This window comes from Actinoplanes sp. GCM10030250 (assembly GCF_042666575.1).
Classification (GTDB): Bacteria; Actinomycetota; Actinomycetes; order Mycobacteriales; family Micromonosporaceae; genus Actinoplanes.
The window spans coordinates 1-57,671 of the sequence record NZ_JBHTDO010000010.1 but is presented as its reverse complement, the minus strand read 5'-3'; the positions used below and the strand labels follow the sequence as shown (position 1 = coordinate 57,671).

Here is a 57,671-nt window from a genome sequence, read left to right as displayed (position 1 = left end):
TGAACACCACGGACATGCACCCGTTCATCCACGCGTTCACTCCGGCGATCAACCCGCCCTGGCAGACCCGCACCGACTTCGACGCGTTCCACGGCATCGCGAAGGTATTCTCCGAGCTCGCCGGTCCGCGTATGGGCGTGCGCAAGGACATGGTCGCGGCGCCGCTGCTGCACGACACGCCGGACGCGATGGCCACCCCGGGTGGGGTGGTCCGCGACTGGAAGACCGGTGAGGTCCCGGCAGTGCCGGGAAAGACGATGCCGAAATTCATCGTGGTCGAACGCGACTATGGTGCGATCGCCGCGAAGATGGCTTCGCTGGGTCCGTTGCTGGACCGGCTCGGCACCACCACGAAGGCCGTCACGGTCGACGTGAACCCGGAGATCGAGTTCCTCAAGAAGATCAACGGCACGGTACGCGGGGGCGTCGCGGACGGCCGGCCCCGGCTGGACACCGACATCCGCTGCTGCGAAGCGATCCTGGCGCTGTCCGGCACCACCAACGGCCGGGTCGCCACCGAGGGCTTCCACTTCCTCGAGCGGCGCACCGGGCAGCGGCTGGCCGACATGTCCAGCGAACACGAGGGCAAGCAGATCCGCTTCGCCGACTGCCAGTCCCGGCCGGTCCCGGTGATCACCAGCCCGGAGTGGTCCGGCAGTGAGCACGGCGGCCGACGATACTCGCCGTTCACCATCAACACCGAGCGGCTCAAGCCCTGGCACACCCTGACCGGGCGGCAGCACTTCTACCTCGACCACGACTGGATGCAGGAGCTGGGCGAGGAACTGCCGGTGTTCCGGCCCCCGCTGGACATGCACAAACTGTTCGGCGAACCGCGCCTGGGCGCCAAGGGCGAGCTGGAACTGACCGTCCGGTATCTCACGCCGCACTCGAAGTGGTCCATCCACTCCGAGTATCAGGACAACCTGATCATGCTCACCCTGTCCCGCGGCGGCCCGACGATGTGGATGAGCGAGGTGGACGCGGCCAAGATCGGCGTCACCGACAACGAGTGGATCGAGGCGGTCAACCGCAACGGCGTCGTCGTCTGCCGCGCGGTGGTGACGCACAAGATGCCCGAGGGCACCGTGTACATGTACCACGCCCAGGAACGGGTGATCGACGTGCCGAAGGCCGAGACGAACGGCCGGCGCGGCGGTATCCACAACTCGCTGACCCGGCTGCTGATCAAGCCCAGCCACATCATCGGCGGTTACGCCCAGCTGTCGTTCGCGTTCAACTACCTGGGCCCGACGGGCAACCAGCGCGACGAGGTCACCGTGATCCGCCGCCGTTCGCAGGAGGTCGAGTACTGATGCGCGTCATGGCCCAGATGTCGATGGTGATGAATCTCGACAAGTGCATCGGCTGCCACACCTGCTCGGTCACCTGCAAACAGGCGTGGACGAACCGTTCCGGTGTCGAGTACGTCTGGTTCAACAACGTCGAATCCCGCCCGGGGCAGGGATACCCCCGCACCTACGAGGACCAGGAGAAGTGGCAGGGCGGCTGGACCCGTACCCGGACCGGGCGGCTCAAGCCGAAGGCCGGCGGCCGGGTCAAGAAGCTGTTCGGCATCTTCGCCAACCCGAAGTTGCCAGCCATGCAGGACTACTACGAACCGTGGACCTACGACTACGAGCACCTGCTCACCGCGCCCGCCGGCGGCACCGACACCCCGGTGGCCCGGCCGAAGTCGCTGCTCACCGGCGAGGACACCAAGGTCACCTGGTCGGCGAACTGGGACGACTCCCTCGCGGGCGGCAACGAGATCGCCGCCGGTGACCCGATCCTGCGGCAACTGTCGGACCAGGTCCGCCAGGAGTACGAGAAGGCGTTCCTGTTCTTCCTGCCGCGCATCTGCGAGCACTGCCTCAACCCGTCGTGCGCCGCGTCGTGCCCGTCCGGGGCGATCTACAAGCGGGCCGAGGACGGCATCGTCCTGGTCGATCAGGACAAATGCCGGGGCTGGCGGATGTGCGTGACCGGGTGCCCGTACAAGAAGATCTACTTCAACCACCGCACAGGCAAGGCCGAGAAGTGCACCTTCTGTTTCCCGCGCATCGAGATCGGTCAGCCCACCATCTGCTCGGAGACCTGCGTCGGCCGGCTGCGCTACCTCGGCCTGATGCTCTACGACGCCGACGCCGTGGGTAAGGCCGCCGCCGTCAAGGACGAACAAGCCCTGTACGAGGCGCAGAAGTCCGTCTTCCTCGACCCCCACGATCCTCAGGTGGTCGCCGCGGCGCGGGCCGCGGACATCCCGGACGACTGGATCACCGCGGCGCAGCAGTCCCCGATCTGGGACCTCATCATGAAGTACGAGGTGGCGCTGCCGCTGCACCCGGAGTACCGCACCATGCCGATGGTCTGGTACATCCCGCCGCTGTCTCCGGTCGTCGACATCCTGCGCGACACCGGCCACGACGGTGAGGATCTCAACAACCTGTTCGGTGCCGTCGATGCCCTGCGCATCCCGGTGGACTACCTGGCCGGCCTGTTCACCGCCGGCGACCCGGCCCCGGTGACGGCCGTCCTGCAACGGCTCGCCGCGATGCGCGCCTACCAGCGCCGGATCAACCTCGGCGAGGACCGCGACGAATCGATCGCCGCCGCGGTCGGCATGACGGGGCAGCAGATGGACGACATGTACCGGCTGCTGGCCATCGCCAAGTACGAGGAACGGTACGTCATCCCCGCCGCACACGCCGAGGACGCGCACCACCTGGAGCAGCTCGGCACCGAATGCAGCCTCGACTACGAGGGCGGCCCCGGTATGGGCGGTGGCGGCCCATACGGCCAAGGGCCCTTCGGCGAGTCCTCCGGCACCCCGGCGCCGATCCAGGTGGAGACGTTCCACATGCTGCGCGACCGGCAGACCGCCGACTCCGTCGCCGCGCCCGAGGACAAACAGGCCCGGGTCAACCTGCTCAACTGGGACGGCAAAGGCCGCCCCGAGGGACTCTTCCCGCCGAAGAAGGACGGAGGCGAGCCGTGAGCCGATCCACCTGGCGGCCGGTCGCAGCGCGGGCGGCCTCACTACTGCTGCGCTACCCCGACCCGGACACGCTCGCCGTCCTGCCGACCCTCGTGGCGGCGCTCGACGCGCTGCCCGACCCCGTCGCGCAGCCGCTGCGGACGGTCGCCGGGCACCGAAGCCACGGCAACCCGGTCGCGCTGGCCGACGAATACGTGCAACTGTTCGACTTCCGCCGCCGTTGTTGTCTGCACTTGACCTACTACACCTGCGGTGACACCCGTAAACGCGGCGAGGCACTGGTCCTGTTCGCCGCCGCGTACAAGCAGGCCGGGTTGGAGGTCGTCGACGGGGAACTGCCCGACTACCTGCCCGCCGTGCTCGACCTGGCCACCGTGGACGACGACGGCTGGCGGCTGCTGCGCGAGAACCGGGTCGGCCTCGACCTTCTCACCAAGGCGCTCGCCAAAGAAAGATCGATCTACCGGCACGCGATCGAGGCGGTCCGGACGATGCTGCCGCCACCGGAACCCGGCGACATCGCCGCCGCCATCCGCCTCGCCCAGACCGGGCCGCCCGTCGAACAGGTGGGCCTCGAACCGTTCGGACTCGTCGACACCACCGGAGGCCGCCGATGAACGTCCTACTCTGGGTCGTCTTCCCGTACCTCAGCATCGCCATCCTCGTCGGCGGCCTGATCTGGCGCTACCGCTACGACAAGTTCGGCTGGACCACCCGCTCATCGCAGATGTACGAGTCCGCGGTGCTGCGCTGGGGCAGCCCCATGTTCCACTTCGGCGTCCTGATGGTCCTCGTCGGGCACATCGGCGGGCTGCTCATCCCCAAACCCTGGACCGAGGCCGTCGGCATCACCGAGCACACCTACCACTTGATGGCGGTATTCATCGGGACCGTCGCGGGCTTCTGCACGCTGATCGGCATGGCCATCCTCATCGCCCGCCGCCGCCTGACCGGCCCGGTGTTCGCCGCGACGACGAAGAACGACAAAGCCATGTATGCGGTTCTCGCCGCGGTCATCGTGCTGGGTCTGTGGTCGACCCTGCGGGCGAACGTGAGCGGCCCCGGCTACGACTACCGCGAAACCATCTCGCCCTGGTTCCGGTCGCTGTTCTACCTCAGTCCCGACCCGAAGATCATGGCCGGCGTCCCGATCGGCTTCCGGATCCACATCATCGCGGCCTTCGCGCTGTTCGCGTTCTGGCCGTTCACCCGCCTCGTGCACGCCTTCAGCGCACCCGTCGGCTACCTCACCCGCCCATACGTGCCCTACCGCAGCCGCGACGCCAGGTCCGGCCTGCGCCCCACCCGACCAGGCTGGGAAGGCCCGCCCAAGCTGCCGTCGAAATCCGCCCGCCGTCACGAGTGACCCGCGGCCGGCAGCACTCGCCTCGAACAGTTCCTGTATGACCGCGCCGGCCGAGACCGGCCCGACCTCTTGAGGTAGAAGATGGCGACAACAAGCGGTGCCGCGGCGCGGACGGCACCGACCCCTCAGCCGGGCGGGACCGTTCCGGCCGGAGCCGGCCGCAACCTGGCGCTCGCGACCATCGGGTTCACGGTCAACTTCTGGGCCTGGGCGCTGCTAGGTCCGCTCGGCCCGGGCGTCAAGGAACGCCTGGGACTGAGCTTCGCCGCCCAGTCGCTGCTCGTGGCGGTGCCCGTGGTGGTCGGCTCCCTCGGCCGCATCCCGGTCGGTGCGCTGACCGACCGGTTCGGCGCACGCGTGATGTTTCCGGTGATCAGCCTGATCACCATCGTTCCCGTGCTGACCCTGTCGGTCGTGTCGTCGTATCCGGCGTTGATCATCACTGGGTTCTTCCTCGGGATCGGCGGCACGACCTTCGCCGTCGGCGTTCCGCTGGTCTCTGGCTGGTACCCGCCGGCCCGTAAGGGCTTCGCCATCGGGGTCTTCGGCATCGGCACCGGCGGCACCGCCGTCGCCAACTTCAGCACCGTCAAACTCGCCGACGCGTACGGCCAGAAAACCCCGTTCCTGCTGGTCGCCGCGATCCTGGCCGGATACGCCGTCGTCGCGTTCCTGCTGATCCGGGACGCACCGAACAGGCAACGCCCGGCCGGGTCCGCATGGGGACGCACCGTTGACGTCTGCCGGCTCCCGGTCACCTGGCAGATGTGTTTCCTCTACGCCGTCGGATTCGGCGGGTTCGTCGCGTTCAGCGTCTACCTGCCCGCCTACCTCAAAACCGGCTACGGGCTGACCGCCAACGACGCCGCCCTGCGCACCGCCGGGTTCGTCGTCCTCGCGGTGATCGCCCGGCCCGTCGGGGGTTGGCTGTCCGACCGGATCCACCCAGTGCCGGTGCTGGTGTGGAGCTTCGCCGGCGTCGCGCTGTTCGCCGTCGTCCAGGCGTTCCAGCCACCGCTGATGCCAGTCGCCACCATCGCCTTCCTCGGCATGGCAGCCCTGCTCGGTGCGGCCGGCGGTGCGGTGTTCGCCCTGGTCGGCAAAGTGGCCCCGGCCGACAAGGTCGGCACCGTCACGGGTGTCGTCGGCGCCGCGGGCGGTCTCGGCGGCTTCGTCCCGCCACTGATCATGGGCTGGGTGTACGGCGTCGAGAACTCCTACGCCATCGGCCTCATGCTCCTGTCCGACGTCGCGCTCGCCGCAGCCGTCTTCACCGCCGTCAAGATGAGCGGCCTCGCCCGCCGACCGACCGCCACCTGAAGGAAACCTGTCATGCAGAAGTCATCGTTGGTCTCCCTCCTCATCCAGCACCTCGAAACGGCGCGCGACTCGTCCAGCGGCCGCAGCGCCCAAACCGTCGTCGGCGGACACACCCAGACCCTCAGGCAAACCCTCATCGCCCTGCGCGCCGGCCAAGCCCTGGACGAACACGAAAACCCCGGCGAAGCCACCGTCCACGTCCTCCACGGAAAGGTCCGCCTGGCCACCCACGAGGTCTCCTGCGAAGGCGCTGCCGGCGACCTGCTCGTCGTGCCCGACGCCCGACACACCCTCGAAGCGCTCGAAGACGCCGCCGTGCTGCTCACCGTCGCCAAACTTGCCTGAGAAGGGGGCGCACGACGTGACCATCGCAAGTGAGCACCACGTCAGCACGCCCACCAGCGAACCCGGCGCTGACCCGTATGCAGGCCAAGCGATACCCTGGACACAGGCACGGCTACTCGCCCATCGTCTACCCACACCGCTCGGCGTCCAGCAGGTGCCGCTGACACACGCCGCCGGCCGGACCCTCGCCCGACCGATTCGAGCGGCAAGTATGCTTCCCGGCTTCGACAACGCCGCGATGGACGGTTACGCGGTGCGCGGCCCTGGCCCGTGGCGGCTGGTCGGCCACGTCCTGGCCGGCGGTGCCACACCCGAGGGCCTGGCCCCTGGCGAGGCAGTCGAGATCGCCACCGGCGCGCCGGTACCGCCGCGCGCCGACCGCGTGGTTCCGTACGAGGTCGCCGAACGCAGAGCAGACCTCGTCCGCGAGCCTCCCCCTCGATCCGGCAACCGCCATCACATTCGCAGGGCCGGCGAATACGTGCAGGCGGGACAGACACTGCTGCCCGGCGGCACGGTGCTTACGGCTGCCGTGCTGGGGCTCGCCGCTAGCGTCGGACTCGACACCGTCACTGCCCGGACACGGCCTACCGTGCGCATCCTGGTGACCGGCGACGAAGTCGTCACCATGGGCCTTCCAACACACGGCAAAGTCCGCGACGCGATCAGCCCCGTCCTCACGACGTTGCTGACCGCTTGGAACACCGACGTCGTCGAGCTGAGCTGGATCCCGGACCACCCCGCGACTGTTCTCACCGACGCAGTGCGCCGTTCTCTGATCGACGCCGACCTCACCCTCGTCTGCGGATCGTCCTCCGTCGGACCCGCGGACCGCCTCCACGACGCGCTCGCCGAAGCCGGCGCAACCATCCACATCAACGGTGTCGCTTGCCGACCGGGACACCCCCAAGTCCTCGCCCAAGCAGGCCCCCGTTGGCTGATCGGACTGCCTGGCAACCCGTTCGCCGCCCTCGTGGCCGCCTACACCCTGATCCAGCCACTTCTCGCCGGGCTCGCCGCGCGGGCTCTGCCGGAACTGCCCGCCGCCACCCTCCGCGGCGACGTCCGACCATCAGCCGGCCACACCCGGCTCGTCCCGGTGCGATGGCATCACCACGAGGTACAAGTCATCGACGGCGCCCATCCCGGCTATTTAGGTCCGGCAGCCCAGGCAGACGCCCTCGCAGTGATGCCACCGTCATGGCAGGCTGAACAAGCCGTGGAGCTTCTGGCGATGCTTCACAGATAGGTGACGACGTTCGTGGCAACAGCCGCTGCGGGCCAGGCCGCGGAGGCGCGCCGTAGTCATCCATCGATGTGAAGGGCCACTATGGTGGTAGTTCGTCTCGTCATTCGAGACAGGGAACCTGGCGCTCTGTAAGCTAACAATGAGGCTTAAATCGGGCGTATGTCTGGATCTTGATGTGAGCCCTGACCTCGAGCGATTGCTCCGCTGTCTACGGATCAGAAGGTTGGGGGTTCGAGTCCCTTCGGGCGCACCAACGATCAAGGCCGTGACCTGCGGAAACAAGGGTCACGGCCTATTTGTTTCCCATTTCTGACCCCGAAAATCCCAGCTAGTGGGAGCGTGGTGATCCGATGGTGATCGCGTGTCGCGAACGTGTCTTGTCCACAGTGGATTCCAAGGTTGAGCTGGACTTTCACCACGAGCGTCGAGGCGGGAGTTCGAGTCCCTTCGGGCGCACAAAAGATCAAGGCCGTGACCTGCGGAAACAAGGGTCACGGCCTTTTTGTTTCCCATTTTCAGCCCCGAGAATCCCAGCTGTTGGGAGCGTGGTGATCGGATGGTGATCGCGTGTCAGAAACATGCTCCGTCCACCGTGGATCGCGGCGCTGAGCAGGACTTCCATCCCGCGAATCGGGCCGAACCCACAGCCCATCCCGGTTACTGTGCGTTATACCCGCGCGGCGCTTGACGTCCCGGTGCGGGGCTACTACAGGGACGTGCAGGACGGTGCCTGATGCGGAGGCCGGACCGGAACCCGAGCGAGTCGTCTGCGGGTGCCGGGGAGTGTCGCGGCACCTTGATCCGGAGACTCGACCGGCGGCGCCGGTGGGCGAGGGGCGAGCGAGCGCATGGTACGCATCACCTCGGTACCCGGTGAATCGAGATGCCACCGCAGGAAGTCGGCCGATCGGCTGCGGTCGACACCAGGGTGCCGCCGGCCGGGTCGAGACCGCGGGTACACGACGACTGACGCGTGCGCGTATCTGTACAGCGCACCTCTCGCCGTTGGTAGTTCTGAACCGGCCCGTCCCGCGACGTCGGCCGACCGGCGTCGCGGGAGGGACCGTGCTCGTTACCGCATCGCGCCGCCGTGCAGGAGGTAGTGCAGGTCGCACAGCAGTTCCGAGAGGATCACGGGATCCAGGGCCGCGAAGTTCGGCGCCCCGGAGAGGCGCGCGTCACGGAACGTCTGCACCGGATCCTCGTTCGGGAACTGGACGCTGATCCCCGGGTCGAGGGGGAAGGTCAGTCCGCCCCGGCCCGGCAGGTAGCACTCCACGGTGTCCTGGATGCCCGCGTCCATCGGCGCGCTTCGCACCCACCATCCGCGCCGCTCCAGCTTCAGCAACCGGTCGACCGCGACATCCGCCCCGACGAACTCGGTCAGTCGCTGCTGGGCGGCCTGTTCCGCGGTCAACCGCCGCACCGGCCGGCCGAGTTGCGGGAACGGCTGGAGAATCTCGTAGTCGGCGAACAACTGCGCCCAGGTGGTCAGGTCCGACTCGATGTGCAGCGGGTGCGCGACTCCGACCGAGGCGTCGTCGGCCAGAGCGAGCTCTTTGTCGTCGACGTCTGCCAGGCTGCCGTCCTCGGCCACCCGGAACGCGGTGCCCACCGACCCCTCCGCGGTGAACGTCGCCCACACCAGGCGCGACACGACATGCCGCATCAGCGGGTGCTCGACGAGCAGCCGCCGGAACTCGTCGGCGGTCCACCGCCGCTGGACCACCATCGCCGTCTCCAGCCGGTGGATCAGGTCCGCTGCCACCGTGCGGACGTCCTTCTTCAGCCCGGCGAACGTCTTGTAGGCCGCCGTGGCGAGCGCCTCGTCGTCTCGGGCCCCGGGCTTGGGCAGGTCCTTGCGCCGCATGCCGTCGTGGTCCACCACGTAGGGATTGAGCTGCTCGTCGAAGCCCACCACGAAGCGGCGCGGTCCGTAGTCGAGGGTGAGCCGGCCCCGGGAGTCCAACCCGAAGTCGGGCACCAGCCGGTCAGCCAGTTGCTCGGCGGTGAGGCCCAGTTCCCCGGCGACGACGTCGATCCGCTCCCGCGCGGCATACTTGAGCCCGGCGAACTTCGCCTTCTGCGCGATGCTGTGCAGATGCATGAGCGCCACCTCGGAGCCGATTTCCCGGAGCACGTCGAGCCCGGTCACGGCACGAGCGTGACCGCCTTCGCCGGGCCAGGCTCGGATGATCGGCGCGAGCCGGCGGACCGTGTCGTCGTCACCGGTCAGCGCCAGCGCTTCCAAAGCCCAGCTCTGCTTCGACGGACGTCCGGCCGACTCCCAGCTCTGGAACAGCGACCAGCCGAACTCGGCCAGCGAGGCCCGGTCAAGGGTCTCCCGCACGATGGCGACGCCCGGATACGGCGTGCCGATGCGGGACAACGCCAGCATGGTGCACAGGTGCCGCACGGCCGTCGCCGGCAACGCATGGCGGCGACCAAGCAACAGGACCGGGGCGAGCGCTGCGGCGTCACCGGCCCACGCCGGCAGGTCCGGCATCCGCTTCGGCAGGATCTCGACCGGGGCGATCGACAGTATCGCGTCCACCGCGGTGGCAGCGGCGGGACCGTAGGCGACCGCGGCATCGCGGACGATGTCCTCGTGACCTGCCGCGGCCACCGTCCGCAGCGCGTGCTCCGCGGCGCGGCGTGCCGCACCGGCCGGACCGACCGCGGCGGGCACCAGCTCGCCGGCCGCCGACTCCGGGTGCTGACGCAGCCAGGACACCGCGATCCGCCGTACCGATTTCCCGCCGCCCAGCCATTGCGCCATCAGGGTCGCGACGTCGAGGCCTTCGACGGGAAGCAGCAGGGAGCCGTAGAGGTCCGGCTGGTCCGTGAGGCGGGCGCAATGCACCAGCACCGGCACGGCATCCACATCGAACCGGGCGAGCAGGCGGGGCATGGTCCACCCCGGGGACCAGAAACCTGTCGGCCGCCAGTGGGCCAGATACTCGTCCGTCATCGACCGCGGCGCATCGGCGAAGAACCACTCCTCGTCGGCCGGATGCTGCCTGCGTCCTTCGCGCAGGTTCACCGCCGCACGCTCCCAGTGCTCCGGGCCGCTCCGCGGCGCTTCCTTCTCGAACTGCGCCACTTCGGCCTCACGCTCGCCGGACTGCCGGCACACCCGGGTCACGTCCGGCGGGGTGAGGCCGTCGACCACGATCGGCGTGACCACCGTGCGCGCCCTGGTCCACGGCGGCGTCGCCAGCAGCGGATGGAGCAACTCGGCCGGTGCGGACGGCGACGTCGACAGCGACGCGAGGATCGGCTCGATCTGCCGGCGGGAGGCTTCCGGCAGTACGGGCAGCGCCGCGCGTGCGATCTCCGGGTTCGCGGTGACGCGCCGGTGCAGCAACTCGGTGATGCGCCGGTGGCTGCCCGGGGCACCGGCCGCGAGGCCGAGCAGACGCAGGGCACGCACCGGGAACCGCTCCGACGCCTCCAGCAGCGCGGGTTCCGTCAGGTCGTCGTCGACATGGCGGACCAGCGCCTCGAACGCCTCGTCGGTGGGAATCAGCGTCAGGCCGTTGAACACCGCACGCCGCTCCTCGGAATAGCCGTTCTTGCCCACCAGATCGAGCAGACGCGCCCCCACCGTCGGCCCGATCACATCGAGGACCGTGGCCAGCAGGCCGAGCGACGGCGCCAGGTCGAATGCGCGGACGTGGCGGCTGATTCGCTCCCACTCCTGCGGGGTGGACACCACGAACGCGGCCAGCGAGTCATCGCGCAGCTCTGCCGGACAGTCTTCGCCGAGCCACCCGGGTTCGGTGGGGAGCAGGAACGCCGCAAGCATGTGCTGCTTCGTGGACATGTAGGCCTCGAGCGCCTCCCGAGCGTGCGCGTATGCCGCATAGTCGGCGACGGCGAGGCGGGCCCGCACGCGCTCCGCCGCCAGCCGCCACGGGGCGCCCAGCCAGTATGAGATGCGCTCATTGCGGCCGAGGTGGCCGCCATATCCGTTCTGCAGACCGCTCAACTCCAGGACCGCCTGTGCCGCGAAGGCCAGCCCGTGCGCCGCGAACCATCCGTCGGCGACCGCGGCCTTGATGTGCGGGTAGGCGAAGACGTCCCAGGAGGCCCACGCGGTCGCCGCCGCGCCGAGTGGGGTGATCCGGCTCCCGTCGAGGAACGCACGGGCGGCGGCCACCAGCTCCGGTTCGCTGCGACTGTTCGCCAGCACCCGTTCACGGTGATCGCGTGTCTGCGCCAGGATGTCGTCAGCCTTGGCCACCGCGCCGGCCAGAGAGGGCGGCCGGGCACCCGGCCGTCCGCCGCGCCGCGGCCGGATCCTGCGCACCCACGCGTCGGGAAGGACGAACGTATCCTCGTCCGGAAGCTCGACCGGCTCGTCCTGCACCGGCCCGTCGTGGATTGGCGCGTCGTGCACCGGCCCGGCCGCGCGTGCAGGACCGGCTGCGATGGACGGTGCGGCCGGCTCGGCGGCGGAGGTCACCTCCAGGTAGCCCTTGTTGACCTTTTCCGTGATCAGGCCGGCCACGTACAGGCTCGCGGTCTCCTCGGTGACGAGTTCTTTCACCCGTGTCTGTCCGGCGGTGCCGATGCGCCCGAATTGGACTGTGACGGCGACACCCTCCTGCGACACCTGCCAGAACTTCGCGGATTCCGCGCTCCGGTGCTCGAAACTGCGCACCCTGTCTCCCCAGCTCGATGGACGATGGGCGGCACAGTATCGATGGGTTACGACAAAACAGATTCAGCCCTCGTCAACGGCAAGGATCGGCGCGGATCGCGGTGACCGCGTCAACGGCCTCCACCGTTGTGCACCGCACGGTGCCGATCCCGGCCACCTCGCCTAGTCCCTGCTCGCTGGGCTGCGGAGCCGCGTCGGCGACCAGCACGACCCGCTAGAGTCTGCCTCTAAGATCATCGTCCGGGCCACGGCGGGTAAGCGCGGGAAATGGCCCTGGCTCGCTCGCGCGTTGCCCCGGCGGCCTGTCGGATCTGTTCTGCCTGCTCGACCAGCTGCTGCAAGTTCGGTGGCGTCGTCGATGTGGGTCGTTCGAGGTTCCGCCGCGGCCCGCCGGCCGTGACGGCCCGTGCAGCGTCCGGGGCGACGGCGAAGTGCTCGAGTAGCCCGGTGATCTCAAGAACTTGGTAGGGAATGCGGGCGGGATTGGTCACCACGAGCCGGCTGCCGGATGCTTCGGCACTGCGGCGGCAGGCCAGCAGCGATCGGATGCCGGAAGAATCGAGAAAGCTCAGGTCGGCAGCATCGAGTTCAAGTGTTGCGGGAGCCTCACCGTCCAGGACCTGGATGACGAGCTGCTGGAGCTGCTCGGCTGTCATGCGATCGAGTTCTCCGGCGAGGCACAGCCGGACCATCGCCGATCCGGGATGCGCGGTGACGTCGATGCGCAGCCAATGGCTGTTTTGTCCGCTGCCAGCGGCGCGGTCACCTTGGTGTGCTGGCCTAGGGTCCATCCCGATCCTGCCGTGAGCGTAAGGGTGCTTCCGGTCAAAGGAGGTGTGGCCTACCGGGGACAATGTACTCCTGCCTGAGGCGCCACAAGCGCATTCTCTGTGCGTGAGGGGTAGCCGCGAAAGCGGCCCTGGGGTCTGCGGCCATCCCGTCCCTTGACGGCTGCGCTCTTGCTGCGGTGTTCGCGGCTTGACAGGTTTCGGTCATCGGCATGTCGTCGTCGAGGGCCCAGAAGGTGGGGACGGTTTGCTTCGTCAATGGTCGATGGGGCCGGCGATGACCTTGGTTGGGCTGGCGTTCCCCCTGGAGAAGTGGGCACAATGTTGGTTTCATGACGGGCTGGGAGCTGCTGCGGCCGCCGACCGTCGATGAGGAGCTGGGGCGGTGGACGCTGAAGGCGGCGGGGGACTTGCAACCGTTGCGAGCCGCGTTGCGCGAGGTCGTGATGAGCGTCGCAGCAGCCATGACGGACCGTCACGACCTGGTCGAGCGCCTCACCATCGTTGCGACCGAGCTGGCGGGCAACGCTCTACGGCACGGGCGTCCCCCGCTGTGGTGGCCCTGGCCTGCTGCGACAGCACCCTGATCATCGACGTCGCGGACAACGACCCTGGCTCCAGCCCGACGGTCAACGAGCACCGGCACTCCGGCGACGGCGGGCTCGGCTTGGTTCTGAGCTGACGGCTCGCCGAGGATGTCGGCTGGTATCCGACCGCTGTCGGCAAGCAGGTGTGGGCCGCCTTCTGCATCGCTGGGCGTTGATCCGGCGGTCAGGTCACCAAGGCATGGTTTCGCCTCTTGGGCTCACCGTGGGACGGTGAGGCTCGCACGAGCCCCCGTCTACTGGTGGTTATCTCGCCGGTCTTCGATGCGTCATAATGACGTCGGCCCTGCTATCGCGGCTGCCTCAGTGGTCAGCTGGTTCCTGATCGACGGCGTCGCCGTCGGTGGGTATACGGCGAAGAATGGGTGGGTACGGTGACCGCTGACGGACGTAGAAGCATTGCGTCACTGCCGCGCCCTGACTCGGTCGCTGGCGGTTCCGAGGCGGATGCTTCGGTGGCCGGCATCGTCATCCTGTTGATCGAGGACGACCTCGGTGACGCCGTTCTGGTGCAGGAGTACCTCGCCGACGGTGATATCGACGCTCGTCTGCACCACGTCGACACCCTCACGGGAGCCAAGCAGATCTCGTACGAGCCGGAGTGCGTCCTGCTGGACCTGCACCTGCCGGACGCTCGCGGCCTGGACGCGCTGAGCCAGGTGCTGCAGCAGTGGCCGCACGCCGCCGTCTTGGTGCTGACCGGCCTCAACGACGCCGCGACCGGCTCGGCCGCGGTCGCCGTCGGGGCCCAGGACTATCTGGTCAAAGACCAGGTGGATGCGGCGGTGCTGGCCCGCACCATCCGCTACGCGGTCCAGCGTAAACGCGTCCAATCCGCCGAACGCCGGCTGCGCGACACCGAGTTTCACGCCGACGAGAACCTGCGCCTGCAACGCGGCCTGCTGCCCAAGCCGCTGCTGACTGACACGTCGATCACGATCGTCAGCCGCTACCTGCCCAGCCAGCAACGCTCTTTGCTCGGCGGCGACTTCTACGACGTCGTGCAAACCGACGACGGGACGATCCACGCGCTCATCGGTGACGTATGCGGCAACGGACCCGACGAAGCCGCTCTGGGCGTCGGCCTGCGGTTCGGCTGGCGCACCCTGACGCTAGCCGGGCTGCGCAAGACCGACCGGATACGCCTGCTCGAACAGGTTCTGGTCGCCGAACGACCGCATGACGGCATGTTCGCCACCGTCTGCACCGTCGGCATCACCTCCGACAGCTGCGAGGTGATCATGCTCAGCGCCGGGCATCCCGCACCACTGATCATCACCCCGGGCAACGCCTACCCCGCCCCGATCAGCCACGGGCTCAGCCTCGGCATGGCACCCGGCCGGGGACGGTGGCGCGAATCCCGCATCACCATGCCCCCTGGTGCGGGTCTGCTGCTGTACACCGACGGTGTCATCGAAAGCTTCCGCGACGACAGCACCCGCATGGGCGACGAAGGCTTCATCGAACTGGCCACACGCCTGTCCACCATCGACGACCCCGACGCCTACGTCGACACCCTGCTGGCCGAGATCCAACGCGGTGACGCCGGACGCCACGGCGACGACACCGCCGTCCTGTATCTTCGTCGCGCCGCCGACCACGATCGGCGGCCATAATGCGCGGGGGTATCACCCAACTCGTCGGCTCGCTGGCCGGGGTGTCACGGCCGACGGTGGATCTGTGGCTGGTCCGCTACGCTGCTGGCGGCGCCTGCGGGCTGCTCGCCGCGAAGCCTGGCGGCCCTCGTGAGCAGGTCAGCGCGGATGTGCGGTCGCGGGTCCTGGCCCTGACCCTGACCCGCACGACACCGCCGACGGAACCGGGTTGTCGCATTGGTCAACTCGGACGATGGCTGACTATGTCACCCGCACCAGCGGCACATCTGTCTCGCATCATTGGGTGGCGAATCTGCGGCGCGAACACGGCTTGAAGCCGCAGAAGCAGGGCACCTTCAAGCTCAGCAGGATCCCGCGTTGGCGGACAAGGTCGCCGACATCGTCGGGCTGTATCTGGACCCACCCGGCGGCGCGGTTGTGCTCAGCGTCGATGAAAAGACTCAGATCCAGGCCCTGCGTAGTGCCGAACGAGAGAGCACTCTTCCTTGATCGCGAGGACCCCGAACCAGACCGGACGACCGGTCCACCAGCTCCACCTGGGGAATTATGCGAGCGACAGGGTGGCGAATTTGTGAGCGTCAGACCGCTACAGGTGGGGAATTCCGTGAGCGCTGACACGAGATCCCTAACGGGTGCGGCCGGCCGCCGCGCCGAGCTCGGCGTAGGACGCACTCGCCCGGGCCGCGGCGGTCGCCTCGGCCGCGCTCCTCGTCGGGGTTGAAGGCTGCGGTGGGGTGGGTGATCGCGAGCAGACTGCCAGGCGACATTGCGTCACGCAGTACGGCCACGGGTTTACGGATCCTCAGCCGGCGTCCGGCGGTATCGCGCGCAGGCGTTCGCGGTTTCGTGTTGCGCAGCATCCTTCGTGGGGCCTTCGTGAACAGCGGCTCGAACGCACAGCATGGCTCATGTCCTCGCCTCGCCAGCCGATGCAAAGGGCATGCCTCGTTTCACCCGCGCGCTGCCCTTCCTGGGGCTCGTCGGCGTGCTGACCGTGGTCCTGCGCGCCTTTCCCGCCGCGCAGTCCCTGGTCTATCTGCTGGTCACGCTGGCCTTGGCGATGCCGGTACTGCGGAATCTGCGCCGGATGCCCCGGGAATTGCGTGCGCCGTGGGTGATGCTGGCCGTCACGCTCGGCTGGTGGATAGTCAACAACGCGCTGGGTGTGGTGACCGGCGACACCGCCCCGTTCGGTGACTTGCTGATGACCATCGGGAACCTTCACCTGCTTCTCGCCGCAGTCATGTTGCTGCTGCGACGCGGACGTAACGACGTCGGCGGCATGCTGGACCTTGCGCTGACCGCCATCGGGGCCGGTGGCCTGCTCTGGACCATGCTGCTACTGCCCCGCCTGCAGCACCTCGGGGTGGACGGCGGGCGGCAGGCGCCGCTGCTCGTCACGATCATGTTGCTCTGCGGGGTGCTGGGCGCCACGCTGCGGCTGGTAACCACCTCCAGCGGATTGACACCGCTCAAGCTGCTCACCGCCGCCATCGGTGTTCAGCTATTGTCCAACATCGTCCTGATTCACCAGCTCGGCTCGCTGGTGGCCCCAGTCGGCAGTTGGTTCGCGCTTTCCTACATGCCGTCGTACCTCTTCCTCGGGCTGGCCGTGCTGCACGCGTCCGCGGTCGAGCTGTGCCGGCCGGGACCTGCGCCGCAGGACCGTCTCTCCGCTGGACGGCTCGTTCTGATCGGCACCGTGATCGCGCTCGGTCCGTTGGTGAGTGCGATTCGCGAGTTCGCCGGGCAGCCCGTCGACGGTGCGTTGACGGTCGTCAACAGTCTGCTGGTGGTGCCGCTGGCGATGGTACGGGTCGGCGGGCTGGCGCGGGAGCGGCAGCGGGCGGAGGCGCAGCTGCGGTTCCAGGCGACGCACGATTTGCTGACGGGGCTGCCGAATCGGGCGGAGTTGTGGTCGCGGCTGGACACGGCCTTGCGCCGGGAGCAATCGGCTTCGGTCGTGGTGGTGTTCTGGGACCTGAACGGTTTCAAGGCGGTCAACGACCGGTTGGGGCATCTGGTGGGTGACCAGTTGCTGACCCAGGTGGCCGCGAGGGTTTCGGCTGGGCTGGAGCCGGGCGAGACATTGGCCCGGTACGCTGGTGATGAGTTCGTGCTGCTCGGTAACGGTGTGGAAGCTGCAGAGCGGCTACAGCGGCACGTGATCGAGTCGCTGAGCGCGCCGTTCGTCTTGGCTGGCGAAAGCGTATGGGTGGGCGCTGCTGTCGGCGTTGCCGTCTCCGACGGGCGAATCTCCGCCGAGGAGCTGATCCGCAGCGCTGACCAGGACATGTATCGCAACAAGCAGGCCGGGCAGGCTGCCGGTGTGGCATGACCGGCGCGTAGGTCCGGTTGCTGTGATCGCCGCTTCATGGACACGCTGGTCGCGGAGCTGTCTGCCTGCGGGTCCGGTCGCCGCACTGCGCGGCCTGGTCCAGAGCTTCGCCGGCCAAGAGCGCGGCGCGCGGGATCCCGCCGGACCTGCTGGCCGCCGGCTACCAACTGGCTCGCGCGTGATGCTGGCCGTGATGGACCAGGTGGCGGCCGAAGTCGGCCTGCCTCCGGATCTGGTCTTGGCGATTCACGACAGCACCTGGGAGTTCTCCAACGAGGCCGCTGCGGCGTTCGCCCGGGTGCATCACGACCTCGCGCTGGAACGGGCTCACTTCGACGCTGAGCGCCGGTCCACGTACGCCGGCGGGGTCCTGCGCGGCACGTTCACCGCGGACCGGCTGCTCTTCGCCGAGGTTGGCCCCAACCTCGCCTTCATCGCCCCGCGAGTGCCCGACCATTTCACCGGGCACCTCGTCGCGGCCGGCCCGGCGGCCCCGCTGGATCTGATCCATTTGGCGTTCGCCGTGCGGCAGCCAGGTGTTGCGGTGTCCAACGCCAGCGGCCGCCAGCAGTACGTTAGGGCCCAAGGGTGAGGCGGTGAGGGCCCACAACACGGCCGTCAGCACGACGGACGGCACGCCGAACAGCAGGCCGGCCGGGGTTCGCCTCCAGCGGCGCGGACGGCATTATCGAAGTCAGGCTCGACCGTGGTGCCGTCAAGGGCCGATGCGCCAGCCTACGCTCAAAACCTCAAGGTGGTGCGGGGATCCGGGCGTGGTTCAGTTCGGTCTACCAGCGGTTGCGTGCCTCCTCGGCCCAACCGACCAGCCCGTCCAGGCTGATCCGAGCCCCGTCATCGGCCAGCGCCCAACCGGTGAAATGGCCGAAGCACTGGTGCGTCTCGCTGGCGACAACAGCCAGATTCGTCCGGGCGATCTTCTCGTGAAACGGTTGGAACCGCGCTTCCACCCGTTCTCCGCTGATTCGCCACGGGCGCAGCCAGTCCGCCCGGTCGTAGTCCCACCGCAGTTCTTCGCCGATTTTGTGCAGGCGACCATCGACGAAGAGGCCGTTCTCGGTCACGCCGGTCCCGTCGGTCCACTTGCCGCTCAGCTGGATCGCCCGGCCCGCTGCTGCCCCCGCCGCCCAGTTCCAGCGGGCCGCGTACGGCCATTTGCCGCGGCCGTGGTCCAGCACCGCAAACGCGTCCGGGCCCCCGATCTCGTGCACCCGGCTGGCCACGGTCAGCGTGCCGCGGACCGGCCGGCCGACATCCTTGACCGTGTATTGAAACCGCCGGCTGCTCCACGGCACGACCACACCCAGCGACTCATGGCCCGCGGGCAGTGGAACCTCTACGTTCAACCGGACCTCACCGGCCGTCGCGTTGATCGTGGTGCCGTCCGGGCGCTGCGATATCCGGATCGCCAGCCCGCCGCCCCGCGCCGACACGTCCCCGGCACCGCTGAGCGCCGGGAGGACCGCGCCCCGCGCCAGCGGCACCACCACGTCGGTGCTGATCTCCCGGCCGGTCGCGCGCTCCAGTACATAGACCCCGTGAACGCCCGCATAGTCCAGGGACGACGCGACCAGGCCGACGATGTGCTCCGGCGTGACGATGCCCCAGTATTCCCAGCGTTTCGTCCGTCCCCAGCCTCGCAGGTTGGCGGTGTGCAGCGGCCGTCGGCTCCATCCGACCGCCGCCGGGTTCAACCGCCCGTCCGGCAGGCACAACTCCACCGGCGAGACCAGTTCGCGTTCATGTGTCACGGGGGGAGAATAGGGGACTTCTCGGGCGTTCGCTGCGCCCTGCCGCGCTCTTCTTCCGGCGCCACGGCTGATCTGGCGAGGCCGGTGACCAGCAACGCCGCACTTGAAACCGCCGAGCACATCACCGCCGGATGGAGAAGCTCGCTTCTGACCGCGATCGCGGCACAGGCCTGGAACTCACTGGCCCATCGTCAGCGTCTCCTCTCCACCGGTGTCGCGAGCGAGCGGCTGATGTGTTCCCGGACGCCGGCAGCGCCGCAGAGCTGTGACGGCGCCGCCTATTCGGTGAACTCGGTGCGGGACAGGGCTTTGTCGAATCGGCGGGCGGCCAGGTCCTCGTGCCGGATCATGAAACAACCCCAGTAGGCATCCACCTTGGCGAACTGGGCGAGGGGTACCCACTCGCGCATCACGCGCAGTGTCTCCTCCTCCAGGCGCAGGTCCCAGTCGGCGTCGGCGATCGTGATGCTGTCGGCCTTCTGGCGTGCCGTGAGGTTGTCGTCCGCCATCTGGGTCTCTGGGGTGTCGTCCAGGTAATCGGTCACCATCGCGCCGCCGCCGCCGGTGTACCCGCCGAGGAAGATCAGGGGCGAGGTGCTGCGCGGCCAGAGTTCCTTGGCCAGCTCGCAGAGCTCATCGCGGTGTTGCAGATCGCGACCCAGGTGTGCCGCGTTGTCAGTCCGGGTGGAGTCGGGGTCGTCCTCGTCGCAGCCGTCCAACCAAAAGGGCAGTTCGGCGACGACCGTGGCGAACAGGTCATGCTGCGGGCTGACGGAGTCGAGCCCGTCAGGCGCCTCCGCCGGTGCGGCCTCGGCGCCGGCCGGCACATGCATGACCCGCGCGTACTGCTGCTCGCCCTCGACGGAATTGCTGGCGATCCCGTAGTTGAAGGCGAGCGCGCGGTGCAGGAAGAACAGCAGCGAACCGTCCACCGGAAGGGCGAGGCCGGGGACCCGGGGAAGCGCCGCGCAGTCGAGGGAGGCGATGAACGGCAGCGGCCCGGACTTGGCGGACGGCCACTCCACGCCCACCGGCAGCCGGGGCAGACCGCCGTGCTGCCCGACGACCTCACCGTTGAGGTGCCCACTCGCCCTGATCGAGAATCGGATGAACTCGGCGAACCTGACGACCTCATCCGCTGGGAAGCCCCGCTCGATCGCCGCACGGCGGAACTGCTCATGAAGATCCATGGCTGTGCATCCTGCCATCGCCCCAGCAAGCTCGACGCCCGCGGCCGTGGTGGGCGGGCGGATGATCGAGAGCTGTCCAGGACGACGGTGTTCACTGTCTACCGTCTTCCTGAAGCCCCGTCTCTGATTGGGGCCGCGACATGCCCTCCTGTTCGTCGGTGCAGCGGGGAGTGACGTCCGTCGTGCCGCCCGTCATTGGTCGGGAACGCCACCATGTCGCTGAACGGTCGGCGGCGGCCAGTATGGCCGCCGCCGCTCCGGCGCCGCGGGCTACGCGTGGCGTCGGCTCAGCCCGGGATCGTGGCCGTCCAGATGTGTACGCTGTTCGCGTAGTCGCTGGAAGCTATTGCCAGGCTGTCGGTGGTCTCCGCCACGGCGACGCACTTGACGGCGCTGCTCTTGTGGCCGTCGTAGACCTTGCCGATCTGCCGGAGTTCGTCGTCGAGCAGGACGACACCACCCTCGTGGCCCGACACGATCCAGTTCCGTCCGGCGGCTGTAACCATCGCTATCGTGCCGCACCGGCCGTACCGGTGATCGTCGAATTCGTTGAGAAGGTCGCCGCTCACGGCATCCCGCAGCTGTAGGTCGTCCATACCAGCCGGGTCGAAGTCGAAATCGTCGGCGCCGACGTCCAGGCCCTGGACCAGTACCGCCCGGCCGTTCAGCACGCCGAGCACGGCCACTTCACCACCGTCGCCGAGTTGCAGCGGCTTCCTGACCGGCTCTCCGGCCCACACGTCCCACAGCACCGCCATGGACTCCGCCAAGCACTCCGCCTCGCCGACGACGTCGCCCTGCACCATCGCCAGCAGTCGTCCGCCGGTCGCGGCCATGGAGAGGGATCGGACGGTGTGGCCCACCGTCACCCGGGTCAGGGGTTCCGCCGTCATGAGGTCCCAGACCCGCAGCGTCTCGTCTGCTCCGGACACGCCGAGCAGGTAGCGGCCGTCCATGTCGACCGTGGCCGCCGCATACAGCGGGGGACCGCCGTGGTGCAACGGGCCGCCCAGCTTCGCACCGGAGTTCGCGTCCCAGCGCTGCACCACTCCATCGTCGGTGACGCCCACCAGGATGTCGCGGCCCGGCCCGCCGAAAGCTACTGCGGTCACCGCGCCGCCGGTGTCGATGGATGCGACGATCCGGCCAGCCACGTCCCACAGCCGGATCGTCGCGTCCTCAGAACTCGACGCGAACACCGGCTGCCCGTTACGGGTTCCAGCGGCCAGGGCGGTCACCGTGCCGGTGTGGCCGGTGTCCACCGGTGACGCCTCCAGCATCCACAAGCGCGGAGCGCCCCTGCTGGCCACCGAGATCAACGCCGCCTCACCGGCCCAGCACGTGGGCAACAGGGCGGTGATGTCGCCGGTATGGCCGCTCAACGGGGCCCCGACGGCCTCGCCCGTGGTGGCGTCCCACACCCGGATGATGTGATCCGCGCTGGTGATCACCACCTCACGACCGGAGATATGAGCGAAGGCGATAGCCCGCACCCACGCGTTCGCGTGCCTGGAGCTGCGGGCGGAAAGGTGGTGAGCGCCCAACCTCGGCGTCACCTCCTGCCCCGTGGCCGGATCGAAGACGTACACCGCGCCGTACCCGTCGCCGGCAGCGAGCACCGTCCGGCCACCGAGGCGACCGGCGGCGAGAGCGCTGACGATCCCCATATCCGCCACCTCGATGTGGCCCACCGTCTCTCCCGTCCGGGCGTGGAACAACTCGATATGCCGGTTGCACCGCATCGCCACCGCGGGTAGCCCGTCGACCTCGACGAACGTCATGGGGCACTCGGACAAGGGCACGTCCGGATCCGACGGCAGCTCGCGGTAGAACAGCGTCTCAGCGGCCTGCGGATCCCATACCCGCAACGCCATCGGGGAGCGGGGGGCTTGGCGGATCAGGAACGCGAACACCGCCTGGCCGTCGAACAGCCCCGCGGCGATGTTCCGTACCCCGTCACCGGAGAAGGGCGCACCGACCGGCAAGCCGGACTCGACGTCCCACATCACACCAGTGGCGCCACACCTCAACACGGAGCCCCGGCCGCCGATGTCGGCGAAGGCCGCGGCACGGATCCGCAGCTCCGGCGCGACCACCCGGCCGTTGTAGTACGGGCTGGCGACCATGGCGTCCGCCGCCAGGTCGAACACCCGCAAGGCGCGACCCTCGTCGGCCGCCACCGCCGCGGGCCGGCCGTCGAGCACGCCGATCGCGAGCGCCGTGGACTCGCCGAACTGGGCAGCCAGCCGCCGGCCGTGCGCTGCGGACACCCAGAGCTCGGTGCCGTGCCGGCCGTGGTATCCCCACTGCACCAAGACGCTGATCTCACCGTTCTGGCACATCACGTCGACATCCTCGATCGGCCACTCAGCGGCGGCCTCGGCGTCCCACAGCGCCGGCAGGGTCACGGCGTGACCGGCGGTCACGTTCCAGGCCAGCAGGGGATCGGCACCGTACCGGCCCGTGACGAAGAACACCCAGAGGTGGCCATCGACTTCCACCGCCGCCTTCGCCCGGTCACGACTGTTGGGGAGCGGCACCTCGAACGTTTCACCAACAGTGGCACCGGTCAGCGCGTCGATGAACCAGAAAAAGCGCTGCCGGAAGTCGTAGCACAGCAGGAGCAGCCGCCCGCGGTGTACCGCGTGCAGCACGAAACCAGGCGCAAGGTGCTCAGTGATGAAGCTGCCGTCAAGCGCGTCGTACACCGCCGACCCCACGGCGACGATCCCCCGGCCGTCCACGCCGGCGACCGCGATCTTCGAGCGCACCCGCATGGCCGGGAATTGCACGTCGACGAGTTCCCCCGACCACAGGTCGCGCAACCGCAGCGCCCCACCGCCCTCTTCGCCGTCCTCGGGATGGGGTGTCATCAGAGCCGCAACGGCCCGATCGCCGCACATGCCCACGGCGACGCCCTGCGGTCCCTGCGCGCCGTGCAATCCGGACCGATCCGGTACGCGGGCCCCGGTCTCCACGTCGATGGCGGCGTAGTGGGACCCGTCGGGGGTCGGCAGCCCGGCGCAGACCAGGGTGGGCCGTCCGGCCACCGTGACCAGCGCCGCCGGTCCGACCTCGTCGAAGGAGTGCAGTTCGTTGAAGCCCAAAGACGTTCGTAGCACCCGGTGCGGTACGACCCTGTCGTCCAGTTCCCAACCCTGCGACATCCGTTTCCCCTCATCCATGAAGATCGACGGGTCAGCTTCCCAAATCACCGAACGTGATCGTAAGCCGGCTGATCTTTCTGGGTCAGAGCACAAACGCAAGAGCTGCCGGGTGCTTCCGGGGGCCACGGGACTACCTCGGCGCGGACTCAGGTCGCCGGACCAGCCACCTGTTGTGGGAGGACCGTTCATCTCCACGGCGAGATGTTCGTGCTGGTGCACCGCTGTTGCAGGCATCGCCGGGGAGCACCGCGACGATGAAATCGCACTGTTCGGCGCGGGCGGTGCGGCGCTGCTCCCAAATTGGTGACCGGCCGTGGAGCCGTTCCCGGAAGTCGCGCCATTCGTGCGCGCAGCAGCGCCTCGTGCACCGACATCGGTCCCGTGGCGAGCACACCGAACGCGTGGTCGCGGACCTCCCACCCGTGGCAGTACGAGCTGCTTGACCAAGGCGTTGGCCTGCTCGAATGCGCCCGCCGGCTCGGCTGGGCCCTGAACACCGTCAAGCGCTATGCCCGCGCCGAGCGTGCCGAACAACTGCAGCGGCCGCCGCAGTACCGCGAAACGATGGTCGATCCGTTCCGTGACCACCTGCGCAGCCGCCGGGCCCACGAGCCCGGCGTGGCCGTGACCCAACTCCTGGCCGCGGGTTCGCGAAAGGTGTCGGCACCGGCTTCGGCCTGACGAGCATGCGCCAGCGCATCCGAGGCGTCGGCGGTCACGTAGAGGTGCAGAGCGCTCCCGGTGAAGGGACATCCGTTGGTGCGCGCGTTCCGGCGATCACCCCCGGGGCACGAGAGCAGAGGAAGAGACCGACCGGTGATTCGACTCTTGATCGTCGATGACCATCCGATCGTGAGGGGCGGCCTTCGCGACACCTTCGCGGACGCCGAGGACATCGTCGTGGTCGGTGAGGCCGGTGACGGCGCCGAGGGCATCGAACGTGCGAAGGCGCTGGCAGCGGATGTCGTGCTCATGGACCTTCGGATGCCCAGGATGGACGGCGTCGCCGCGACCGCCGCCCTGCGCGAGCGGGCCCCGGGTGCCCGAGTGCTGATCCTGACCACCTTCGACAGCGAGCGACGTACTGCCGGCGATCGAGGCGGGCGCGATCGGATATCTCCTGAAGGATGCACTGCCCGACGACCTGATGCGAGCCGCCCGTGCGGCAGCGCGTGGAGAGTCGGTGCTCACGCCGTCGGTGACGCAGCACCTCATGGGGCATGTTCGGAGGCCCGGCGCCGGCACACTGACCGATCGAGAGAAGCAGGTGCTGCAATTGGTCGCGAACGGCAGTTCGAATCGAGAGGCCGCTACAGCGTTGTTCATCGGCGAAGCGAGCATCAAAACCCACCTGCAACACATCTACGACAAACTCGGCGTTCGTGATCGAGCCTCGGCGGTGGCCGAGGGCTACCGCCGTCGCCTACTCACGTGACGCCCCCGCTGCTGGCCACCGCACGGCAGGACCGTCGCGAGCGGCAGAGAGATCGGAAGGGACGACGACGTTCGCCAGGTCGCGGTAGTGCGGCTCTTCACAGACGGGGTTGTTGCTGGCGCGTCGCTCGCCGGGTGAGAGTCGAGGTCTTCCGATGATCGGGGTTCTCACGCCACCCATCCGAGGCGCCTGACGCCACTAGACACCTTTCGCGGTCAGGGTCTGGCTGGCGTTGGCGGGGATAGCCCTGTTGCGGCGAGGTAGCCGTCGACCAGGTCGTGGCGGTACTGCATGCGTTTGAGTCGGTTTTTCACCGCGGCGGCGAGGGTGTTGGCGGTGCGGACGGCATGGTTGGCCATGCTGCGTTTCATCGTCGACCACACCTTCTCGACCGGGTTGAGTTCGGGTGCGTAGGCGGGTAACGCGTAGACGCGTAGCCAGGGTCGGCGGGCGAACGCGGCCCGGATCGGTGGGGTCTTGTGCAGTGACAGCCGGTCCCATACCAGCACGATCGGGCCCTGAAGTTGCTGATGGGCGGCGTCGAGCAGTCGGATCAGGTCCGGTTCGCGGAAGCCTTTTGGTTCGCCTTTACGGCCGCGGTAGACCAGGGTCCGGTAGATCAGCCGGCTGCGGTGGCCGGGCCGGTAGCAGCACAGCCCGGCCACCGATACCCGCACGGTGCCTTTCGCGGTCACCTTGACCACCGGGGTCGCGCCCTTGAGCGCCCAGGTTGTGGCCTTGCAGGCTCTCAGCGTCTGACCGCACTCGTCGGCGAAACAGATCCATGCGCCGCTTCCCGCGGCGACTCTTTTAGCGCCGGCCACCGGTACCGGCGCCAGTGAGCGATCGCGTCCTCGTCGCGTTCGATCGCCCGGTGCACCGGCAGCTGGGCGGTGTAGCCCAGCCGCTGCATCGCCTGCCACGCCGTGGTGATCCCGACCCGCAGACGGAACAAGGTAGCGATCAACGCGACGACCCGGACCAGGGTCCACCGCTGATCATCGGCATAACCGGCCGCCGCAGGACCGGCTTCCAAACGCTGCCGCAACCGCTCCAGCTGGGCGTCGGACAACGTCGGATCCGGCCCGGGCGGCCCCTTGGAGGCCAGCGCGGCGGTCCCGCCGGACGTCCAGGCCCGCCGCCACTGGTAGGCCGACTTCTCCGACACTTCCAGGATCTTCGCAACCCGAGGCGCGGCGACACCGGCCGCGAACAAGCCCGCAGCTTGCCAGCGCACCTGCTCACGCCGTACCCGCTGGGCCTGGTTCAGGCCACCACCATCGCCGTACCGCATAGGTCCAGCACACCCGAAACCACCGAAACCCGTCGATCCCCCAAAAGCGTCTTCAATAGATCCGGCACAAACCCTGACCGCGAAAGGTGTCTAGCCCCTTGAGCAGGTTGGTGGCGCGGCGTTATCAAACTTCGTGTTGTCACCGTCTTGCGGGACCGGGACTGTCGATCACGGCCAGCTGTGTACGAAAGCGTGACGCGGGTAGGTCGCGGTGGCCATCGCCGAACTCGATCAGAGCGCGGCCATCGTCAGCTACACCGGCCTGGGAAACATGTCCGGCGTCATCTTCGGCCCCGATGGTGGGCGCCGTAGCATGGTGCCGCTACCCGGCACCGCGGGAGATCACGCTCCCCGCATCCGCCAATTCGCGTGTCCCGCCATCACGGAAGCGGTGGTGATCCTGCACTCCGATGGTGTGACCCGCGCTGGGAACCCCGCCGCCTATCTCGGCCTGCTCGATCACAGCCCGCAGGTCATCGCCGTGACCGTCCTCCGCGACGCCGGGACGCGCCGCGACGACGCCGGCGCAGCCGTTGCCGTTGCCGTTGCCGTTGCCGTTGCCGCACTGTCCCAGCAGCCCAGGTGAGGTCATCGGGCTCTTCATCGGTGTCTACCAGCGGCCGGCTGATGCGTTCCCGGACGCCGGCAGCGCCGCAGAGCTGTGACGCCGATGACGGCGACACCTATTCGGTGAACTCGGTGCGGGAAAGGGCTTTGTCGAATCGGCGGGCGGCTAGGTCTTCGTGCCGGATCAGGAAACAACCCCAGTAGGCCTCTTCCTTGGCGAACTGGGCGAGGGGAATCCACTCGTGCATCACGCGCAGGGTCTCCTCCTCCAGGCGCAGGTCCCACTCGGTCTCCGCGATGATGATGCCGTCGGCCTTCTGGCGTGCCGTGAGGTTGTCCTCCGCCATCGCGAGCTCCGGGGTGTCGTCCAAGTAATCGGTCGCCATCGCGCCGCCGCCGCCGGTGTACCCGCCGAGGAAGATCAGGGGCGAGGTGCTGCGCGGCCAGAGTTCCTTGGCCAGCTCGCAGAGCTCATCGCGGTGTTGCAGATCGCGACCCAGGTGTGCCGCGTTGTCGATCCGGGTGGAGTCGGGGTCGTCCTCGTCGCAACCGTCCAACCAGAAGGGCAGTTCGGCGACGACCGTGGCGAAGAGGTTGCGCTGCGGGCTGACGGAGTCGAGCCCGGCAGGCGCCTCTGCCGGTGCGGCCTCGGTGCCGGCCGGCACATGCATGACCCGCGCGTACTGCTGCTCGCCGTCGACGGAATTGCTGGCGATCCCGTAGTTGAAGGCGAGCGCGCGGTTCAGGAAGAAGAGCAGCGCACCGTCCACCGGCAGGGCGAGGCCGGGGACTCGGGGAAGCGCCGCGCAGTCGAGGGAGGCGATGAACGGCAGCGGCCCGGACTTGGAGGACGGCCACTCCACGCCCACCGGCAGCCGGGGCAGCCCGCCGTGCTGCCCGACGACCTCACCGGCAGGATTCCCGCCCGCCCTGATCGAGAATCGGAGGAACTCGGCGAACCTGCCGACCTCGTCCGCTGGGAAGCCCCGCTCGATCGCCGCACGACGAAACTGCTCATGATGGTCCATGGCTGAGCATCCTGCCATCGTGCAAGCAAAGCTCGACGCCCGCGGCCGTGGTGAGCGGACGGATGGTCGAGAGCTGTCCAGGACAGCGGTGTTCGCTGTTTGCCGTCGTCCTGTGGCCTCGTTGTGATCGGGGCCGCGACATGCCCTCCTGTTCGGCGGTGCAGGTCAGAGGGTTTCTGCGCCCGGCGAGCGCGCCGCACCGGTCGGTGCTCCGCTTAGCTTTGCGGGCACGAGCGGCTTCCTACTCAAGGACGTCCCGCCGGCGCAGCTGCTCAACGGCATCCGCACGGTGGCGACGGGCGCCGCGATGAGGGCCCTGGAGGTGACCGGCAGCTGGGTGGGGCAGGTACACGCGGCCCGCATCCGCCCGGCCGAGGGCGAGCCGGACGGCTGCGCGCTGACCCCGCGCGAGCTGGAGATGCTGCAGCTCATCGCGGAGGGCCTGTCGAACAGCGAGATCGCCGCAGCCTGGTGATCAGGTACGAGACGGTCAAGACGTATGTCCGCATCCTCGCCAAGCTTGACCTGCGCGACCGGGTGCAGGCCGTGGTGTACGCGTACCGCCGCGGCCTGGTGACCTGAGCGGCCCGCGACTCCGTCGCGGTGTTCACACGAGCAGCAGGACCCGTACCCCGGAAGAACTGTGAGCGGCGAGCATGGTTGTCGGTGGATGCGGCCGGCCGGGGCCGATGCGGCCGGCCGGCCGCATCGGTCATCGCAGAGGTCCGCCGTTGACCAGGTAGTGCAGGTCGCACAGCAGCTCCGAGACGATCACTGGATCGAGGGCGGCGAAGTTCTCCGCCCCGGTGAGCCGCGCGTCGCGGAAGATCTGCGCGGGCTGGTCGTAGACGTCGTTGATCGAGATCCCCGGGTCGAGCGGGAAGTCCAGCCCTCCAAGACCCGGCAGGTTGCACTCCATGGTGTTCTGAATCCCGGCGTCCATCGGCGCGCTCCGTCCCCACCACCCGCGACGTTCCAGTTTCAGCAACCGGTCGACCGGGACGTCGACGCCGACGAACTCGGGCAGTCGTCGCTGTGCGGCCTGCTCCGCGGTCAGCCGCCACACCGGCCGATGGAGCTGCGGGAACGGCTGGAGAATCTCATAGTCGGTGAACAACGCCGTCCACGCGGACAGGTCGGCCTGCAGGTCCAGGGGATGGGCGACACCGACCACGTCGTCGTCGCCCATGGCGAACGCCTTGTCGTCGACGTCGGCCATGCTGCCGTCCTCGGCCACCCGCAACGCCGTGCCTGCCGTCCCGTCCGCGCGGTAGGTCACCCACACCAGGCGCCGTGCCAGGTGCCCCATCAGCGGATGCCCGACCAGCAGCCGCCGGAACTCCGCGCCGGTCCACCGCCGCCGGATCACCATCGCGTCCTCCAACCGGCGGATCTGATCCGTCGCCACGGAACGCAGGTCCTTCTTCAAGGCGGAGAACTTCTTGTACGCGGCCGTCGCGAGCGCCTCGTCGTCGTTGGCACCCGGTTTGGGCAACGCCTTACGGGCCTTGCCGTCCTCATCCTTCACGAACGGCTTGAGCTGCTCGTCGAAACCGACCAGGAAACGACGCGGACCATAGTTGAGGGTGAGAGTGTTCCGATCGTCCAGCCCGAAGTCGGGAACCAGCCGATCGGCCAGCTGGTCGGAGGTCAAGCCCAGCTCCGCGGCGACTGCCCGGACCCGGCTGTCAGCCCCGTCCTTCAGTGCCTCGAACTTCACGTTCCGTGCGATGGCGTGCAGGTGGATGAGCGCCATTTCGGAGCCGATCGCGTAGAGCACGTCGAGCCCGATCGTGGCACGCGCGTGACCGCCCGCGCCCGGCCAGGCACGCACGACCGGGCTGAGCCGACGCACGGTGTCATCGTCGCCGATCAGCGCCAGCGCCTCCAGCACCCAGCTCTGCTTCGGCGGGAACCCCGCCGACTCCCAGCTCTTGAACAAGGACCAGCCGAACTCCGCCAGCGCCACCGAATCCAGCGTCTCCCGCACCGCGGTCAGACCCGGGTACGGCAGACCCAGGCGCGACAACGCCAGCATCGTGCATAGATGCCGCACCCCCTCGGACGGCAGAGCATGACGGCGATCACGCAACAGCACCGGCGTCAGCGATCCGGCATCCTCGCTCCATTGCGGCAGATCTGGTAGCCGGGTCGGCACTGCATCCGCCGGATCGACCGACAACAACGGCTCCACCGCGGACGCCGCGGCAGCGCCGTACTCAACGGCAGCCGCCCGCACCACGTCGGTGTGACCAGCCGCTACCAGCACCCGCAGCGCCTGCTCCGCCGTACGGCGCTCCGCGCCGACCGGACCGACCGCCGCCGGGATCAGATCACGCGCCGCCGCCTTCGGGTGCCGCCGGAGCCAGCTCACCGCGATCCAGCGCACCGACTTCAACCGGTCCAGCCAATCGGCCATCAGGGCGGCGACCTCGGCCCCCTCGGCGGGCAGCAACAGGGGTCCGTAGACATCCAGCGAACCCCCTTGACGGCAGCGCTGGAGAACGACCGGCAACGCGTCCACGCCGAACCGGAAAAGTAGATGGGGCAGGGTCCATCCCGGCGACCAGAAGCCCATCGGACGCCAACCGGGCAACAGCTCCAGCGCCAGCGACCGAGGTGCGTTGACGAAGAACTTCTCCTCGTCGGCGGCGTGGGTCATGCGGCCCTCGCGCAGCTTCGCCGCCTCCTGCTCCCAGCGCTCGAGGCCGTCGGCGTCCTCCGGCCCGGGCTCCTCGAACGCCGGCACCAACGCCTCGCGCTCCCCGGCAGCCCAGCACAACCGCGGCAGGTCCGGCGGAGTCAGTCCCTTCACCACCACCGGCTTGGCCACCGCCCGCGCACGCGTCCACGGCGGCGTCACCAACAATGGGTGCACGAACGCCGCCGGCGCCTGCGGCACCGTCGACAACGACGCCAGAATCGACTCCACCTGCCGCCGGGCCACCTCCGGCAATGACGGCAAGGCCGCACCCGCCACCTCCGGGTTCGCCGTCACATGCCGGCGCAACAACGCGGCCGTGGGCCCCCGTTGCCCGTCCGGCTCGCCGGCCGCCATCCCCAGCAGACGCAGTGCCCGTACCGGGAATCGTTGCATGGCCTCGCTGAGTCCGGCCGCGGCCAGCTTGTCGTCCGCCGGCTGCAGCAACGCGCCGAACGCCTCGTCGGTCGGAATCAACGCCAGACCACCGATCACCGCCCGCCGATTGTCGGTGTACTCGTTCTGCTTGTTCAGCAACTCTTTCAGGCGCGGCGTCACCGCCGCCCCGACCGCATCGAGGAGCGTGGCCAGCAATCCGCCCCGCAGTTTGAGATCGAACGAATCGATCTTTGCGGCCAACCGATCCCACTGTTCCGGCGCCGAGACCGCGAATCCCACCAATTCGATGCGATACAGATCGGCACCACAGTCCTCGTCGACCCACTCCGACTCGCTCGGCATCAGGTATGTGGTGATGGTGCGCTGCACCGTCGAGCGATACTCCCGAAGCGCCTGCCTGGCCTGCTCATACTCGGCGTCGTCGGCGACGGCGAGCCGGGCCCGCACTCGCTCCGCCAGCGGCAGCCACGGATCGAAACTCCACCGGCCACCCCTGTCCGCCGGCGTCACCCGGCGCAGGTTCTCCTGTTCGTCGGGAGACCCGTATCCCTTGCGTCTGACGTCCAGACCGGCGGCCTCGGCGACGGCCCGTGTCGCGAACGTCAGCCCGTGGGCCGCGATCCACCCGTCGGCGAGCGCCGCCAACTGCCCGAACTCCCGATGCTCACACGCATGCGTCGACGCCACCACGGCCGCCGCCGCGCCGAGCGGCGTCACCCGGCTACCGTCCAGGAAGCCCTCGGCCGCGGCTACCAGTTCACCAGCACTCCTCGGTGCCGCCAACACCTGCGCCCGCTCCATGCTGTTGGCTTTCATGACTGCCTCAGCCTTCGCCACCGCACCCGCAAGCCGCGGTAACGAACCACCCACGCGACCCCCACGCCGCCGCTGAACCTTGCGCATCCACTCGGCCGGCAGCACCAGCACATCCTCGTCCCGCAACACGCCCGGCCCCTCCGCCGCGCCGCCGTCCGGCACAGCCGGGCCGGAGGCAACTGGGGCTGACACAGCCGCAGCCGGCGCCGCGGCGGCCGTCTCCACGTACCCCTTCTTCACCTTCTCGGCTACCAACGCCTCCACATGTGCGATCGCCGCTGCCTCGTCGGGCAGCTCCTTCACCCGAGTCTGTCCCGCGGCACCGACACGTCCGAACCGGACGGTCACCACGGCACCGTCTCGTGACACCCACCAGAACTTCGCCGACCCCGCACCCCGGTGCTCGAAACAGCGCATCCTGAACAACCTCTCGCTCTCGATCAATTGACGGCGGGCGACACCGTAGCCATCGGGTACGACAAGAACAGGGTGGCCGACGCCGGTTCCCCCGCTGCAGGCACCGTGCATGCAACCCATGCGGCATGGCACGCTCGGCGCTTGTTGTAGTCGCCACGAACGTTCACCGGTGGCGGCTGACCCGCCGTCAGGCTCGCGGAGTCCTGGCAGGACCAGTAAACCGCCACCGGGGGGCGGTCTCGTTTCGGCGCTCTGGGCGGATGTGCCCCGTTTCCGTGACGGAGGAGGGCATCGATGCCGCAGGGTTGGGAGCGGGACGCCACTATCGCGCCGCATCGGCCCGTTCACCGGCGTCGCCGGATACAACAGCGAGATGACGTCGGTCGTGGTCGACGGTCACCTGCTGGTGGTGTGCTGGAAGGGCAGGCAGGCTTTCGAATCCTTACTGGCGCGGGACGTCACCGCCGGCCGCGAAGTGGCATTGCCGGCGTTGCTGAACGAGCAGCAGGTGGCCAACTGCATGATCCAGAACTTGCGGTTGTCGGCTGATCACGCCGGGATCGCCACGATCGTGCAGTGGGGATTCCGGCGGCAAGGACTGCACCGAGGTGTGGTTGCCCACCCCGGACAGCCGGCGTCGACTGGTCGCGGGTTTCGGCAGATCCACGGCGGTCGCCCTCGGTGTGCTCGCCGGTCGGAGGGTGGCGGTGGTAGCTGGCGAGGACCGCGCGTTGCGCGTGTTCGACGCCGCCGCGGGCACGCTGGTGCCGAGTCCCTACTACAACGAGCCCCTCAAGCCTCAGATGTGTGAAGGCGCCGCTGGCTTCGCTGATATCAGCGGCCGAGGGTCGTTGCTCACCAGCCGCGATGGCTTGCACTGCGTCACCGAACGGCGCCGTACCGACCGGCAGACCTGACTCGGAGTCCACAACATACCGGTGGCGCACGTGCGGACTGGATGGCCGGGCGGCGCTTCGGAGCGGTTGCGGGCTGCGTCGCCGACCCCTTACCGGAAATGCCGACCGTGCGATTGAAGACCCGCGACCGATTCGGCAACACCGCCTGACAGCCACGGTCATTCCCGTCATCGGGCGGCCTCCTCACCGGGCGGTTCGTTGGCACATGCCGGGGAAGCGGCGTAGGTCGTTCGGCAGGTCTACCGGCTGGAAATCCACACCCGTCCCGTCGCGACCCGATTGGGCTTAAGCTGTCGGCCGCGACGGTCAGGGAGTTAGACGCATGCTGTCTCTTCGGGTGTTTGTGCCGCCGGCGGGGAACTGTATGCCGGGCGGCGAGCCGGGGTGACGGCCGCCGTCAGCTCGTTTCACCGGGCCGATCCTGTTTCGATCCTGCCGGGCCCAGCGGGTCCGCACGGCCGAGGGTCTCGTTGGCTCGGCGCTGCGCCGTCTCGGCGACCATGTCGCGGAAGGCGCGCTCGGTGAGCGGGTAAGCAAGCATGATCAGGACCGCACCTATGGCGAGTGCGGCGGGGACCACGCCCGCGGCGACCCGGATCGAGGTGACGGCCGCGTCGGTTTGGGTGGTACCGCCGGAGATGTAGCCGCCGATGCCGATGGTGTAGGCGGCAAAAGCGCCGCCGATGCCCTGGCCGGTCTTGCGGGTGAAGGACAACACGGCGTAGCTGCTGCCCTCAGCACGTACGCCGCTGCGCCATTCGCCGTAGTCGACAGTGTCGGCCTGGAAGGCGAAGATCAGCGTGTTGGTGATGCCCAGTCCGACGCCCAGTACGGCGAAGGCGGCGATGCCCAGCCAGGCCTGCGACCCGGGAGCCAGGGCGAGACCGACGCCGCCGAGGGCGGCGACGACGCCTCCGGCCAGGAAGCCGTTCTTTTTACCCATCGTCTCGATGATCTTCGGCAGCGCGAGCGCCGACACGATCATGCCGACGTTCTGCGCGACGGTCAGCGCGATGTACAGGCTTGCGTCGTTCAGGACGTCGCGGGCGTAGTACACGCCGACCGTCTGCAGCGAGAACATGCCTGCCAGGCACAGCACGGTGGACGCGCACAGCACCAGCAGCGGGCGGTTGTGGCGCATCATGGCGAGGGTCTGGCTCAGGCTAACCTTCCCGGCGGGGCGCTGCACCACCTCTCGCGAGGTGAAGAACGTCCACAGGTAGAGGGCGAATCCGGCGACGCCGAACGCCACGGTGATGACGGTCAGGGATGTCTGCAGGTCCGCGGCATTCTGGACTTGCGGGGCGACGATGACAGCGATGAGCAGGATGGTGAGGCTGGAGGCGACCATGCGCGCGGTGGAGAGCTTGGAGCGTTCGTCGGGCAGCTGCGTCATCGTGGCCGACAGGGAGCCGTACGGGATGTTGACGAAGCTGTAGGCGAGGCTGAACAGGGCGTACGACACGTAGGCCCACAGCACTTTGGTGTCCTGGCTCAGGTTGCTCGGGATGGTGAACAGGGCGACGTTGAGCAGGAGCAGCGGGATGGAGCCGAACAGGATGTAGGGGCGGAACCGTCCCCACCGCGACGATGTGGCGTCGGTGATCCGGCCGGCCACCAGATCCGTGACCCCGCCCCAGACCCGGACGACAAGAAACAGGGTGCCGGCGGTCGCCGCCGCGATGCCGGCCACGTCGGTGTAGTAGATGAGCAGGAAGGCGGAGGCGAGCGAGAACGTCAAGTTGTTGGCGACATCGCCGGCGGCGTACCCCAGGTACTGACCCAGATGTAACCGCGCTGGTTCCGAACTCCGAGTCGCGCTCGCCGTCCGGGGCGGGGCTGCGCCGGCTGTCATGCTTTGGCCTCGTGCATGAGCTGCTCGCACTGGTGCCGCACCGCGTCGGCTACCTCGGCGTCCGCGGCGAGCATCGGGTCCAGTTCGTGCAGTACTTGACGGACCGCCTCTCGGAGCGGGCCGCTGGCCGCGGACACCAGAGTTTGCGCGTGGACGTCGGCAACGGGCGCCCCGTGGCCACGCAGGCAGCAGATCCAGGCGGCGAGCACCAGCGTGGCGCCGGCGGGCGTCCGGTTCTGCGCGCGTTCCGCGCGCAGAACCGGCAGGATGCGGATCGGTAGCTTTTGGGAGCCGTCCGTGCCGATCTGAGCGAGCTGGTGATGCATCCGCGGGTTGGCGAACCGTTCGAGCAAGGCCTGTCGGTAGGCGGCGAGTTCGGCCGCCGGCTGGTCCAGGTGTGGGGAAGCCGTCGACCACCACTGCTCCAGCCATTGTCGGCAGGTGTCGTCGGCTACCGCCTGCGACACGCTCTCGTGGCCGCGGATCGATCCGGCGTAGGCGAGCAGGGAGTGGCCGCCGTTGAGCAGCCACAGCTTGCGGTGCTCGAACGGAGTCACGTCGTCGGTGAAGGTCGCGCCGGCGTCCTGCCAGGCCGGCCGACCGGCCTGGAACTCGCCGCTGAGCACCCACTCCCGGAACGGCTCGGTGGCAACCGGGCATCGGTCGTCGAGCCCGGTTGCGTCGCGGACGTGCCTGGCTTCGGCTGAAGCGGGCCGTGGGGTGATCCGGTCCACGGCGGTCGTCGCCACCGTCAGCGATGTGTCCAGCCAGTCGAGCACGCTCGGGTCGAGCAGCTGCGCCATGTCCCGCACGACCCTTTCGGCGATCGCACCGTTGCCGGGTACGTTGTCGCACGGTACGAGCGTGATCGGACCTGCATCGGCCGAGCGCCGGGCCACGAGTCCGGCCACCAGCCGGGCGGGTGTGGTCCGCACGACCGCGGCGGGGTCGCCGCGCAGTGCAGCGAGGTCTGACTGCACGTCGGGATGTGTGGCGTCCAGGCCGCCATCCGGTCTGCGCATGTACCCGGCCTCGGTGACGGTGAGTGTCACGACGCTCAACTCGCGCGCGCGGAAGTATTCCAGCCACGCGTCGTGGTCGTCGGCGGCGTGCGCCTTGGACAGGCTGCTCACCACCTCGAACGTGTCGCCCTCGGCGGTCCGGGTGACCAGCGTGTATAACCCGTCCTGGGCGGTCAGCTGCGCCGGCAGGTCGCCGCTGCGCCCGGAAAACGCGGCGTAGCCCCAGTCCGCGGCGTCGGAGGCGTGGTCGGTGTACCAGCATTGGTGGGCTCGGAAGAAGTTGCCGAGACCGAGGTGCACTAAACGCACCGGCGCAGCCGCCCGTCCGTGACCGCTTTTTCGCGACAGCAGGCTCACAGCTTGAACACCTTCTTGGGCTGGCCACTCACCAGGTTCACAGCGATGTCGGTCGCCTCCGACTCGCCGAGACGGTGTTCGGCGACCAGGCGGGCCAGAAAGCCCGCCTCGACGCGACGGGCCATGTCGTGCCGGGCCGGAATGGAGCAGAAGGCGCGGGTGTCGTCGATGAAACCGGACGTCCGCGAGAACCCCGCGGTCTCCGTCACGGCTGCCCGGAATCGTCCGACGGCGTCCGGGGCGTCGAGGAACCACCACGGGACGCCGACGTACACCGACGGATAGAACCCGGCCAGCGGCGCGAGTTCCCGTGACCACACCGTCTCGTCGACGGTGAAGACGACCAGGTGAAATCCTGGGTGAGTGCCGAAGCGCCCCAGCAGTGGCCGCAGTGCGTCGGTGAACTCGACGCGTATCGGGATGTCGGCACCGACGTCCACACCGTACCGCTCGGCCGTCGGAGCGTGGTGGTCGCGCCGTACCCCCGGGTGCAGCGTCATGACAAGGCCGTCGTCGCAGGACATTCGCGCCATCTCCAGCAGCATGTGCCGCCGGAATGCGGTCGCCTCCGCCGGACCGGCGTTGCCGGTCAGCGCCGCCCGGTAGATCCGCTCGGCCTCGGCCGGCTCAAGCGGATCGGTCCGTACGTCGGCGTGGCTGTGGTCCGCCGACACCGCGCCGTGTGCGACGAAGTGCCGGCGCCGCTGTTCCAGGGCTTCGACGTAGCCGGCATAGTCGCCGGTGTCCACGTCGGCGGTGGCCCCGAGGCGGGCGACCGCATCAGCCCAGCCGTCCTGTGCCGGCTCCAGGTACCGATCCGGGCGGAAAGTCGGGATCACCCGGCCCCGCCACGCCGGATCAGCCGCGAGGGCGGCATGGGCGCTGAGATCGGCGCAGGGATCGTCGGTGGTGGCCAGCACGGATATGCCGAAACGTTCGTAAAGAGCCCGTGGCCGGAAGGCGTGGTCGGCCAGCGATGCGGCGATCTGGTCGTAGATCAGCTCAGCGGTGCCTGCCGACGGGACCAGCGTGACGCCGAAGATCTCCGCGAGCTGAGCCTCCAGCCAGAACCGCATCGGCGTGCCTTGGTAAACGTGCCAGCGTTCGCACAGCAGCCGCCACGCCTGTCGCGCCGCGGCCTCCGACAACTCGCCCTGGCCCACGCCGAGATCAGACAGGGGCACCCCGTCGGCATGCAGTAACCGGGTCACGTAGTGATCAGGCGCCACCAGCAGGGTGGCCGGATCCCTGAACGGCCGGTCCTCCAGCAGCAGGCCGGCGTCCACGTGCCCGTGCGGCGATATCACGGGTAGATCCCGCACGTTGTCGTACAGGCGGCGTGCGATCGCCCGGATGCCGGGATCGGCCGGCAGCAGCCGATCCGGGTGCACCTCGAGCGGCGGCGACAGGTGACGCGCTGTGGTGCTTGCCATGTGCCGAGCCCTCTCGCTGTAAGAAGCCACTGGTCACGCGACCCGCGGTGCCTCGCCGGAGTCAGACACCTCCGGCCGGGGCGGCCGCCGCCGCCGCGACTCGCGCGCGGCTGGCCGCCACGATCAGGTCGACGCAGGTGTCCAAGTCGATCGCGGTGGAGTCGATCATCAGGTGGTACAAGCCGGGATCATCACCGTCGACGCCGTACGCGCGGCCCACGTACCTCCTCCGGGTCCTGTCCTCGGCTCGTTGCCGCCGTGCGGCGGTGTCACGGTCGATGCCCTCGAGTGCCATCCGTTGTCGCAGACGTGCCTCCCGGGGTCCGCCCAGATGCACGTGCAAGGCCCAGGGCACTGACCGCAGCACGACCATGCCGCCCCGGCCGACCGCGACACCGCCGGACACACTCGAACGGGCCAGGAATTCCTCGATGTGGGCGCGCACCGTACGTTCTTGCAGGTCGAGATGCTCGACGGATCCGGCCGTGCCGTCGCTGACGGTCGTGCCGCGGCCGAGGCTGGACACCAACCGTGCCATGGCACTGCGCGGTTGATCATCGACATCGGCGACTGCGTCCGGCGGCAGACCCGTTCGCCTTGCGACCGCGTCCGGAATGGCCCGGTCCAGGAACGGCACGCCGAGCTCTTCGGCCACCCGGGGACCGACAATACTGGCGCCCGCGCCGTACAGAGCGGCGAGGGTGACCACCGGGCGACGTCGATCGAGGACCGTCATGCTGGCGCGACACCCCGTCTCACGTCTCGCCCGGTGGAAGGATCCGCTGCCCCCATCGTGCCAGCCGAAGCTTCGCCATAGTCGTATAATGGGCCTGTCCCGGGGCCGCGGCAACCCGAGGCGACGGCAAGGAATCATCCGGCCAACCTGGTCAAACGCTTGGGCCTCTACCCGTGCCGAGGTGTCAGCGCGTCGCGCGGCGTGCCTGCGTCTCGGCGACCATGGTGGCGAAGGTCTGCTCGGTGAGCGGATACCGGAAGAAGATCAGCAACCCCAGCGCGATGAACACGACCGGGATGAACCCGGAGGCGTACCGGATGGCGTCGAGCGCGCTCTGATCCTGGACCGCGGCGCCACCGACATAACCACCGAAGGCGATCGCGTACGCCGCGACCGCGCCGCCGACCGCCTGGCCGAGCTTGCGGGTGAAGGAGAACAGCGCGTACGTGATGCCCTCCGTGCGGACACCGGTCTTCCACTCGCCGTACTCGACGGTGTCGGCCTCCAGCGCCCACATCAGCGTGTTGACCCCGGCCGTGGAGATGCCCATGATGCCGAAGAACGTCATGGACACCCACGGCGCCGACGGCGGCGACAGCGAGATACCGATGCCGGCGAACAGGCCGATGATGCCGAAGGACAGGAACGCCTTCTTCTTGCCGAGGGCCCGGACGATCCGCGGCACCAGCGGCGCCACTATGAAGATCGCTCCGACGCTCAGTACGGTCAGGGCGGTGAGCAGGTTGGCGTTGCCCAGCACGTCACGGGCGTAGTACACCTGCACCGTCTGTAGCGAGAACAGCGCTGTCAGGAATGCCAGCGACGCCAGGCACAGCATGATCAGCGGCCGGTTGCCCCTGAGCGTGGTGAAGCTCTGCCGGGCACTGACGTGCTCGACATCGCGCTGGACCGTCTCACGGGCGGTGGCGAACAGGAACAGGTACAGCGCGAAACCGACAACGGCGAAGACGACCGTGGTGACCAGCAGCGAGCGCTGGAAGCCGTCCGGGTCGCCCTTGTACTGCTGGATCTGAGGAGCGACGACGAAGGCCAGCATGATGGTCGTGACCGCCGTGCCGATCATCCGGAAACTCGCCAGCTTCGCGCGCTCGCCGGGCTGCTGTGTCATCGCCGCGGCCAGCGAGCCGTACGGAATGTTGACCAGGCTGTACGCCAGCCCGAGCAACCCGTAGGTGACGTAGGCGGCCAGCAGCTTGGCACCGCTGCCGTCGAACAGCCCCGGAACGGTGAACGTGGCGACGCTGAGCAGCAGCACCGGCAGGCCACCGAAGAGGAAGAACGGCCGGAACTTGCCCCACCGGGTCATCGTCTTGTCCACGACCCGGCCGGCGAAAATGTCCGCGAAACCGTCCCAGACCCGGATCAGCAGGAACAGGGTTCCGGCGGCCGCGGCGCTGATACCCACCACGTCGGTGTAGTAGACCAGCAGGAAGAACGACGTCATCGAAAACGCCAGGTTGTTCGCGGCGTCACCGGCCGCGTACCCCAGCAGTTGAAGTGCGCCGAGCTTGCGAGGGATGACCGGCGCGACCGTGGAGGTTGTCATGGCGTCAGTCACCCTTGCGCCGACGGCCGGATCGAAGCACGACGGACCTCCAGTGTCTGGTGTTCCGCGGGTGTTTCCTCCATTGAGCCTGCTCTAAGTTACCCAGGTCAACGGATTGCTATCAGTTGCATGCGGGTCGGGGGCAGCATTTTTGCGCTGTCGATTTGCCGTCGCCGCCGGCGGCGACGCACGACGCGGACCGCACCGGCCGCCTGACCACGTCCACGCAACGAAAGGATTCCTTGTCCGAGCGCGCCGCTGGTTGGCGCGCGATACGTCCCCTGCGCCGCGCGAGAGGGCCGAGAAGCTCGTAGAGGCCATGACACTGGAGCGGAAGACCGTCCAGTTGCATGGCGCTGGAAACCATCGACGACGTGGCACATTGACGCCGAGTCCGCTTCGGTATCTGCTGGACGGGGAAGTACCTCGGGCCCCACTGGAGCGGTGCACCGCGGCCGCGGGAAGGTCGTTCCATGTCGCAGCTGGCCAGCATGGGCGGAGATACCTCGGCCGATTTCGACAGCGGCGGCGGTGGAGAGACCATCGCACCGGAGCCGTACGAGCTGGGTGATGCGCCCGGTCCGCTGAGCGGGGACGATCTGGTCGCGGTCGACGCCTGGTGGCGGGCGGCGAACTACTTGTCGGTCGGACAGATCTACCTCAAGGACAACGCGCTGCTGCGGGAGTCGCTGTCGCCGGAGCACATCAAGCCGCGGCTGCTTGGACACTTCGGCACGGTGCCCGGTTTGAACCTGGTGTGGGCGCACGCCAACCGGCAGATCGTCGCCCGCGACCTGGATGCGGTGTTCGTGGCGGGTCCTGGTCACGGGGGGCCGGGCCCGAATGCCTGCGCCTGGCTGGAAGGCACGTACTCGGAGTTGTACAGCCACATCTCTCGGGACGCCGGCGGGATGAAGGCGTTCTTCGCGCAGTTCTCCGCCCCGGGCGGTGTGCCGAGCCATTGTGCGCCGGAGACGCCGGGCTCATTGCACGAGGGCGGCGAGTTGGGATATTCGTTGCTGCACGCGTTCGGGGCGGCGCTGGACAACCCGGAGCTGACGGTGTTCTGCGTCGTCGGCGACGGGGAAGCGGAAACCGGCCCGCTGGCCGGTAGCTGGCACGCGAACAAGTTCCTCAACCCGGTGCGTGACGGGGCGGTGCTGCCTATCCTGGCGCTGAACGAGTACAAGATCGCCAATCCGACGATCTTCGCTCGCATCCCGGAGCCGGAGCTGCTGGAGCTGATGCGCGGCTACGGTTACGCGCCGCAGGTGGTCTCCGGTGAGGATCCGGCCTCGGTACATCAAAGGTTCGCCGCCGTCCTCGACGACTGTCTGGGAAAGATCGCCGAGATTCAGCAAGCGGCGCGCGCCGGCGGGGACGGCGGCCGGCCCGCGTGGCCGATGATCGTGCTGCGCACCCCGAAGGGCTGGACGTGCCCGCCGGTGGTGGACGGTCAGCAGGTGGAGGGCACGTTCCGGGCACATCAGGTGCCGCTGCCCGCCGCCAGGTCCGACGAGGCGCACCGGCTGGTTCTGGAGCAGTGGCTGCGCTCGTACCGGCCGGAGGGTCTGTTCGACGACGACGGCCGTCCTGTCGCCGCAATCCGGGACGCCGCGCCGACAGGCGACCGGCGGATGAGCGCCAATCCGGCGACCAACGGCGGTATCCCGCTCCGGGATTTGCGGCTACCAGACTGGCGCCACTACGGCGTCGAGGTCAAGGCACCCGGCGAAACCCAGCACGAAGCCACTCGCGTGCTCGGCGGCTGGCTGCGCGACGTCACCGCGGCGAACCCGGCGAACTTCCTCACCTTCGCCCCGGACGAGCTGGCCAGCAACCGGCTGCAGGACATCCTGGAGGTCACCGGCCGCAACTGGCAGGCCGAGATCGACGAGTTCGACGAGAAGCTCGACCCGCAGGGCCGCGTTATCGAGGTGCTCTCCGAGCACATGTGCCAGGGTCTGCTGGAGGGTTACCTACTTACCGGCCGACACGGCGTCTTCACCTGCTACGAGGCGTTCATCCACATCATCGACGCCATGTTCAACCAGCACGCCAAATGGCTGCAGGCGTGCTCCGAGGTGCCCTGGCGGCGCCCGATCGCGAGCCTGAACTACCTGCTGTCGTCGCACGTGTGGCGGCAGGACCACAACGGCTTCACCCATCAGGACCCGGGCTTCCTCGACGTCGTGATGAACAAGAACCCCAGCATCGTGCGGGTCTACCTGCCGCCGGACGCGAACACCCTGCTGTCCACCTACGACCACTGCCTGCGCTCGCGGCACTACGTCAACGTGGTGGTGGCCGGTAAGCAGCCGCAGGCCGACTGGCTGTCCGTGCAGGACGCGGCGCTGCACTGCGCCCGCGGCCTCGGTATCTGGCAGTGGGCCGGCAACCGCGACGAGCCGGGCACGCTGCCCGACGTCGTGCTGGCCTGCGCCGGTGAGGTGCCGACGCTGGAGACCCTCGCTGCCGCGGCTATCCTGCGCGAACGGCTGCCCGACCTGAGGGTCCGGGTGATCAATGTGGTCGACCTGATGCGGTTGCAGCCGGAGACCGAGCATCCGCACGGGCTGCCGGACCGCGAGTTCGACACCGTATTCACCGCGGACCGGCCGGTGATCTTCGCGTTCCACGGCTACCCGTGGCTGATCCACCGCCTGACCTACCGGCGCACCAACCACACCAACCTGCACGTGCGCGGATACAAGGAGAAGGGCACCACGACCACCCCGTTCGACATGGTCATGCTCAACGATCTCGACCGCTACCACCTGGTCATCGACGTCATCGACCGAGTGTCTTCCCTCGGCGCACGCGCGGCCGGCCTGCGGCAGGAGATGATCGACGCCAGGCTGGCCGCCCGCATCTACACCCGCGAGCACGGCACCGACATCCCGGAGGTGGCGAACTGGACCTGGCCCGGATGAGGCGCGGTGTTCAGCCGGCACCGCGACGTGGAGCAGCAGCCGCGCGACAGATCCGATGATCCACCCGAATCCGCCGGACCTCAGGTGTGGATCGTGGTCCCTCTCGGCGGACCCACGGTCACCGGAACAACAGTAGGGCGGGCCCGACGGTGTGGACGTCGTCGCAGCGGTGGATCAGTGTCGTCTGGCCGGTCGCGCAGCAGAGTGCCGCGGCGGTCGTGGCCTGGCTGATCGCCGTGCGGGTGGTGGATCACGCGGATCCGTTCTTCGCGCCGATCGCGGCGGTCATCGGCCTGAACGTCACGCTGGGACGCCGCGGATCGAACGTGGTGCAGATGGTGTCCGGCGTGCTGATCGGTGTCCTGGTGGCCGAGGCCGCGTTCTGGTTGGCCGGCGGTGGCGTCTGGACCCTGGCCGTGTCGATCTTCCTGGCCATTCTGGTGGCCAGGACGGTGGGCGGCGCCCGGATCCTCCAGGCGCAAGCGGCGGTCAGCGCGATCCTGGTGACCGTCCTCGGACGCCCGGAGCAGGGTTGGGACCGCTTGGTGGACGCCGCCATCGGGGGCGTGGTCGCGCTGACGTTCAGCCAGTTGCTATTTCCGCCGGAACCGCTGCGGCTACTCCGGCGCGCGCAGGCCACGGTGCTGTCGAGCCTGGCGGACGGTCTGCGGATGGCCGGCGACGCGGTCGAGCACGGTGACCGGCAGCGCGCGATGGCCGCCACCACGAAGCTGCGGAACCTACGCGACGATCTCACCGAGCTCAACACGACCCGCACGGCCAGCGCCCGGATCATCCGGCACGCGATCACCTGGCGACGCAGGGCCGACCTGGTCGTGGCCGAACGGGAGCGCGCAGACCATCTGGATCTGCTTGTCGGCAGCTGCCTCATGCTCACCCGTACGGCCACTGCTGTCGAGGGATCCCTGCGCGGCCCACTGGCGGCGATCGTCCGGCAACTGGCGGCGGAAATGGATGATCTTGCTGTGGACCCCGGGGACAGGACTACCCGGCAGAACGTCGCCGAGCGTGCCGACGAGTTGGCCCGGTGGCTAATCGAGCACGGCGGGCAGGTGCCGGCCCAATCCGCGGTCGCCGCCGCGTACGCCGGCATCCGGATGGTCGCCGCCGACGTGATGATGTTCGCCGGGGTCGATGCCGAACAGGCGTTTCGGGATGCCTTCCCGCGCGACCCGGCGAGTGAGTAACTTCAAGAACGCTAGTCAAACGGTCAACCCACGGCGACGCTGATCCACAGCACACAGACGCCGCGACGCCCACGTTTGTCGGCTGGCGAGTCGACGCCGAGATCCTGACCGGACCGGGCCGCCACGTTCGGGCGAGCGCATCTTCCGCGACACAGCAACCGTGGCATCCGAGAGCTACTGAGCAGGTACGCCCTGCCGCGCGTTTCGTGAATGTCCACCTCGCCGCCGGCTCGGTCACCGTCAACGTGGCTGACCGCGACGGCGGCCCCATCGGCCGGAGCTGCGGACCGGGTGGGTCACCTCCGGTACGGTTCAGCATGCGAAGCGCCACGGATGGGGCCATAGTCCAGGTCGGGCTCCGAACGGCTGAACCGTCCCAACGATGTGTACCGCCCTGGAGGGGATGACCGTTGACCACGATGCCGTCGTCAACGGGTGCGGACGCCGTGGTGATCGGCGTCGACATCGGCACCACGAGTACGATATCGGTCGCGTACGACACCGGCGGCGCGGCCGTCGGCTCGCACTCGGCCGGCTACCCGCTCATGGAGCCGCATCCGGGCTGGGCCGAGCAGGATCCCGAGCTGATTTACGCCGCCGTCCTGGAGACGGTCCGTACGGTCGTCGCCGGCCTCGTCCGCCCGGTCGCCGGTCTGTCATTCAGCACCGCGATGCACAGCCTGATCGGTCTCGATATTGACGGCGTGCCGATCACCCCGTCCGTGACCTGGGCCGACTCGCGGTCCAGTGCGCAGGCCGAACGGATCCGGGCCTCGGCCGGCGGACTCGCCCTGCACCGGCGTACCGGCACCCCGGTGCACCCGATGGCGCCGCTGCCGAAACTGCTGTGGTTTCACGAGCACGAACCCGAGCTCTGCGGACGGGTCGCGCAATGGGCCGGTATCAAAGAGTACGTCCTGCTGCGGCTGTGCGGGGTACTGGTCACCGACCACTCAGTGGCGTCCGCCAGTGGGTTGATGGACATCCACCGCATGCAATGGGACACCGAGGCGATGCACCTCGCCGGGGTCGACCCCGAACAACTGCCGCGGCTGGTCCCCACGACGACCGTGCTTCCCGGTCTGACCGCGGCCGCGACCGAGGCCACCGGCCTGCCGGCCACCACACCAGTCGTCGTCGGCGCCGGTGACGGCCCGCTGGCCAATCTCGGGCTCGGTGCCGTCGCGCCCGGTGTCGCCGCCTGCTCGATCGGCACCAGCGGCGCCCTGCGGGTCATGGTGGAGCGCCCTGCGGTCGACCCCCTCGGTGGCGTGTTCTGCTACGCCCTGACCGCGGACCGCTGGGTCGTCGGCGGCGCCATCAACAACGGCGGCATCGTCCTGGAGTGGACCGGTGACGCCCTGGCTCCGGACCTCGGTGACAAGCCGCAGGAAGAGTTGCTCGACCTGGCCGCTTCCGTGCCGGCCGGCAGCGGTGGACTCATCATGCTGCCGTACCTGCTCGGTGAGCGCGCCCCACACTGGAGTTCGCTGCCACGCGGGGCCTACGTCGGCCTGACCAACGCGCACCGGCGTCCGCACCTCGTCCGGGCCGCACTGGAAGGTGTTTGTCAGCAGCTCGCCCTAGTGCTGCGGTCGATGCGCGCCACCGGCCTCGAAATCCGCCAGCTCCGGGCGAGTGGCGGCTTCGCCCGCAGCTCGCTGTGGCGCCAGATGCTCGCTGACACCCTCGGCATGGACGTGCAGTTCCCGGCTGGGCACGAGGGGTCGAGCTACGGTGCCGCGCTGCTCGGCATGCAGGCCCTCGGCATCGTCGAGTCCATCGACGTCGCCGCCGACCTGGTCCACATCTCCGAGACGGTGCACCCGAATCCTGACAACGCCGCCGTCTACGCCACTCTGCTCCCGATCTTCGCCGAGTTGTACGGAGCGCTCGTCCCGGCATACACCTCCCTGCGCCGGCTCGCCGCCGATCTGCCCCTGGGACACGGGCCGGCCGACACCTCCGGTCCGTCCCTCAAGGAGGGCCTGCCTCCCGGCCCACCACCCCCGTGATCAACCGCCTCGGCGTGGGGGATCCGGGACGCGAGGCAGGGCGCCGGCGGCTTCTCCACGCACGGCAGTCGCATGGCACGGGCCAGCCGGCGGACGTCGGCCTTGTCAAGGCGGTCGACGCCCTGGTGATCGCCAGCTCTCGGATGATGGTGAGCTGGGCGTTTGTGCGACTGCGGTCCTCCAGTTGCCGCCAGTTGCACTCGCGCTTGCCCCACCGGACGGGGAAGCGCAGATTGGGACCATGACGAGCATCGCCGGAACACCCGTTCACAATCGTCTCCCGGCTACCCGCCTCGGCGGCGCCACGACGGTGCTTTCCGACGAGCAGATACGCGACTTCGTGGGACATCGGCTGGCAGGCGTGGATCTCGACGGCCGCAGCGTCTGCATCCTGGTGCCGGACGGCACCCGCACCTGCCCGCTGCCGCTGCTGCTCGGGGCGGTCCACGAGGCGCTGGCCGGGCGGGCGAGCAAAATGACCACACTCATCGCGCTCGGCACCCATCAGCCGATGACCGATGCGGCGATCGCCCGGCACCTCGGGTTCGTCGAGGGCGCGCTGGAAGCGACCTATCCCGGCATGACCGTGCTCAACCACGAGTGGTGGCTGCCGGAGACGTTCGCCGACCTGGGAACGATTCCCGCGGCGCGGCTGGCGGAGCTGTCCGGGGGACGGCTCAGCATGGACGTCCGGGTGCTGCTCAACAAGGCCGTCGTCGAGCACGACATCGCACTGGTCGTCGGGCCGGTCCTGCCCCACGAGGTGGTCGGGATCTCCGGAGGCAACAAATACTTCTTCCCCGGGGTCGCCGGCCAGGAGATCATCGACGTCTCGCACTGGATCGGCGCGCTCATCACCTCAGCCGAGATCATCGGCACCACGGCGATCACCCCGGTCCGGGCGCTGATCAACGAGGGCGCTGCGCGCGTACCGGCGGAGAAGTTGTCCTTCTGTGTGGTCGGCGACGCAGGCAGCCAAGATCTGCACTCGATCTCGTTCGGCGACACCATCTCCGCCTGGGCGGACGCCGCCGAGGTCTGCGCGGCGACCCACGTGCACTACCTCGACGACCCGGTGCATCGGGTCATCTCGCTGGTGCCGGAGATGTACGAGGACATCTGGACCGGTGCCAAGGGCTTCTACAAGCTCGAGCCGGCCGTGGCCGACGGCGGCGAGGTCATCCTCTACGCTCCGCACATCACCGAGATCTCCACGAGCCACCCGGAGATCAACGAGATCGGCTACCACTGCCGCGACTACTTCGTGAAGCAGTGGGACCGCTTCAAGGACATCCACTGGGGCACCCTCGCGCACTCCACCCACCTGCGCGGCGCGGGCACCTACGACGCCGAGACCGGCGAGGAACGGCTACGCGTACGGGTGACGCTGGCGACGCGGATCCCGGAGGAGGTCTGCCACGCCGCCAACCTGGGCTACCTCGACCCGGACAGCGTCGATCTGCCGGCCGAGATCGCCGCGGGCAGTTTCGTCGTGCCCAACGCGGGCGAGGTCCTGTTCCGGCTGAGGTAAGGCGTCGCAGCTGGCGGCCAACAATGCGTGCCTGGCCGGTCCGAGGCCGCCATCACCGAACTTGTCACCGCCGACCAGGAACTGCGCACAACGGCCCGGGTCAACAACACGCTGTCGTAGTCACCCGGTCTGCTGGTCAGGCGACTATCAGCGGGACCGGACCGTCGTTGCCCGCCTCGTAGTCCTGTAGCGGCACGGCGTTGTCGCGCCAGGCCCGCAACACCGGTTCCATGATCCGCCAGGTCTGCACGGCCTGGTCGCCCCGCACCGACAGCGTCGGGTCTCCGCCAAGTACGCCGGCGAGTACCTGACCGTAAGGCGGTAGGTCCCCGGGCTCGAGGTTCGCTCCCATGGCGACCCGATCGACCACCCGTGGGTCCCCGGCGCCGTTGATGTTGAAGTCCACCCGCAGCACCTCAGGGTCAAGGCCGATGTGTATCCGGTCGGGCCGCTCGTAGCCGAGCAGGCCCTCGGGGACCCACCTGGGTTCCTTGAACGTGATCATCACGCGCTTGTCGAGCTTGTGCAGGGCCTTTCCGGTACGCAGGCGGAACGGCACGCCGGCCCAACGCCAGGTGTTCACCTCCACCACCACCTCGGCGAAGGTCTCGGTACCCCGGGCCGGATCGACGCCGTCCTCGTCAACGTACGACGGCACCATCCGGTCACCCACCCTGCCGGCGGTGTAGCGGGCCCGTCGACTGCTGCCGACCGGGTCGTTGCCCCACACCCGGGTGGCCCGCAGCACCGCCGCTGCGCTGTCGCGTACGTCGCGGGCGGTGAGGCTGGCCGGCGGCTCCATCGCTAGCAGGGACAGCACGTGCAGGGCGTGGCTCTGGAGCATGTCGACGAGGGCGCCGGCGTGGTCGTAGTAGCCGGCCCGGCCCTCGAGGGCCAGGCGCTCATCGAGAACGATGTCGACACTGGCCACGTGGGTGGAGTCCAGGACCGACTCGAGCATCCGGTTGGTGAAGCGCAGCCCGAAGATGTTGAGCACGGTGGACAGGCCCAGGTAGTGATCCACCCGGTAGACCTGATCTTCCGGCACTAGGCGGGTCGTGACGTGGTTGAGCCTCTCGGCGCTTGCCGCGTCGCTGCCGAACGGCTTTTCCATCACCAGCCGGGTAGCCGCGGGCAGAGTGAGGCGGGTAAGCGCCTGGCAGGCCTGCTCCGCGACCGCGGGCGGCAAGGCGAAATACAGGACCAGCGGACCTGCCGCGTACGGTTTCAGCAGGCGGTCGAGGTCATCCGGTGCCGCGACGTCGGCCTTGACGTAGCTCGCGGTGCTGACGACGGTGTCCACCGCCGGCGTGGATTCCGTCTCGCCGGCAAAGGCGTGCCGAATGCGGCTACGCCACTGATCGTCGTCCCACTCGACACGGTCGCTGCCGACCAACTGCACCTTCAGATTCCGGCGGCTCACCAGTCCAGCAAGTCCAGGCAGCAGCAGGCGGGTCGTGAGGTCACCGGCGGCGCCGAGCACCACCAGCGTGGGCGGAGAACCTGTATCGGGCTCAGCGCTGTCGGCTGCGGCCGAAGGTTCATGCGGAAGCGTCACTCGCCCACTGTGTCAGCTTGCCCGGTCAGACCGTCAAGAGAAACGAGCAGAAGGCGCTTGCATGGGTACTGAGGGGAATACCGGGGCGGAACGAGCGACGATGCGATGTCGGAGGACCGAGATGGGTGTGGAGCAGGTGACTGGTCCCGTGGTGTATCACGGCGAGGGCCCGGTGTGGTATCCCGGATGGGGCGGGCTGCGGTTCGTGGACATGTTGGCCGGGGACGTCCTGAGTTTGCGGATGGATGGCTCACTCGAACGTCGCCACGTCGGGTCGGTAGCCGCGGCAGTCCGCCCCCGCCGCGGTGGTGGTGCGGTCATCGGGGTGGCGCGCGGCTTCGCGCTGGAGGATCCCGACGGGACCGTGACCGCGCTGCCGGAGTTGTGGAGTGACCCCGGTCTGCGGATGAATGAGGGCGGCTGCGATCCGGACGGCCGCTTCTACTGTGGGTCGATGGCCTACGACCAAGCGGCAGGCGCGGCTTCGCTCTACCGGATCGCCCCGGACGGTTCCGTGGAGGTGGTGCTGGAGCAGGTCACGGTGTCGAACGGGCTGGAGTGGAGTCCGGACGGGTCGCGGGCCTACTACAACGACACCGCAACCCTCTCCATCTCGGTGTTCGACTACGACACCGCCGGCGGGCTGACCAACCGGCGTACGTTCGCCGAGCTGCCCGACGGCGGCCGCCCGGACGGGCTGACCGTCGATGCCGAGGGCGGCGTATGGACCGCGGTGTCGAACGGCGGTGCCGTCTACCGATACAGCCCCGAGGGCGTGCTGGAGGAAAAGCTGTCGGTGCCGGCGCGCAAGGTGACTGCCTGCACCTTCGGCGGCGAGCACCTCGACCAGCTGTTCATCACCACCTCACAGGAGAACATCGACACCCGCGAGGACCCACTCGCAGGATCGCTCTTCACAGCCGACGTCGGGGTCGCCGGCCTTCCGGTCCGGCTCTTCGCCGGCTGACGGCGGCCGGACGGAAAGATCTACAGCGTACGTATTCTGCCCGCTTGCCGTCGGTTCCGGCGAGGCGCAGGATGAGGAGGGTTCTGACGCCGCTTCGGCAGGAGGCCGAGTCTCCGCCTCGATGTCCGCGTACGCGCCACCGAAGGGACACCGCCTTGTCCGAGAGCACAGCCGCCTGGCGCGATACGATTCTCTCCTTCCGCGAGCGGGCCGAGAAGCTCGTGGAGGCCATGACGCTGGAGCAGAAGATCGCCCAGTTGCACGGCGCCATGGAGACCATCGACATCTACGCCCTCAGCGCCCAGGCCGCGCAGTCCGGGGCGGACATGGACCAGCTCGCCGCCCAGATCCGGGTCGAGCGGCATGTGCCGGCCATCGACGAGCTGGGCATCCCCCGATTCCGGATCACCAACGGCCCGGTCGGAGTCGGCATGGGCGACGGTACGCCCAGCCCGCCCGCCACCTCCCTGCCGATGACGATCGGGCTCGCCGCCGGGTTCGACCCCGACCTGGCGCACTCCTACGGTGACATCATCGGCGCGGAGACCGCCACGCTGGGCCAGCACGTCCTCGAGGGCCCCGGCGTGTGCCTGCACCGGACCACGATCGCGGGCCGTAACTTCGAGTACTTCTCCGAGGATCCTTACCTGACCGGAGTGATGGCGGTCGCGGTGGCCAAGGCCATCCAGGCGCACGACGTGATCGCCATGGGCAAGCACTACGTGGTCAACGACCAGGAGTACGAGCGGTTCCGGACCAACGTCGAAGTGGACGAGCACGTCCTGCGCGAGCTCTACCTGCTGCCGTTCGAGATGTTGGTCAAGGACGCGAAGATCGCCGCTTTCATGAGTGCCTACAACCGTATCCGCGGGGTTTACGCCACCGAGTACCGGCACACCTTGACCGATGTCCTGCGTACCGAATGGGGCTTCGAAGGGTACGTCCAGTCCGACTTCTGGTCGTGCCGCTCCGCAGCCCCCTCCCTCAACGCCGGCATGGACCACGAAATGCCGGACGCCAAGTGGCTCAACGAGGCGAATGTCAAAGCCGCCCTGCAAGACACCAGCCTCGAAATCGAGACCGTCGACCGTGCCCTGGTGCGCCGCTACACGCAAATGTTCCGGTTCGGGCAGTTCGACCGCCCGTACAAGCCCGGTGTAATCGACGCGCAGGCCCATGGCACCGTCGCCCGGACCATCGGCTCGCAGATTGCCGTCCTGCTCAAGAACGACGGCGGGCTGCTGCCGCTGAACCACGATGCCGGCTCCATCGTCATCATCGGCCAGTCCACCTTCGTCGACGAGGCGTGCCTGGGCGGTGGCGGCTCCTCCAAGGTGACCCCGTTGTACACCGTGCCACCGCTGGACGGCATGCAGGATGTACTGCGTGACCTCGGCTGCGCCGCAACGGTCACCAAGGTGACCGTCGCCGACGACCTGTCCAACCTGGACGAGGCCAGAACAGCGGCCGGGCAGGCCGGCGTGGTGGTGCTGATGGCTGGGCTGGTGGCGACCGAGGGCGCTGATCAGGCGGACGCCAACATGCTCAACGACCAGAACCGGATGCTCCAAGAACTGCTGAGCGTCAACCCGGCCACCGTGGTGGTGCTCAAAAACAGCAACCCGGTGCTGATGCCGTGGATCGACGAGGCCCGCGCCGTGCTGGAGGTCTGGAACCAGGGCGCCGAGGACGGCCACGTCGTCGCCGACCTGCTGTTCGGCGTCGTGAACCCGTCCGGCAAAGTGCCGACCACCTATCCGAGATCGGAAGACGACACCCTGTACGCCGGTAAGCCGGAGCGGTATCCCGGTACGGACGAGGGAGATGGCTACCCGGTGATCCGCTATTCCGAAGGGCTGGAGATCGGGTACCGCTGGTTCCAGGCACAGGGCATCACGCCGCTGTTCGGGTTCGGGTTCGGCCTGTCCTACACCACGTTCGACATCGTCGACGTGGCGGTGAACGCGCCGGATGCGGGGCATGCGCCGGTCACCGTGACCGCGACGGTCATCAACACCGGCCCGGTGGCCGGCGCCGAGGTGGTGCAGGTGTACCTGGGGATACCGGTGCAGGGACAGCCCCCCAAGCGACTCGTCGGGTTCCAGAAGGTCTTCGTGGAGCCGGGGGAGTCGAAGCCGATGACGATCACCATCGACGCAGCGGCGACCAACCACCCGTTCGGCGTGTGGGATCCTGGGACGCGAAGTTTCGTCACCAAGCCAGGCGAGTACGCCGTATATGTGGGCAACTCCGCAGACAACACTTCACTCGCCGCGACGCTCACCGTCCGGTAAGTCTGCCGAAAAGTCCGGGCCGACCGGTGACGCTATCGAGCGAATGACGCCACCTCGCCGGACGCGCTCAGTGGCCTTGGGTGTACGGCGCGACTGCTACATATACGGCGCCGGCCACGGTAACCATCGACAGTGCAGCGGTCCAGGCCATGCGCAGGCGTGACATGAGATTCTCCCAGGTACGTTGAGACGGTCCGGACCGGACTCAGGACAACTGGTCACGACGCACGGACGTCGATGCCGCCGGGTCCCGGATGCCTCGCATCATGATCGCGATCAGCAACCACGTCAACCCACCGAAGATGAGCACGTCCCCGACGCTCGCCACGGCGTGAACGCCGGGCACCGGCACCACATCGGCCAGCGGCGCGAGGCGGCTCACGTTCGTCAGGGGAGGGTGGCCGGGTACGTACGCGTCGATCTCAGCCTCGGTCAGGCCGGCCCATCGGGCGGCGCCGACCGAGAACGGCATTCCCTCGTTCACCGCGATCACCACGGTGTTCAGCGTCATGCCCACGATGAACATCGCCATGGCCACACGCGCCCGAGACGCCATCATGGAGAAATTCAACGATGCGAACGTGACCACGAGCAGCCAGATCAGGATGACCGGCACAATCCCGCCGGCGGCACTCAGGACAGTCATTGCCCAACCGGGATCGGATTGGCGGAGAAGCTGCACGGCCACCGCGACTCCGACGAGCCAGCGGTGGCGTAGCCGCAGCGTCAGAAGGGCACGTATACCCCCGGCGCGAAAGCCGACGACCACGACGGCTACCACGATGGGCAGGACCATGAACGCCTGCATCACCGGACCCGGCATCAACACTCCCGCTAGCGCTGGGTGCAGAACCTAACATGCCAGCGATGTTGATCAGCGTCTATACGAACGAACGGGTACCCGGCCATAAGATCCGACGATGACCACCGACCGGTTGCATCACGTGGCCCTGCCGGCGGACCGGAAGCCACCACGGCGACCGCTCAGCATCGTCGCGAGCATGTCGCTGCTCGCGTTCTGGTGGGCGTACACCCTCGCCGTGGACGTCGCGTTGCTCGCTGAAAGCGGCGGCGCGGGAAACTGGCTCGCTTTGGCGGGCTGCACGGTGGCGGTCGTGGGCGTGCTCCGAGGGCTCTGGTACGGCGGACCGACCGCTTGGCGGGTGATGCGCTGGTTCGCCGCGCCCGTCGCCGCGGCGCTCCTGCTCGCCATCGCCGGCCTTCTGCTTGGCGGACCACTTCTCAGTGCGCTGCGCACTATTGAGATCGACCCGGCCCTCGCCGCAGCAATGGCATGCGGTCCGCTGGCGCTGTTTGCCCTGCTGGCCAGTGGGCTACTGGTTCGTACCGCGCCGGCCCGCGCCTGGTGCGGTCGCTGACCGCTGTCGCGTCCAGTCACAGCGAACCGGGATGCCGCTGTCCTGTTGCACAGGGCAGACGAAGCCATGTACGCCGGCAAAGGCTCCTTCCGGATGGCAGGGCTGGTCCGACCTACTGCAACAGTGGCGCTTCGCGCTTGCCACGGGCGGAGCGAACCTTCGGAACGCCCCGCGACTTGCAGATGGTCGGCAACGAAGCATGGCCAAGCTGGCTGAGGACGGCCAGTGCTTCCGGCTGGTTTCCGGAGCAGACTGACGATAGTGAGGCGCGGGACGAGCCTGCAGCCGCAACGCCCTGTCCATTACTGCGCCATTCCGCGGTGAGGACAGACGTACTTCAAGGAGGAGCCGTGTTTACGACGATTGCGTGGGCCACCGACGGTTCCCCGTCCAGCCTCGGCGCGCTACCTCCGGTCAAGGCTCTTGCCCACGCTGTCGGCGCTGAAGTCGTCATCATTCACGTTCAAGAAGTCACCATCAGCCGAGGCGGTTTCCTCGCGGAGGACAACAGGGTGGTGAGCCGCGCTCTCCGGCATGCTGTCCGGCAACTCCAGGACGACGGTCTCCACGCCACCGTGCTGGGATCCGAAAGCATCGCCCGTGACGTACCTCAGAGGATTCTGGAGCTTGCCGAATCGGTCCATGCGTCCGTCCTGGTGGTGGGCAATCGTGGGTATGGCGCATTCGTCAATCTCTTGCTGGGCAGTGTCGCCGCTCGACTGCTTCAGACGGCGCGGATACCTGTCGTTATGGTTCCGCTTCGCTCGGACGCGGAAACGGCGACTGCAGATGCCGAAGATCGGGCGGGGCGCGAGATTCATTCGCTCCTTCCCACCTGATCCGCCGATGTGAGGTGGGTCCACGTGGGCGGTAAAACCAACTGATTCTGCAATAGTTCGGTCATGCCAACTACTTGAGAGGCGGCGAGACGACATGGCCACCAACGCGACCTTGATTCATGACACCGACCGCTCCGTGGACGGCTCCTACCGGCTGGGCGAGTTCTCCTCCTATCCCGACGCCGCGCGGCTGGTGCTCCGGCTTTTCGACGCCGGCTTCCCGGTCCTGCACGTCCGCATCATCGATGTCGGCCCGCACCGGGCCGAGCCGTCCGGGCATGTCGCCGAGGGGCGGGCTGGGCTGATCGGAGCGGGTCTCGGCGCATGGCTGGGCATGCTGACGGGACTCGTGCTGGTTCTGGTACTCACCGGCGTGGCGTGGCTGGACGTGCTCCTGGGTGCCGTGCTGATCGGATCGGTCGCCGGAGGCGTCATGGGGCTGATCATCCACTGGGGAACCGACGGGCGTGGCGACCGCGAGAAGCCCCGCCGGTATGTGGTGGAGGTCGACAGCGCCCATACGGAAGACGCAGTGGACGCACTCGGCAGGGCCTAAAATCTGGCAATATGGGCATGGCGCAGCGGCGAACCCGGCGATGGACCCGGGACGGGGGACGGCGGTTCGCCGACGCGCGAGCGCGTACCCGTACAGGTGCATCGATTGTCGCAGTAATCCGCGACGGGACCGCCGTGCCGTCACCCACGCCCGACTTCGATACCGGTTGGCGACGCGGCCACCTGCCCGGCTTGATGTGCTGATCAACGGCTGAGGCTCCGCCGGAGCGCCGCAAGCGGGTAGCCTGAGCCGAAGACGGGTACCCCGCCGCCATTGAGCAGGACTGTCGGCAGACGGAGGGGGACCACGCGTGCTGGTGCTGCTGACCGCTCATCTGATGGCCGCGCTGCTGGCGCCCGCTCTCGTCCGCAGGCTCGGGTTGCGGGCGTTCTATGTGCTGGGGCTGGTGCCGGCTGCCGGGCTGGGGTGGGCGCTGGCCCGGACGTCCGCGATGGGCGGCGGGGGAGCGGTCAGCGAGGTGTATCCGTGGGCGAGTTCCCTCGGCCTGGAGCTGGCGCTGCGGATGACCACCCTGTCCTGGCTGATGGTGCTGCTTGTCGGTGGTGTGGGCGCGCTGGCCTTGTTCTACTGCGCCCGGTATTTCTCGCCTGGTGAGCCGGGGCTGGGCCGGTTCGCCGGGGTTTTCGTCGGTTTTGCCGGTGCGATGCTGGGTCTGGTCGTCTCGGACAACCTGATCGTGCTGTATGTCTTCTGGGAACTGACGACCGTCCTGTCGTATCTGCTGATCGGCCATGATCCGGCTAGTCGTGCGTCCCGGCAGGCGGCGTTGCAGGCGCTGATCGTCACCACTGTGGGTGGGCTGGCGATGCTTGTCGGGATCATCATGCTCGGCGAGCACGCGGGCACCTATCGCTGGTCGCAGGTCGCGTCCGCGTTGCCGGGCGGCGGCTATCTGGCGGTGGCGGTGATTTTGCTGCTGCTCGGCGCGCTGTCGAAGTCGGCGATCTTTCCGTTCAGTTTCTGGCTGCCCGCGGCGATGGCCGCACCGACTCCGGTCAGCGCCTATCTGCACGCCGCGGCGATGGTCAAGGCCGGTGTCTTCCTGGTCGCTCTGCTGGGCCCGGCGCTGGCCGGCGCCGGGTCGTGGCGTCCCGTGGTGCTGGTCGCCGGTGCCGTGACGATGCTCTTCGGCGGCTGGACGGCGCTGCGCCAGCACGATCTGAAGTTGCTGCTGGCGTACGGGACGGTCAGCCAGCTGGGTCTTCTGGTGATCGTTCTCGGTGCGGGTTTCCGCGACGCGGCGCTGGCCGGCGTGATGATGCTGCTCGCTCACGCCCTGTTCAAGGCGGCGCTGTTCTTCGTGGTCGGCATCATCGACCACAGCGCGGGCACCCGGGACCTGCGTGAGCTCAGCGGTCTGCGGCGATCGGTGCCGGCGGTGTGGGTGGTGGCGGTGCTGGCGGCGCTGTCCATGGCGGGCGTGCCGCCGCTCGCCGGTTTCGTCGGCAAGGAGGCGATCTTCGAGGCCTTCCTGGCCGGTGGCGGCTGGGAGTGGGCGGTCCTGGCCGTTGTCGTCTGCGGTTCGGCGCTGACGGTGGCCTACACGCTGCGGTTCCTCTGGGGAGCCTTTGCGGACAAGCCCGAGGTCGCGGCACGCCCCGTCGAGCGGGTCGGATGGGCGTTCCTCGCCCCGGCGGCGCTGCTGGCGGTGGCCGGGCTGGTGGCCGGGCTGTTCGCGCCGGTGATCGACCGGAACCTGGCCGGTTATGCCGACATCTATCCGGATGGGGGCACCTACCACCTCGCCGTCTGGCACGGTCTGACGCCGGCCCTGGGCCTGTCCGCGCTGGTCCTGACGGCCGGTGCCGGGATGTTCCTGATCAACGTCAGAACCCGATGGTGGCGGCGGTTGCGGCTGCCCGTGCACGGGGCCGCGGCGTACGAGCGGGTGACCGGCGGGCTGGGGCGGCTCGCGGTCGAGGTCACCGGCGCCACCCAGCGCGGCTCCCTGCCGATCTATCTCGGGACGATCCTGGTGGTGCTGGTCCTGCTCGGCGGTGCGGCGCTGCTGTCCGGGCCGCTACCGGGTGGCTTCCAGCTGTGGGATCACCCTCTTCAGCTGATCCCGGCTGCGGCGCTGATCATCGCGGCCGTGTTCGCGACCCGGGCGCGGCGGCGGCTGTCGGCGGTGGTGCTGGTCGGGGTGACGGGGTACGCCACCGCGGTCCTGTTCATCCTGCACGGCGCCCCCGACCTGGCGCTGACACAGTTCCTCGTGGAGACCTGCACGCTGGTGATGTTCGTGCTGGTGCTGCGGCGCCTGCCGGGACACTTCTCGGCCCGTCCGCTGGTGGCGAGCAGGCGCCTGCGGGTGGCCATCGGTGCCGCCGCCGGTGCGGTGGTCTCCGGGCTGGCGTACGTGGCGACCTCGGGCCGGCAGGCGGTCTCGATCTCCACCGGCTTCGCGGA

43 protein-coding genes and 2 pseudogenes (1 of these 45 running past the window's edge) are annotated in these 57,671 nt (G+C 68.6%); 28 read left to right on the top strand and 17 right to left on the bottom strand.

Annotated features, from left to right (window positions below; translation table 11 throughout):
• The 7 genes from ACFQV6_RS15415 to ACFQV6_RS15385 form a co-directional block, all read left to right on the top strand.
• Positions 1-1,316, top strand: partial view of a nitrate reductase subunit alpha gene (locus ACFQV6_RS15415; protein ID WP_378028153.1) — the 3' portion only. Its footprint begins 2,353 nt before the window's first position; 1,316 of the gene's 3,669 nt are visible here — the last part of the coding sequence; its start codon lies off the left edge, out of view; the stop codon is at positions 1,314-1,316.
• Positions 1,316-2,998, top strand: coding sequence for a nitrate reductase subunit beta (gene narH / locus ACFQV6_RS15410; RefSeq protein WP_378028152.1), 1,683 nt, complete (start codon positions 1,316-1,318; stop codon positions 2,996-2,998). Before ACFQV6_RS15415 ends, narH begins: the two co-directional genes overlap by 1 nt.
• Positions 2,995-3,615, top strand: a complete 621-nt coding sequence (narJ, locus tag ACFQV6_RS15405) for a nitrate reductase molybdenum cofactor assembly chaperone (protein ID WP_378028151.1) — start codon at positions 2,995-2,997, stop codon at positions 3,613-3,615. Before narH ends, narJ begins: the two co-directional genes overlap by 4 nt.
• Complete coding sequence (gene narI, locus ACFQV6_RS15400; protein ID WP_378028150.1) at positions 3,612-4,364, top strand: respiratory nitrate reductase subunit gamma; 753 nt, start codon at positions 3,612-3,614, stop codon at positions 4,362-4,364. The genes narJ and narI overlap by 4 nt, the downstream gene beginning before the upstream one ends.
• A gap of 81 nt (positions 4,365-4,445) precedes the next feature.
• On the top strand, positions 4,446-5,684 hold the full coding sequence (locus tag ACFQV6_RS15395; RefSeq protein WP_378028149.1) for a nitrate/nitrite transporter: 1,239 nt from the start codon (positions 4,446-4,448) through the stop codon (positions 5,682-5,684).
• A gap of 12 nt (positions 5,685-5,696) precedes the next feature.
• Positions 5,697-6,029 (top strand): cupin domain-containing protein, encoded by a 333-nt coding sequence (locus tag ACFQV6_RS15390; RefSeq protein WP_378028148.1) that lies wholly within the window; start codon positions 5,697-5,699, stop codon positions 6,027-6,029.
• A 16-nt stretch (positions 6,030-6,045) separates the two neighbouring features.
• Positions 6,046-7,278: a molybdopterin molybdotransferase MoeA gene (locus ACFQV6_RS15385; RefSeq protein WP_378028147.1), complete on the top strand. Its 1,233-nt coding sequence runs from the start codon at positions 6,046-6,048 to the stop codon at positions 7,276-7,278.
• Positions 7,279-8,350: 1,072 nt separating this feature from the next.
• Here ACFQV6_RS15385 and ACFQV6_RS15380 read toward each other — a convergent pair.
• On the bottom strand, positions 8,351-11,944 hold the full coding sequence (locus ACFQV6_RS15380; RefSeq protein WP_378028146.1) for a DUF4132 domain-containing protein: 3,594 nt from the start codon (positions 11,942-11,944) through the stop codon (positions 8,351-8,353).
• Positions 11,945-12,177: 233 nt separating this feature from the next.
• Positions 12,178-12,735, bottom strand: coding sequence for an STAS domain-containing protein (locus ACFQV6_RS15375; protein ID WP_378028145.1), 558 nt, complete (start codon positions 12,733-12,735; stop codon positions 12,178-12,180).
• Positions 12,736-13,064: 329 nt separating this feature from the next.
• Here ACFQV6_RS15375 and ACFQV6_RS15370 point away from each other — a divergent pair, with 329 nt between their 5' ends.
• The 5 genes from ACFQV6_RS15370 to ACFQV6_RS15350 all read left to right on the top strand — a co-directional run bounded on the left by ACFQV6_RS15370 (position 13,065) and on the right by ACFQV6_RS15350 (position 17,883).
• On the top strand, positions 13,065-13,319 hold the full coding sequence (locus ACFQV6_RS15370) for a hypothetical protein (protein WP_378028144.1): 255 nt from the start codon (positions 13,065-13,067) through the stop codon (positions 13,317-13,319).
• A 392-nt stretch (positions 13,320-13,711) separates the two neighbouring features.
• Entirely contained in the window at positions 13,712-14,953 is a 1,242-nt protein-coding gene (locus tag ACFQV6_RS15365; RefSeq protein ID WP_378028143.1) for a PP2C family protein-serine/threonine phosphatase, read from the top strand.
• A 357-nt stretch (positions 14,954-15,310) separates the two neighbouring features.
• Positions 15,311-15,442 carry a hypothetical protein gene (locus tag ACFQV6_RS15360; protein ID WP_378028142.1) on the top strand — a complete coding sequence of 44 codons (132 nt, stop codon included), beginning with the start codon at positions 15,311-15,313 and terminating at the stop codon, positions 15,440-15,442.
• 451 nt (positions 15,443-15,893) lie between these two features.
• Positions 15,894-17,291 carry a diguanylate cyclase domain-containing protein gene (locus ACFQV6_RS15355; protein WP_378028141.1) on the top strand — a complete coding sequence of 466 codons (1,398 nt, stop codon included), beginning with the start codon at positions 15,894-15,896 and terminating at the stop codon, positions 17,289-17,291.
• Positions 17,292-17,484: 193 nt separating this feature from the next.
• The gene (locus tag ACFQV6_RS15350; RefSeq protein ID WP_378028140.1) at positions 17,485-17,883 is read left to right on the top strand and encodes a hypothetical protein; all 399 of its coding nucleotides are present in this window, start codon (positions 17,485-17,487) and stop codon (positions 17,881-17,883) included.
• Between the two features lie 196 nt (positions 17,884-18,079).
• Here ACFQV6_RS15350 and ACFQV6_RS15345 read toward each other — a convergent pair whose 3' ends face one another.
• The 3 genes from ACFQV6_RS15345 to ACFQV6_RS15335 all read right to left on the bottom strand — a co-directional run bounded on the left by ACFQV6_RS15345 (position 18,080) and on the right by ACFQV6_RS15335 (position 23,465).
• A complete protein-coding gene (locus tag ACFQV6_RS15345; protein ID WP_378028139.1) occupies positions 18,080-19,060 on the bottom strand; it encodes a DUF2804 domain-containing protein in 981 nt (326 codons plus the stop codon).
• Between the two features lie 278 nt (positions 19,061-19,338).
• Entirely contained in the window at positions 19,339-20,250 is a 912-nt protein-coding gene (locus ACFQV6_RS15340; RefSeq protein ID WP_378028138.1) for a DUF1963 domain-containing protein, read from the bottom strand.
• 287 nt (positions 20,251-20,537) lie between these two features.
• Positions 20,538-23,465, bottom strand: a complete 2,928-nt coding sequence (locus ACFQV6_RS15335) for a WD40 repeat domain-containing protein (protein WP_378028137.1) — start codon at positions 23,463-23,465, stop codon at positions 20,538-20,540.
• Between the two features lie 333 nt (positions 23,466-23,798).
• On the opposite strand from ACFQV6_RS15335, the gene ACFQV6_RS15330 reads away from it, so the two are divergent.
• The 3 genes and pseudogenes from ACFQV6_RS15330 (at position 23,799) to ACFQV6_RS15320 (ending at position 24,852) form a co-directional block, all read left to right on the top strand.
• Positions 23,799-24,098, top strand: coding sequence for a hypothetical protein (locus ACFQV6_RS15330; protein WP_378028307.1), 300 nt, complete (start codon positions 23,799-23,801; stop codon positions 24,096-24,098).
• A gap of 5 nt (positions 24,099-24,103) precedes the next feature.
• Positions 24,104-24,259, top strand: coding sequence for a hypothetical protein (locus ACFQV6_RS15325; protein ID WP_378028136.1), 156 nt, complete (start codon positions 24,104-24,106; stop codon positions 24,257-24,259).
• Positions 24,234-24,852: pseudogene (locus ACFQV6_RS15320) on the top strand (response regulator). Before ACFQV6_RS15325 ends, ACFQV6_RS15320 begins: the two are co-directional and overlap by 26 nt.
• A gap of 215 nt (positions 24,853-25,067) precedes the next feature.
• Here ACFQV6_RS15320 and ACFQV6_RS15315 read toward each other — a convergent pair.
• Both ACFQV6_RS15315 and ACFQV6_RS15310 read right to left on the bottom strand, forming a co-directional pair.
• Positions 25,068-25,676 (bottom strand): transposase, encoded by a 609-nt coding sequence (locus tag ACFQV6_RS15315; protein WP_378028135.1) that lies wholly within the window; start codon positions 25,674-25,676, stop codon positions 25,068-25,070.
• A complete protein-coding gene (locus ACFQV6_RS15310; protein ID WP_378028134.1) occupies positions 25,601-26,146 on the bottom strand; it encodes a winged helix-turn-helix domain-containing protein in 546 nt (181 codons plus the stop codon). Before ACFQV6_RS15310 ends, ACFQV6_RS15315 begins: the two co-directional genes overlap by 76 nt.
• A 211-nt stretch (positions 26,147-26,357) precedes the next feature.
• On the opposite strand from ACFQV6_RS15310, the gene ACFQV6_RS15305 reads away from it, so the two are divergent.
• The gene (locus ACFQV6_RS15305; protein WP_378028133.1) at positions 26,358-26,732 is read left to right on the top strand and encodes a hypothetical protein; all 375 of its coding nucleotides are present in this window, start codon (positions 26,358-26,360) and stop codon (positions 26,730-26,732) included.
• 97 nt (positions 26,733-26,829) lie between these two features.
• On the opposite strand, the gene ACFQV6_RS15300 is transcribed toward ACFQV6_RS15305, so the two are convergent.
• The gene (locus ACFQV6_RS15300; RefSeq protein ID WP_378028132.1) at positions 26,830-27,741 is read right to left on the bottom strand and encodes a DUF1963 domain-containing protein; all 912 of its coding nucleotides are present in this window, start codon (positions 27,739-27,741) and stop codon (positions 26,830-26,832) included.
• Between the two features lie 223 nt (positions 27,742-27,964).
• Between ACFQV6_RS15300 and ACFQV6_RS15295 the strand changes: the two are divergent.
• A pseudogene (locus tag ACFQV6_RS15295) lies at positions 27,965-28,323 on the top strand (DNA-binding response regulator); the annotation flags it as partial.
• A gap of 130 nt (positions 28,324-28,453) precedes the next feature.
• Here the strand turns inward: ACFQV6_RS15295 and ACFQV6_RS15290 are convergent.
• The gene (locus ACFQV6_RS15290) at positions 28,454-32,074 is read right to left on the bottom strand and encodes a DUF4132 domain-containing protein (RefSeq protein WP_378028131.1); all 3,621 of its coding nucleotides are present in this window, start codon (positions 32,072-32,074) and stop codon (positions 28,454-28,456) included.
• Between the two features lie 442 nt (positions 32,075-32,516).
• Positions 32,517-32,741 (bottom strand): hypothetical protein, encoded by a 225-nt coding sequence (locus ACFQV6_RS15285; protein WP_378028130.1) that lies wholly within the window; start codon positions 32,739-32,741, stop codon positions 32,517-32,519.
• 64 nt (positions 32,742-32,805) lie between these two features.
• On the opposite strand from ACFQV6_RS15285, the gene ACFQV6_RS15280 reads away from it, so the two are divergent.
• Positions 32,806-32,991 carry a hypothetical protein gene (locus ACFQV6_RS15280; protein ID WP_378028129.1) on the top strand — a complete coding sequence of 62 codons (186 nt, stop codon included), beginning with the start codon at positions 32,806-32,808 and terminating at the stop codon, positions 32,989-32,991.
• A 397-nt stretch (positions 32,992-33,388) separates the two neighbouring features.
• Here ACFQV6_RS15280 and ACFQV6_RS15275 read toward each other — a convergent pair whose 3' ends face one another.
• From ACFQV6_RS15275 to uidB, 5 genes are all read right to left on the bottom strand, one after another.
• Positions 33,389-34,846: a glycoside-pentoside-hexuronide (GPH):cation symporter gene (locus tag ACFQV6_RS15275; protein WP_378028128.1), complete on the bottom strand. Its 1,458-nt coding sequence runs from the start codon at positions 34,844-34,846 to the stop codon at positions 33,389-33,391.
• Positions 34,843-36,225 carry a mannitol dehydrogenase family protein gene (locus tag ACFQV6_RS15270; RefSeq protein WP_378028127.1) on the bottom strand — a complete coding sequence of 461 codons (1,383 nt, stop codon included), beginning with the start codon at positions 36,223-36,225 and terminating at the stop codon, positions 34,843-34,845. The genes ACFQV6_RS15275 and ACFQV6_RS15270 overlap by 4 nt, the downstream gene beginning before the upstream one ends.
• Positions 36,222-37,658, bottom strand: a complete 1,437-nt coding sequence (gene uxaC / locus ACFQV6_RS15265; protein ID WP_378028126.1) for a glucuronate isomerase — start codon at positions 37,656-37,658, stop codon at positions 36,222-36,224. The genes ACFQV6_RS15270 and uxaC overlap by 4 nt, the downstream gene beginning before the upstream one ends.
• 61 nt (positions 37,659-37,719) lie before the next feature.
• Positions 37,720-38,394, bottom strand: a complete 675-nt coding sequence (locus tag ACFQV6_RS15260) for an AAA family ATPase (RefSeq protein ID WP_378028125.1) — start codon at positions 38,392-38,394, stop codon at positions 37,720-37,722.
• Positions 38,395-38,578: 184 nt separating this feature from the next.
• The gene (uidB, locus tag ACFQV6_RS15255) at positions 38,579-39,961 is read right to left on the bottom strand and encodes a glucuronide transporter (RefSeq protein WP_378028124.1); all 1,383 of its coding nucleotides are present in this window, start codon (positions 39,959-39,961) and stop codon (positions 38,579-38,581) included.
• A gap of 473 nt (positions 39,962-40,434) precedes the next feature.
• Between uidB and ACFQV6_RS15250 the strand changes: the two genes are divergently transcribed.
• From ACFQV6_RS15250 to ACFQV6_RS15235, 4 genes are all read left to right on the top strand, one after another.
• Positions 40,435-42,894: a phosphoketolase gene (locus ACFQV6_RS15250; RefSeq protein WP_378028123.1), complete on the top strand. Its 2,460-nt coding sequence runs from the start codon at positions 40,435-40,437 to the stop codon at positions 42,892-42,894.
• A gap of 149 nt (positions 42,895-43,043) precedes the next feature.
• Positions 43,044-44,102, top strand: a complete 1,059-nt coding sequence (locus ACFQV6_RS15245; protein ID WP_378028122.1) for an aromatic acid exporter family protein — start codon at positions 43,044-43,046, stop codon at positions 44,100-44,102.
• Positions 44,103-44,521: 419 nt separating this feature from the next.
• Positions 44,522-46,117 carry a gluconokinase gene (locus tag ACFQV6_RS15240; RefSeq protein ID WP_378028121.1) on the top strand — a complete coding sequence of 532 codons (1,596 nt, stop codon included), beginning with the start codon at positions 44,522-44,524 and terminating at the stop codon, positions 46,115-46,117.
• Between the two features lie 241 nt (positions 46,118-46,358).
• Complete coding sequence (locus ACFQV6_RS15235) at positions 46,359-47,648, top strand: lactate racemase domain-containing protein (protein ID WP_378028120.1); 1,290 nt, start codon at positions 46,359-46,361, stop codon at positions 47,646-47,648.
• Between the two features lie 136 nt (positions 47,649-47,784).
• Here the strand turns inward: ACFQV6_RS15235 and ACFQV6_RS15230 are convergent, their stop codons facing one another.
• The gene (locus ACFQV6_RS15230; RefSeq protein WP_378028119.1) at positions 47,785-49,206 is read right to left on the bottom strand and encodes a glucose-6-phosphate dehydrogenase; all 1,422 of its coding nucleotides are present in this window, start codon (positions 49,204-49,206) and stop codon (positions 47,785-47,787) included.
• A gap of 136 nt (positions 49,207-49,342) precedes the next feature.
• Between ACFQV6_RS15230 and ACFQV6_RS15225 the strand changes: the two genes are divergently transcribed.
• Positions 49,343-50,173 carry an SMP-30/gluconolactonase/LRE family protein gene (locus ACFQV6_RS15225; RefSeq protein ID WP_378028118.1) on the top strand — a complete coding sequence of 277 codons (831 nt, stop codon included), beginning with the start codon at positions 49,343-49,345 and terminating at the stop codon, positions 50,171-50,173.
• Positions 50,174-50,328: 155 nt separating this feature from the next.
• A complete protein-coding gene (locus ACFQV6_RS15220) occupies positions 50,329-52,467 on the top strand; it encodes a beta-glucosidase (protein ID WP_378028117.1) in 2,139 nt (712 codons plus the stop codon).
• A 205-nt stretch (positions 52,468-52,672) separates the two neighbouring features.
• Here the strand turns inward: ACFQV6_RS15220 and ACFQV6_RS15215 are convergent, their stop codons facing one another.
• Positions 52,673-53,290: a DUF5317 family protein gene (locus tag ACFQV6_RS15215; protein ID WP_378028116.1), complete on the bottom strand. Its 618-nt coding sequence runs from the start codon at positions 53,288-53,290 to the stop codon at positions 52,673-52,675.
• 97 nt (positions 53,291-53,387) lie between these two features.
• Between ACFQV6_RS15215 and ACFQV6_RS15210 the strand changes: the two genes are divergently transcribed.
• The 4 genes from ACFQV6_RS15210 to ACFQV6_RS15195 form a co-directional block, all read left to right on the top strand.
• Entirely contained in the window at positions 53,388-53,846 is a 459-nt protein-coding gene (locus ACFQV6_RS15210; RefSeq protein WP_378028115.1) for a hypothetical protein, read from the top strand.
• A 350-nt stretch (positions 53,847-54,196) separates the two neighbouring features.
• On the top strand, positions 54,197-54,685 hold the full coding sequence (locus tag ACFQV6_RS15205; RefSeq protein ID WP_378028114.1) for a universal stress protein: 489 nt from the start codon (positions 54,197-54,199) through the stop codon (positions 54,683-54,685).
• 94 nt (positions 54,686-54,779) lie between these two features.
• Positions 54,780-55,241, top strand: coding sequence for a hypothetical protein (locus tag ACFQV6_RS15200; protein WP_378028113.1), 462 nt, complete (start codon positions 54,780-54,782; stop codon positions 55,239-55,241).
• 310 nt (positions 55,242-55,551) lie between these two features.
• The coding region (locus ACFQV6_RS15195) for a proton-conducting transporter membrane subunit (RefSeq protein WP_378028112.1) at positions 55,552-57,671 on the top strand (2,120 nt) is incomplete at its 3' end.

Coding starts and splice junctions, on each gene's coding strand:
- narI (WP_378028150.1), top strand. CDS start 3,612: ATGAACGTCCTACTCTGGGTCGTCTTCCCGTACCTCAGCATCGCCATC.
- ACFQV6_RS15355 (WP_378028141.1), top strand. CDS start 15,894: ATGCCTCGTTTCACCCGCGCGCTGCCCTTCCTGGGGCTCGTCGGCGTG.
- uidB (WP_378028124.1), bottom strand. CDS start 39,961: ATGACAACCTCCACGGTCGCGCCGGTCATCCCTCGCAAGCTCGGCGCA.
- ACFQV6_RS15300 (WP_378028132.1), bottom strand. CDS start 27,741: ATGGACCATCATGAGCAGTTTCGTCGTGCGGCGATCGAGCGGGGCTTC.
- ACFQV6_RS15200 (WP_378028113.1), top strand. CDS start 54,780: ATGGCCACCAACGCGACCTTGATTCATGACACCGACCGCTCCGTGGAC.
- ACFQV6_RS15350 (WP_378028140.1), top strand. CDS start 17,485: ATGGACCAGGTGGCGGCCGAAGTCGGCCTGCCTCCGGATCTGGTCTTG.
- ACFQV6_RS15215 (WP_378028116.1), bottom strand. CDS start 53,290: ATGCCGGGTCCGGTGATGCAGGCGTTCATGGTCCTGCCCATCGTGGTA.
- ACFQV6_RS15210 (WP_378028115.1), top strand. CDS start 53,388: ATGACCACCGACCGGTTGCATCACGTGGCCCTGCCGGCGGACCGGAAG.
- ACFQV6_RS15325 (WP_378028136.1), top strand. CDS start 24,104: ATGCGCCAGCGCATCCGAGGCGTCGGCGGTCACGTAGAGGTGCAGAGC.
- ACFQV6_RS15290 (WP_378028131.1), bottom strand. CDS start 32,074: ATGCGCTGTTTCGAGCACCGGGGTGCGGGGTCGGCGAAGTTCTGGTGG.
- ACFQV6_RS15260 (WP_378028125.1), bottom strand. CDS start 38,394: ATGACGGTCCTCGATCGACGTCGCCCGGTGGTCACCCTCGCCGCTCTG.
- ACFQV6_RS15375 (WP_378028145.1), bottom strand. CDS start 12,735: ATGGACCCTAGGCCAGCACACCAAGGTGACCGCGCCGCTGGCAGCGGA.
- ACFQV6_RS15240 (WP_378028121.1), top strand. CDS start 44,522: ATGCCGTCGTCAACGGGTGCGGACGCCGTGGTGATCGGCGTCGACATC.
- ACFQV6_RS15235 (WP_378028120.1), top strand. CDS start 46,359: ATGACGAGCATCGCCGGAACACCCGTTCACAATCGTCTCCCGGCTACC.
- ACFQV6_RS15275 (WP_378028128.1), bottom strand. CDS start 34,846: ATGACAGCCGGCGCAGCCCCGCCCCGGACGGCGAGCGCGACTCGGAGT.
- ACFQV6_RS15310 (WP_378028134.1), bottom strand. CDS start 26,146: ATGCGGTACGGCGATGGTGGTGGCCTGAACCAGGCCCAGCGGGTACGG.
- ACFQV6_RS15390 (WP_378028148.1), top strand. CDS start 5,697: ATGCAGAAGTCATCGTTGGTCTCCCTCCTCATCCAGCACCTCGAAACG.
- ACFQV6_RS15250 (WP_378028123.1), top strand. CDS start 40,435: ATGTCGCAGCTGGCCAGCATGGGCGGAGATACCTCGGCCGATTTCGAC.
- ACFQV6_RS15340 (WP_378028138.1), bottom strand. CDS start 20,250: ATGGATCTTCATGAGCAGTTCCGCCGTGCGGCGATCGAGCGGGGCTTC.
- ACFQV6_RS15395 (WP_378028149.1), top strand. CDS start 4,446: ATGGCGACAACAAGCGGTGCCGCGGCGCGGACGGCACCGACCCCTCAG.
- ACFQV6_RS15370 (WP_378028144.1), top strand. CDS start 13,065: ATGACGGGCTGGGAGCTGCTGCGGCCGCCGACCGTCGATGAGGAGCTG.
- narH (WP_378028152.1), top strand. CDS start 1,316: ATGCGCGTCATGGCCCAGATGTCGATGGTGATGAATCTCGACAAGTGC.
- uxaC (WP_378028126.1), bottom strand. CDS start 37,658: ATGGCAAGCACCACAGCGCGTCACCTGTCGCCGCCGCTCGAGGTGCAC.